General features: G+C 67.9%; 55 protein-coding genes (1 of these 55 running past the window's edge). 27 read left to right on the top strand and 28 right to left on the bottom strand.

Annotated elements, in window-relative coordinates; genetic code table 11:
• Together ligD and JZ791_RS18685 are read right to left on the bottom strand one after the other, a co-directional pair.
• On the bottom strand, positions 1–415 hold the 5' portion of the coding sequence (ligD, locus tag JZ791_RS18690) for a non-homologous end-joining DNA ligase (RefSeq protein ID WP_216896424.1). The gene continues 560 nt to the left of window position 1, outside the view; 415 of the gene's 975 nt are visible here — the first part of the coding sequence; its start codon is at positions 413–415; the stop codon falls past the left edge of the window.
• Positions 416–698: 283 nt separating this feature from the next.
• Positions 699–2,825 (bottom strand): RecQ family ATP-dependent DNA helicase, encoded by a 2,127-nt coding sequence (locus tag JZ791_RS18685; RefSeq protein WP_216896436.1) that lies wholly within the window; start codon positions 2,823–2,825, stop codon positions 699–701.
• 1 nt (position 2,826) lies between these two features.
• Between JZ791_RS18685 and JZ791_RS18680 the strand changes: the two genes are divergently transcribed.
• Positions 2,827–3,078: a hypothetical protein gene (locus JZ791_RS18680; RefSeq protein ID WP_216896438.1), complete on the top strand. Its 252-nt coding sequence runs from the start codon at positions 2,827–2,829 to the stop codon at positions 3,076–3,078.
• 92 nt (positions 3,079–3,170) lie between these two features.
• The gene (locus JZ791_RS18675; protein WP_216896423.1) at positions 3,171–4,151 is read left to right on the top strand and encodes a type IV toxin-antitoxin system AbiEi family antitoxin domain-containing protein; all 981 of its coding nucleotides are present in this window, start codon (positions 3,171–3,173) and stop codon (positions 4,149–4,151) included.
• An 18-nt stretch (positions 4,152–4,169) separates the two neighbouring features.
• Here JZ791_RS18675 and JZ791_RS18670 read toward each other — a convergent pair whose 3' ends face one another.
• Positions 4,170–5,048 (bottom strand): alpha/beta fold hydrolase, encoded by an 879-nt coding sequence (locus tag JZ791_RS18670; RefSeq protein ID WP_308162977.1) that lies wholly within the window; start codon positions 5,046–5,048, stop codon positions 4,170–4,172.
• 145 nt (positions 5,049–5,193) lie between these two features.
• Between JZ791_RS18670 and JZ791_RS18665 the strand changes: the two genes are divergently transcribed.
• Positions 5,194–5,676, top strand: a complete 483-nt coding sequence (locus tag JZ791_RS18665; RefSeq protein ID WP_216896422.1) for a hypothetical protein — start codon at positions 5,194–5,196, stop codon at positions 5,674–5,676.
• A gap of 1 nt (position 5,677) precedes the next feature.
• Here JZ791_RS18665 and JZ791_RS18660 read toward each other — a convergent pair whose 3' ends face one another.
• The 6 genes from JZ791_RS18660 to JZ791_RS18635 all read right to left on the bottom strand — a co-directional run bounded on the left by JZ791_RS18660 (position 5,678) and on the right by JZ791_RS18635 (position 11,162).
• Entirely contained in the window at positions 5,678–6,025 is a 348-nt protein-coding gene (locus tag JZ791_RS18660) for a VOC family protein (protein ID WP_216896421.1), read from the bottom strand.
• Entirely contained in the window at positions 6,022–6,963 is a 942-nt protein-coding gene (gene lipP1, locus JZ791_RS18655; RefSeq protein WP_216896420.1) for a LipP1 family hormone-sensitive lipase, read from the bottom strand. Before lipP1 ends, JZ791_RS18660 begins: the two co-directional genes overlap by 4 nt.
• Before the next feature lie 9 nt (positions 6,964–6,972).
• Entirely contained in the window at positions 6,973–7,734 is a 762-nt protein-coding gene (locus JZ791_RS18650) for a glucose 1-dehydrogenase (protein WP_216896419.1), read from the bottom strand.
• Between the two features lie 32 nt (positions 7,735–7,766).
• Positions 7,767–8,894, bottom strand: a complete 1,128-nt coding sequence (locus tag JZ791_RS18645) for an LLM class flavin-dependent oxidoreductase (RefSeq protein ID WP_216896418.1) — start codon at positions 8,892–8,894, stop codon at positions 7,767–7,769.
• Positions 8,895–9,001: 107 nt separating this feature from the next.
• The gene (locus JZ791_RS18640) at positions 9,002–10,684 is read right to left on the bottom strand and encodes an AMP-binding protein (protein WP_254205916.1); all 1,683 of its coding nucleotides are present in this window, start codon (positions 10,682–10,684) and stop codon (positions 9,002–9,004) included.
• Between the two features lie 142 nt (positions 10,685–10,826).
• Positions 10,827–11,162 (bottom strand): hypothetical protein, encoded by a 336-nt coding sequence (locus JZ791_RS18635; protein WP_216896417.1) that lies wholly within the window; start codon positions 11,160–11,162, stop codon positions 10,827–10,829.
• Positions 11,163–11,317: 155 nt separating this feature from the next.
• Between JZ791_RS18635 and JZ791_RS18630 the strand changes: the two genes are divergently transcribed.
• Complete coding sequence (locus JZ791_RS18630) at positions 11,318–12,163, top strand: family 43 glycosylhydrolase (protein WP_216896416.1); 846 nt, start codon at positions 11,318–11,320, stop codon at positions 12,161–12,163.
• A 26-nt stretch (positions 12,164–12,189) separates the two neighbouring features.
• On the opposite strand, the gene JZ791_RS18625 is transcribed toward JZ791_RS18630, so the two are convergent.
• From JZ791_RS18625 to JZ791_RS18605, 5 genes are all read right to left on the bottom strand, one after another.
• Positions 12,190–13,218 (bottom strand): LacI family DNA-binding transcriptional regulator, encoded by a 1,029-nt coding sequence (locus JZ791_RS18625; protein ID WP_216896415.1) that lies wholly within the window; start codon positions 13,216–13,218, stop codon positions 12,190–12,192.
• A 52-nt stretch (positions 13,219–13,270) separates the two neighbouring features.
• Positions 13,271–15,565, bottom strand: a complete 2,295-nt coding sequence (gene yicI / locus JZ791_RS18620) for an alpha-xylosidase (protein ID WP_216896414.1) — start codon at positions 15,563–15,565, stop codon at positions 13,271–13,273.
• Complete coding sequence (locus JZ791_RS18615; RefSeq protein ID WP_216896413.1) at positions 15,562–16,446, bottom strand: carbohydrate ABC transporter permease; 885 nt, start codon at positions 16,444–16,446, stop codon at positions 15,562–15,564. Before JZ791_RS18615 ends, yicI begins: the two co-directional genes overlap by 4 nt.
• Complete coding sequence (locus JZ791_RS18610) at positions 16,443–17,339, bottom strand: carbohydrate ABC transporter permease (protein WP_216896412.1); 897 nt, start codon at positions 17,337–17,339, stop codon at positions 16,443–16,445. The genes JZ791_RS18615 and JZ791_RS18610 overlap by 4 nt, the downstream gene beginning before the upstream one ends.
• An 89-nt stretch (positions 17,340–17,428) precedes the next feature.
• Positions 17,429–18,703: an ABC transporter substrate-binding protein gene (locus JZ791_RS18605; protein ID WP_216896411.1), complete on the bottom strand. Its 1,275-nt coding sequence runs from the start codon at positions 18,701–18,703 to the stop codon at positions 17,429–17,431.
• 192 nt (positions 18,704–18,895) lie between these two features.
• Here JZ791_RS18605 and JZ791_RS18600 point away from each other — a divergent pair, with 192 nt between their 5' ends.
• A complete protein-coding gene (locus JZ791_RS18600; RefSeq protein WP_216896410.1) occupies positions 18,896–19,366 on the top strand; it encodes a thioredoxin family protein in 471 nt (156 codons plus the stop codon).
• Positions 19,367–19,455: 89 nt separating this feature from the next.
• Here JZ791_RS18600 and JZ791_RS18595 read toward each other — a convergent pair whose 3' ends face one another.
• On the bottom strand, positions 19,456–20,859 hold the full coding sequence (locus tag JZ791_RS18595) for an MFS transporter (RefSeq protein WP_216896409.1): 1,404 nt from the start codon (positions 20,857–20,859) through the stop codon (positions 19,456–19,458).
• 71 nt (positions 20,860–20,930) lie between these two features.
• Here JZ791_RS18595 and JZ791_RS18590 point away from each other — a divergent pair, with 71 nt between their 5' ends.
• Entirely contained in the window at positions 20,931–21,923 is a 993-nt protein-coding gene (locus JZ791_RS18590) for a GlxA family transcriptional regulator (protein ID WP_216896408.1), read from the top strand.
• An 11-nt stretch (positions 21,924–21,934) separates the two neighbouring features.
• On the opposite strand, the gene JZ791_RS18585 is transcribed toward JZ791_RS18590, so the two are convergent.
• Positions 21,935–22,975, bottom strand: a complete 1,041-nt coding sequence (locus JZ791_RS18585; protein WP_216896407.1) for a glycoside hydrolase family 172 protein — start codon at positions 22,973–22,975, stop codon at positions 21,935–21,937.
• A gap of 190 nt (positions 22,976–23,165) precedes the next feature.
• Between JZ791_RS18585 and JZ791_RS18580 the strand changes: the two genes are divergently transcribed.
• Entirely contained in the window at positions 23,166–23,687 is a 522-nt protein-coding gene (locus tag JZ791_RS18580) for a DinB family protein (RefSeq protein ID WP_216896406.1), read from the top strand.
• 5 nt (positions 23,688–23,692) lie between these two features.
• Here JZ791_RS18580 and JZ791_RS18575 read toward each other — a convergent pair whose 3' ends face one another.
• Entirely contained in the window at positions 23,693–26,002 is a 2,310-nt protein-coding gene (locus JZ791_RS18575) for a LuxR C-terminal-related transcriptional regulator (RefSeq protein ID WP_216896405.1), read from the bottom strand.
• 101 nt (positions 26,003–26,103) lie between these two features.
• Between JZ791_RS18575 and JZ791_RS18570 the strand changes: the two genes are divergently transcribed.
• From JZ791_RS18570 to JZ791_RS18560, 3 genes are all read left to right on the top strand, one after another.
• Entirely contained in the window at positions 26,104–27,015 is a 912-nt protein-coding gene (locus JZ791_RS18570; RefSeq protein ID WP_216896404.1) for an LLM class F420-dependent oxidoreductase, read from the top strand.
• A 51-nt stretch (positions 27,016–27,066) separates the two neighbouring features.
• Positions 27,067–27,441 (top strand): MmcQ/YjbR family DNA-binding protein, encoded by a 375-nt coding sequence (locus JZ791_RS18565; RefSeq protein ID WP_216896433.1) that lies wholly within the window; start codon positions 27,067–27,069, stop codon positions 27,439–27,441.
• Between the two features lie 146 nt (positions 27,442–27,587).
• On the top strand, positions 27,588–28,253 hold the full coding sequence (locus tag JZ791_RS18560) for a class I SAM-dependent methyltransferase (RefSeq protein ID WP_216896403.1): 666 nt from the start codon (positions 27,588–27,590) through the stop codon (positions 28,251–28,253).
• A 19-nt stretch (positions 28,254–28,272) separates the two neighbouring features.
• Here the strand turns inward: JZ791_RS18560 and JZ791_RS18555 are convergent, their stop codons facing one another.
• Positions 28,273–28,902 (bottom strand): PadR family transcriptional regulator, encoded by a 630-nt coding sequence (locus JZ791_RS18555; RefSeq protein ID WP_216896402.1) that lies wholly within the window; start codon positions 28,900–28,902, stop codon positions 28,273–28,275.
• A 38-nt stretch (positions 28,903–28,940) separates the two neighbouring features.
• The gene (locus JZ791_RS18550) at positions 28,941–29,789 is read right to left on the bottom strand and encodes an IclR family transcriptional regulator (protein WP_216896401.1); all 849 of its coding nucleotides are present in this window, start codon (positions 29,787–29,789) and stop codon (positions 28,941–28,943) included.
• Positions 29,790–30,021: 232 nt separating this feature from the next.
• Between JZ791_RS18550 and JZ791_RS18545 the strand changes: the two genes are divergently transcribed.
• From JZ791_RS18545 to JZ791_RS18535, 3 genes are all read left to right on the top strand, one after another.
• Positions 30,022–30,501: a flavin reductase family protein gene (locus JZ791_RS18545; RefSeq protein ID WP_216896400.1), complete on the top strand. Its 480-nt coding sequence runs from the start codon at positions 30,022–30,024 to the stop codon at positions 30,499–30,501.
• 154 nt (positions 30,502–30,655) lie between these two features.
• Positions 30,656–30,913: a hypothetical protein gene (locus JZ791_RS18540; RefSeq protein WP_216896399.1), complete on the top strand. Its 258-nt coding sequence runs from the start codon at positions 30,656–30,658 to the stop codon at positions 30,911–30,913.
• A gap of 12 nt (positions 30,914–30,925) precedes the next feature.
• A complete protein-coding gene (locus JZ791_RS18535; RefSeq protein WP_216896398.1) occupies positions 30,926–31,807 on the top strand; it encodes a VOC family protein in 882 nt (293 codons plus the stop codon).
• A 57-nt stretch (positions 31,808–31,864) separates the two neighbouring features.
• Here JZ791_RS18535 and JZ791_RS18530 read toward each other — a convergent pair whose 3' ends face one another.
• The 4 genes from JZ791_RS18530 to JZ791_RS18515 form a co-directional block, all read right to left on the bottom strand.
• Positions 31,865–33,058 (bottom strand): CynX/NimT family MFS transporter, encoded by a 1,194-nt coding sequence (locus tag JZ791_RS18530; RefSeq protein ID WP_216896397.1) that lies wholly within the window; start codon positions 33,056–33,058, stop codon positions 31,865–31,867.
• Positions 33,058–33,774 carry a FadR/GntR family transcriptional regulator gene (locus JZ791_RS18525; protein ID WP_216896396.1) on the bottom strand — a complete coding sequence of 239 codons (717 nt, stop codon included), beginning with the start codon at positions 33,772–33,774 and terminating at the stop codon, positions 33,058–33,060. Before JZ791_RS18525 ends, JZ791_RS18530 begins: the two co-directional genes overlap by 1 nt.
• A gap of 219 nt (positions 33,775–33,993) precedes the next feature.
• Positions 33,994–34,905 carry a serine/threonine dehydratase gene (locus JZ791_RS18520; RefSeq protein WP_216896395.1) on the bottom strand — a complete coding sequence of 304 codons (912 nt, stop codon included), beginning with the start codon at positions 34,903–34,905 and terminating at the stop codon, positions 33,994–33,996.
• A 335-nt stretch (positions 34,906–35,240) separates the two neighbouring features.
• Positions 35,241–35,543 carry an ArsR/SmtB family transcription factor gene (locus tag JZ791_RS18515; RefSeq protein ID WP_216896394.1) on the bottom strand — a complete coding sequence of 101 codons (303 nt, stop codon included), beginning with the start codon at positions 35,541–35,543 and terminating at the stop codon, positions 35,241–35,243.
• A gap of 90 nt (positions 35,544–35,633) precedes the next feature.
• Between JZ791_RS18515 and JZ791_RS18510 the strand changes: the two genes are divergently transcribed.
• The gene (locus JZ791_RS18510; RefSeq protein ID WP_216896393.1) at positions 35,634–36,902 is read left to right on the top strand and encodes a glutamate-5-semialdehyde dehydrogenase; all 1,269 of its coding nucleotides are present in this window, start codon (positions 35,634–35,636) and stop codon (positions 36,900–36,902) included.
• 111 nt (positions 36,903–37,013) lie between these two features.
• Here JZ791_RS18510 and JZ791_RS18505 read toward each other — a convergent pair whose 3' ends face one another.
• Positions 37,014–37,973 carry a quinone oxidoreductase family protein gene (locus tag JZ791_RS18505; protein WP_216896392.1) on the bottom strand — a complete coding sequence of 320 codons (960 nt, stop codon included), beginning with the start codon at positions 37,971–37,973 and terminating at the stop codon, positions 37,014–37,016.
• Between the two features lie 87 nt (positions 37,974–38,060).
• On the opposite strand from JZ791_RS18505, the gene JZ791_RS18500 reads away from it, so the two are divergent.
• Both JZ791_RS18500 and JZ791_RS18495 read left to right on the top strand, forming a co-directional pair.
• Positions 38,061–38,507, top strand: a complete 447-nt coding sequence (locus JZ791_RS18500; protein WP_254205915.1) for a MarR family winged helix-turn-helix transcriptional regulator — start codon at positions 38,061–38,063, stop codon at positions 38,505–38,507.
• A gap of 192 nt (positions 38,508–38,699) precedes the next feature.
• On the top strand, positions 38,700–39,059 hold the full coding sequence (locus JZ791_RS18495) for a hypothetical protein (RefSeq protein ID WP_216896391.1): 360 nt from the start codon (positions 38,700–38,702) through the stop codon (positions 39,057–39,059).
• 155 nt (positions 39,060–39,214) lie between these two features.
• Here JZ791_RS18495 and JZ791_RS18490 read toward each other — a convergent pair whose 3' ends face one another.
• Positions 39,215–39,589 (bottom strand): hypothetical protein, encoded by a 375-nt coding sequence (locus JZ791_RS18490; RefSeq protein WP_216896390.1) that lies wholly within the window; start codon positions 39,587–39,589, stop codon positions 39,215–39,217.
• 332 nt (positions 39,590–39,921) lie between these two features.
• Here JZ791_RS18490 and JZ791_RS18485 point away from each other — a divergent pair, with 332 nt between their 5' ends.
• The 9 genes from JZ791_RS18485 (at position 39,922) to JZ791_RS18445 (ending at position 48,849) form a co-directional block, all read left to right on the top strand.
• Positions 39,922–40,794 (top strand): AAA family ATPase, encoded by an 873-nt coding sequence (locus JZ791_RS18485; protein ID WP_216896389.1) that lies wholly within the window; start codon positions 39,922–39,924, stop codon positions 40,792–40,794.
• Complete coding sequence (locus JZ791_RS18480; RefSeq protein WP_216896388.1) at positions 40,794–42,239, top strand: vWA domain-containing protein; 1,446 nt, start codon at positions 40,794–40,796, stop codon at positions 42,237–42,239. The genes JZ791_RS18485 and JZ791_RS18480 overlap by 1 nt, the downstream gene beginning before the upstream one ends.
• A gap of 51 nt (positions 42,240–42,290) precedes the next feature.
• Complete coding sequence (locus JZ791_RS18475; protein ID WP_216896387.1) at positions 42,291–44,465, top strand: hypothetical protein; 2,175 nt, start codon at positions 42,291–42,293, stop codon at positions 44,463–44,465.
• Positions 44,462–44,635, top strand: a complete 174-nt coding sequence (locus JZ791_RS18470) for a hypothetical protein (RefSeq protein WP_216896386.1) — start codon at positions 44,462–44,464, stop codon at positions 44,633–44,635. The genes JZ791_RS18475 and JZ791_RS18470 overlap by 4 nt, the downstream gene beginning before the upstream one ends.
• Positions 44,636–44,683: 48 nt before the next feature.
• Positions 44,684–45,325 carry a nicotinate-nucleotide adenylyltransferase gene (gene nadD / locus JZ791_RS18465; protein ID WP_216896385.1) on the top strand — a complete coding sequence of 214 codons (642 nt, stop codon included), beginning with the start codon at positions 44,684–44,686 and terminating at the stop codon, positions 45,323–45,325.
• Positions 45,322–45,714: a ribosome silencing factor gene (gene rsfS, locus JZ791_RS18460; RefSeq protein WP_216896384.1), complete on the top strand. Its 393-nt coding sequence runs from the start codon at positions 45,322–45,324 to the stop codon at positions 45,712–45,714. Before nadD ends, rsfS begins: the two co-directional genes overlap by 4 nt.
• Before the next feature lie 27 nt (positions 45,715–45,741).
• On the top strand, positions 45,742–46,398 hold the full coding sequence (locus JZ791_RS18455; RefSeq protein WP_216896383.1) for a histidine phosphatase family protein: 657 nt from the start codon (positions 45,742–45,744) through the stop codon (positions 46,396–46,398).
• A gap of 877 nt (positions 46,399–47,275) precedes the next feature.
• Entirely contained in the window at positions 47,276–47,974 is a 699-nt protein-coding gene (gene octT, locus JZ791_RS46545; protein WP_216896431.1) for a diglucosylglycerate octanoyltransferase, read from the top strand.
• A 35-nt stretch (positions 47,975–48,009) separates the two neighbouring features.
• A complete protein-coding gene (locus tag JZ791_RS18445; protein ID WP_216896382.1) occupies positions 48,010–48,849 on the top strand; it encodes a DegV family protein in 840 nt (279 codons plus the stop codon).
• A gap of 2 nt (positions 48,850–48,851) precedes the next feature.
• On the opposite strand, the gene JZ791_RS18440 is transcribed toward JZ791_RS18445, so the two are convergent.
• Both JZ791_RS18440 and gabT read right to left on the bottom strand, forming a co-directional pair.
• Positions 48,852–50,306 (bottom strand): NAD-dependent succinate-semialdehyde dehydrogenase, encoded by a 1,455-nt coding sequence (locus tag JZ791_RS18440; RefSeq protein ID WP_438804535.1) that lies wholly within the window; start codon positions 50,304–50,306, stop codon positions 48,852–48,854.
• Between the two features lie 269 nt (positions 50,307–50,575).
• Entirely contained in the window at positions 50,576–51,976 is a 1,401-nt protein-coding gene (gabT, locus tag JZ791_RS18435) for a 4-aminobutyrate--2-oxoglutarate transaminase (RefSeq protein WP_216896381.1), read from the bottom strand.
• A gap of 287 nt (positions 51,977–52,263) precedes the next feature.
• On the opposite strand from gabT, the gene JZ791_RS18430 reads away from it, so the two are divergent.
• Entirely contained in the window at positions 52,264–53,781 is a 1,518-nt protein-coding gene (locus JZ791_RS18430) for a PucR family transcriptional regulator (protein ID WP_216896380.1), read from the top strand.
• Between the two features lie 28 nt (positions 53,782–53,809).
• Here the strand turns inward: JZ791_RS18430 and JZ791_RS18425 are convergent, their stop codons facing one another.
• The gene (locus tag JZ791_RS18425; RefSeq protein ID WP_216896379.1) at positions 53,810–54,268 is read right to left on the bottom strand and encodes a MarR family winged helix-turn-helix transcriptional regulator; all 459 of its coding nucleotides are present in this window, start codon (positions 54,266–54,268) and stop codon (positions 53,810–53,812) included.
• 272 nt (positions 54,269–54,540) lie between these two features.
• Between JZ791_RS18425 and JZ791_RS45125 the strand changes: the two genes are divergently transcribed.
• Complete coding sequence (locus JZ791_RS45125; protein ID WP_254205913.1) at positions 54,541–55,974, top strand: ComEA family DNA-binding protein; 1,434 nt, start codon at positions 54,541–54,543, stop codon at positions 55,972–55,974.
• Positions 55,975–56,555 lie beyond the last annotated feature (581 nt).

The raw sequence follows: 56,555 nt of genomic DNA, 5'->3' as shown, positions 1-56,555 counted from the left end.
GCCACTCGTCCGGTTTCTCGGTATCGGCGCTGCGCGAATTCCACGGGTGGAATTCCACCGTGGACATCTGCACCGCCCAGATCACGTCGGCCAGTTCGCGCACGCACAGTTCGTCGGCATGCCGCCCGTAACGCGGAAAGTACACGCGCACAGTGGGAATCCAGTCCGGCGCGCCCGCGGGAACCCGCTTCTGATGGACCTTGCCGCCCGGCAGCCCCTTCGGAAACCGATGCAGCATGCACGGCCGCTCCCGCAGCGCGTTGACGATCCCGTCCCCGACGCTCAGGTAGTACTGCACCAGGTCGAGCTTCGTCGCCCCGATCGCAGGGAAGTAGATCCGATCGGGGTTGGACACCCGCACGGTGCGTTCGCCGACCTCCAACTCGATCGAGGGCGACGCGGACTTACCGGCCACCCGTCCGACGATAGCGACTCGATGATCTCCAGGGCGAGCATTGGGTGGTTGTGGTGTGATCGGCACTGGTGGACGACGCGGTCCGAGCGCTCGGACCGCATTTCATGGATGACCTTTCCGAGCCCGATGCGGACTCGTCCTGGCAGGCATCGTCAACTCCGCGCATACGAGGCTCCTGCGCCGATCCGGGTGCCGCCGCAAAGGCCCGGCGCTGCGGCTCGGCCTCGAAGATGACATGGGATCCGAGTCGTACTGGGCCGGTGTCGCCGGATGAGTGCGGTTGTTATGTGACGGTGGCCAGGGCGAAGGGGAGTACGGCAGGGGCGCCTGCTCGGCGGAGGGTGTGGGCAGCGAGGGTGAGGGTCCAGCCGGTGTCGGTCTGGGCATCTACCAGCAGGATCGGGCCGGTGAGGTCGCGGAGGTCGGGGGTCTCCCACGAGTCGAAGAGGGCGGCTACGCGATGGGCGGAGTTGGCGGCGGAGACCGGTGGGCGGTCGGGGCGTACGGACAGGGTGCCCAGGTTCTGGAGACGGCCGATATGCGCCAGGCGGGTGGCCAGGTCGGCGGTCAGATGTGGGTGCGTGGGTGACTGCATGGCGAGCACCGATGTCGGGCGTTGGGTCCAATCCCAGTCGCGCAGGACGGCGATGCAGGCGTCGACCACCTGATCGGAGACCGGGCCGTCGGGGCCGTCCAGGAGGGGGCGCAGGCGTTGGCCCCAGCCGAGGGCGCTGAGGCGGCCCAGGGCCCGGCCTGTCTCGGCGCCGTCGGAGATCTTGCCGGACAACGGGATTCCCAGTTTGGCCAGGCCGGTGGGCCATTGCTTGCGCGGTGGGAGGTCTATGCCGGGGCGGTCGAGACGGGTGCGGGTGGCGGTGAGCTCTTGCTCGTCCACGGCGGTGTCGGGTCGGACGCCGGTGCAGTTGTCGCAGCGGCCACAGGCGAGGGCGCCGGGCGCCGACTCGGCATCGGCCAGCGCGGGGTCGTCGAGTTGGCGGCGCAGGAAGGTCATGCGGCACTCGGCGGTGGACTGGTAGTCGATCATGGCCTGCTGTTCTGTCTCGCGGGCAGCGGACAGGCGTTCGTAGCGTTCGGTGTCGTACTCCCAGGGCACACCGGTGGCGAGCCAGCCGCCGCGGACCCGGTGGACCGCACCGTCGACGTCCAGCACCTTGAGCACCATCTCGAGCCGGGAGCGGTTGAGCTCGACCAGCGGCTCCAGCGCGACGGTGGACAGCGGGCGCTCGGTGTCCAGGGCCGCGAGCACCGACCGGACGAGATGTTCGCGAGGAAAGGCCACGGAGGCGAAGTAGCTCCAGATCCGCTTGTCTTCCGGGCCGGGCAGCAGGACGACCTCGGCGCGTGCGGTGCCGCGGCCCGCACGGCCCACCTGCTGGTAGTAGGCGATCGGGGACGACGGCGCGCCGACGTGGACCACGAAGCCGAGATCGGGCTTGTCGAAGCCCATGCCGAGTGCGGAGGTGGCCACCAGGGCCTTGACCTCGTTGTCCAGCAATGCCTGCTCGAGCACCTCGCGCTCGGCCGGGTCGGTCTGGCCGGTGTAGGCGGCGACCCGGTGACCGTGTGAGTTCAGCACATCGGCGAGGTCGTGGGCGGCGGCGACGGTCAGCGTGTAGATGATGCCGGAACCGGGCAGTTCGTGCAGATAGCCGCTGAGCCAGGCGGTGCGCCGCACCGCATCCTCGATGCGGACCACCGACAAATGCAGTGACTCGCGGTCCAGGGTGCCGCGCAGCACCAGCGTGTCGGTGCCGATCTGGGTGGCGACGTCGGTGACGACACGGTCGTTGGCCGTGGCCGTGGTGGCCAGGACCGGGACATCCTCACCGAGGTCGGCGATGAGGGTGCGGATACGGCGATAGTCGGGCCGGAAATCGTGCCCCCAGTCCGAGACGCAGTGCGCCTCGTCGATCACCACGAGCCCGGCGTCGGCGGCCAGCTTGGGCAGGACCGCATCGCGGAAGTCGGGATTGTTCAATCGTTCGGGACTGACCAGCAGGACATCGACGCCGCCGGCTGCGACCTGGGTGTGGATCTCGTCCCACTCGGTCATGTTTCCCGAGTTGATCGTCGCGGCGACGACGCCCGCGCGCTGTGCGGACGCCACCTGGTTGCGCATCAGCGCCAGCAGCGGCGAGATGATCACCGTCGGGCCGCGCCCGGCCGCGCGCAGCAACTTCGCGGCGATGAAGTAGACCGCCGATTTACCCCAGCCGGTGCGCTGCACGACCAGGGCACGCCGGCGATGGCGCACCAGCGCCTCGATCGCTGTCCACTGGTCCTCGCGCAGGCGGGCCTCGGGGCCGGCCAGGCTCCGCAGCAGTGTCTCGGCGGAGTCACGCAGGTCTGTCGGGTCTGTTACGACGGTCGGCTGGGTCACGCCGACCATCGTGCCCGAGCCCACCGACAACAAGCCACCCATCGCCTCGACCTGCACCCGTTACCTGAAACCGCACACGTTCCAGAGCGTCCGCACCCATTCCAGGACGGCACATCGGTCATTCGAGTGGCGACCGGTCTCGTTGCTTCGAAGAATTCGCATCACCCGCATCTGGCTGCTGACCGGTCGTCTGGCCGTCCGGATCGGCCTTGCGTCCGGGCGTTGGGAATTCTGCGAACTTTGCCACGGCATGCGGCTGTGACCTGGTCAAATGACTATGGAACCGGATCCGGTTACCCGGCGTCGAACTAGAACAAACATCCATTTGTAATCGACGCGCATGGGGAGGCCGAAGTGACACATCGTCAGGTTTGCCGCAACTCGGGTACCGCGGGTATCCACCGGCGGCGCGACATCCTCGCCCGCGGCGTGGCGGACGAGCAGCTCCGCCGGATGTGCGAGGGCGGCGCGCTGCGCCGGGTCCGGCGCGGCATCTACACCGAGGCGCAGGCGTACGCGGCATTGGATCCGAACGCCCGCCATCGGATTCAGGCTCTCGCGGCGCTGCCGGAGATGGCGGACGACGCCGTGCTGAGTCACCTGTCCGCGGCGGCGATCTACGGCGCGCCGATCTGGGGCATGCCGATGGACCGGTTGTGTATCACCCGAAATCGGCGCTATGGCGGCCGGATCAAGCCACATGTGAAGGTGCACTGCGCTCCGTTCGAATGCGTGGCGGAGGTGGACGGCATGCTGGTCACCACTCCGGCACGCACCGTCGTCGATCTGGGCCGCACCGCGCCGTTCGGGACCGCGGTGGTCGCCGGCGACTGGCTGGTCCGCGAATTCGGCCTGACCGCAACCGATCTCGCGACCGAACTGGACCTCGGCAGTGGCCGCAGCGGGATGTGGGCGGCGCGTCAGGTGGTGAAATTCCTGGATCCGCACAGCGCCAGCGCCGCCGAATCCCGCAGCCGGGTGCGGTTACGGGAACTCGGCGCGCCGATCCCGCAGGCGCAGGGCGAGGTGTTCACCGCGGGCGGCCGAACTCTCGGACGTGTCCATTTCTACTTCGGCGACAGTGGTGTCGTCGCCATGGTGGACGGTGCCGGTCCGGGCGGGCGCCGACCGATACGTACCGCGCAGCGACGTGATATCGCCCTACTCGACAACGGGTTTCACCTGGTTCGCTGGAGCCTGGACGACCTGTCCGGCGATGCGGTTTTCGTCCGTCTGCACGCCGCACTCGCCCGTCCCCGCTCCGCCCGTCCCGACGGCTTCATCCGCCCGGCGCCCCTACCCGAGCCCAGGGCCCTGACGGTCAGGCAGCTCTGAATCGGCCGTTCCGGGAGCTCAGGCGGTCTCGGCGACCAGATCGAGGAGATGTTCGCGGACCAGGTCAGGACGTTCCTCGGGGATGAAATGTCCGCAGCCGGGCACGTATTCGACGGTGTAGTCGTCCGCGCGAGCGGTCTGCGCGGCCGCCAGGGAGTGGTGGATGGCACTGTCGTCGATGCCGAACAGGGCCCGGATCGGCAGGCTCGGGCGAGGTCCCGGGCTGCGCCGGGAGAGGATCTCGTGTAGCAGGAAGGTGCGGTAGGTATCGGTGGCGGCGCGCGCCACGTCCGGATCGCGGAACCGTTCGCGGTAGGCGCGCACCACATCCGGGGTGAACTCGGTGTGGTCGGTGGACCCGCCGAGCAGTACCCGGTCCACGAAACGGGTGCGCTGGTGCAGTGGCATGCCCAACGCCGCCACCAGCGGCTGATACATCAGCAGTCGCCAGGCGTGCGGCCCGAGCGTGCGCGGCGTCTGCCAGGGGTGGGCGATATTCATCGGCGCGAAACCCGCGAACCGCTCGGGCTCGCGCAGCACCATGCGGAATCCGATGAAACCACCCCAGTCGTGTCCGACCAGCACGACGGGGTCGGATACGACGGCTTCCATCAGGGCCAGCAGGTCACCGGCGACCTCGTCCTTGGCCCACCGGTGCGGCGCCGGACCGGACCAGCCGTAGCCGGGCAGATCGGGCGCGATCAGGCGCAGGCCCTCCGGGGGATCGGCGAGCAGATGGCGCCAGGTGTAGTGATGCTCCGGCCAGCCGTGTAGCAGCAGAACGGGGCGTCCGTCGCCCGGACCCGCCTCTGTGACATGAAACCGCACGCCGCGCGCGGTGACATGGTGGCGACGCACGCCGGGAATCTCCGGGGGCTCGAGGATCGTTCGGGACACATCCGGATGCTATCCGCCGAGCCTCGGCAAGTCGTCCCGCACGGATTTCCGTGTCCGCACGGATATTTCCGGTGTCTGACGCGACAATGGATGCGGCCGAGACTGTTGATCTCGCCGCACCCGCGGCGACCTGGGAGGACGGGCGATGGCGAAGAAGTTCGAGTCACCGCCGGGCTGGTCTCCGCCCGGTGCTCAGTTCCAGAGCCGAGGCGGGACGGGGCACACTCTGGCCGGCGTACTGCTCGGTCTGATAGTGACGCCGATCGGTATCGCCTTCGCGGCCAAGGGCGGTTCCGACATCCGGTACTGGGTGATCGTCGGTGGCGTCACCGATCGGGCGACGGCTGCGGGGGAGATCATCGTCGGTTCGGTGCTGCTGATGCTGGTGGCCGCGCTGGCCGGATTCTCCCCGATCGGTACATCCGTCGCCGCCCTGGTGTGGGGCATATTTCCGGGCCTTCTGCATATCCTGTACCCCGACGACACCTTCCGCCTGATCGGGGATCTGCCCTTCCTCAACGCCACCTGGCAGGTGGCGTTGCATTCGTGGGTGACCTACGGATTCGCCCTCATCTCGGGATTCGTGCTGCTGGGGGCAAGTTTCGCCGCTCTGGTCCGCCGTCGATGAGTCACGACCCGATGAGCGGCTCGTAGACCGAGATATACCAGGACGATTCGCCCTCGATCCGGAGTGCGGCTCGGCGCTCGTGCGGGCCGCGGACAGGCTCGGAAATCGTGAATCCACTGGCGCGCAGGCGGTTTACAACGTCATCGAGATCGTCGACCTTGATCGCGAGGAACGGCAGGTCCGCGTCGCGGTCGGCGCCCGCGAGCATGACGCGGGCGCCGTTCGCGTCGAACTGGGCGAAGCGTTCGCCGTCCACGAATGTGGGCTCGCCGATGAGGGCGGTGAGCAGTTCGACTGCGGCGGAGAGGTTCTCGACCGGATATGCGGGGCTGATTCGCTGTACCGTCATGTGCGCTCCAAGGCTGTGCGGAGGGCGGCGAACGCCGCGGTGTTGGCGTCCTCGGCCTCCGGGAGGTGCTCGAACATGGTCATGAATCCGTGGAACATCCCCTCGTAGCGATGTATTTCGGTGGGCACATCGGCCGACGCGAGGAGATGGGCGTATGCCTCGCCCTCGTCGCGCAGCGGATCGTATTCGGCGGTGACGATATAGGCCGGCGGCAAGCCCGCGGGGTCCGCGTGCAGCGGCGAGGCATAGGGGCTGGCGGCGTCGGTGCTGCCCAGATACTGCTCCCAGTACCAGCGCAGGTGATCCTCGGTGACGAAGTAGCCGTGCGCGTTCTGCCGATACGAGTCGCCGGAGCGGCTCGGATCCAGGAACGGGTACAGCAGGAGTTGGAAAGCGACCGCCGGACCGTGGTTGTCGCGGGCCTGGATGGCCGCGACGGCGGCGAGATTGCCCCCCGCGCTGTCTCCCGCAACGGCCAGTCGAGCGGGGTCGCCCCCGAATTCGGGTGCGTGCGCGGCGATCCAGACCAGCGCGGCATAGGCGTCGTGCGCGGCCGCGGGGAAGCGGTGTTCGGGTGCCCGCCGATAGTCCACCGAGACAACCAGCGCCCCCGACTCGTTGGCCATCAACCGGCAGAACTGGTCGTGGGTGTCGAGATCGCAAATCACGAAACCGCCACCGTGACAGAACATCACGACCGGAAGCGTGTCCTCGGTCTCGATCGGCCGGTAGATGCGCACCGGGATGTCCGGTGCGCCTCTAGGCCCGGGTATCACCCGGTTCTCCACCGCCGCGAGGGGTATCGGATAGATCGGCAGTGGAGGCCGGGCCGCCAGCATACGACGCGCCTGCCCGGCATCGAGCACCTCTGTGCCCAGCGCAGGGAAGGCGGCCGCCGCGGCGTCCACCAGCGCCCGGGTTCGCGGTGTCATCGGCATGGGGCTTCCTTACGACTCGATGACGTTGGGCACGAAGAACTTTCCGGCCGACAGCCCGCCGTCCACCGACACCTCCGCGCCGGTGATGTAGGCCGCCGCGTCGGAGGCCAGGAAGGCGACCAGTTCGGCCACATCCTCGGGCAGGCCCGTACGTTGCAGCGGCAGTGTCGGATAGCTGCCGGGACCGGTGGTCAGCTGCGGAATCATCGGCGTCGCGATCGGCCCGGGATGCACCGAGTTGACGCGAATTCCTTGCGGCCCCAACTCCATCGCGGCCATCTTGGTCAGCCCGCGCAGTCCCCACTTGGACGAGCCGTACGCGCTGTGCGAGCGCAGGCCCTCGAGTCCGGCCTGGGAGGAGATGTTGACGATGGATCCGCCGCCTGCCTGAACCATCGGCGTGACCGCGGCACGGATGCCGCGAAACGCGCCCGTGAGATTGACCCGGAGAATCCGGTCGAACTCTTCGGGTTCGGTGTCCACCAAAGGCTTACGGGTATAGATCGCGGCATTGTTGACCAGTGCGTGCAGTCCGCCGAACTCGCCGAGCGCCACGGCGATCGCGGCATTCCAATCGTCGTCGTCGGTGACGTCGTGCCGCACGAAACGTGCGGCGCCGCCGAGGGATTCGGCCAGGGCCCTACCCTCGTCCGTCAAGACGTCGGTGATCACGACCTTCGCGCCGCGCGCGACGAACAGGCGGGCCTCTGCCGCGCCCTGTCCGCGGGCACCGCCGGTGATGAGGGCGACCTTGCCCTCGAGGTCGACCATGATGAGCTCCTTGGTATTTCGAGAAGACGGGGTTACTGGTGGCGGAAGTGCGGGATGACCTTCTCGCCCCAGTGCCTGATGGTCTCGAGGCACGCATCCTGCGGTACCGTGCCCATCTGGATCAGGCACAGGATCTCGTCGGCCCCCGCCTCCCGCAGCCGCTCCACATAGGCGATGGCGTCCTCCGGACTGCCGTAGGCGTGCTCGGCGTTGAAGATCGCGGTGGCGCCGGACTTCACCGGGATCTTCGCCTCGTGCAGGTAGGCCACGTGTTCCTCGGCGGCCGCCTTGATCTTGGCGACCTCGTCCACACCGGGGTCGACGGCCTCGTCCGGCACCGGGCCCGCACCGTAATAGTGCTTGATGGACTGGGCGAAGAAGCGCTGGCCGCGCGCACCGATCTGCTGCGCCTTCTCCCGGTCGTCCAGCACGATGGTCGGGCACAACGCCGCGAAGTGATCGTTGACTACGGTGGAGACGAAACGCTCACCGGTGCGCGCCGCGATGGCCTGGTCGTATGTCCTGCGCAGCTCGGCGATCTCCTCGATACCCGCGAAACCCAGTACCAGAGCGCCGATTCCGTACTCGGCGGCCAGCTTCAGAGTGTCCTTCTTGGTGCACGCCATGAACAGCGGCGGATGCGGACGCTGCACCGGGCGGGGCAGCAGCGAATGCGGGTCGATGTCCACAAGTTCGCCGTGGTACTCGAATTCGCCGTCCGGATCCTGCCACGCCGTGCCGATCAGCCGCAGGGACTCCTCGACCTCCTGGTAGGTGCGGTCGGGATCGACTCCGCACATGGAGGTTTCGACCGGGGTCGCGCCGCGGCCCGCGCCCAGGTTCAGCCGGCCGCCCGACAGCACGTCGAGCATGGCGGCGCGTTCGGCCGCGCGCACAGGATGATTGAAGTTGAACGGCATGCACACCACGCCGTGGCCGATGCGAATCCGTGTGGTCTTGGCCGCGACCCAGGTCAGGAAGATCTCCGGGGCGCTCATATGCGCGTACCACTTGAGGCCGTGGTGTTCGACGGCCCAGACGGTGTCGAAACCCATCTCGTCGGCCAGCACCGCCTGTTCCACACAGTCGCGCAGCACCTGGGCCTCGTGCTCGGCGGTGGGGTCGCTCATCTGCGCCTCGAAGATCATCGAGAACTTCATCCGGGGGTCTCCTGCGTATCTACTGGGTCGTGACTATGCCTAGTAGAAATAGTTGTATTCGGACTCCTGGAGGTCAGCCTCAAGTCTCGGTGGGCGGGACGTGTGCGTCAGGCCGTATGCGGTGACGCCGGGCCGTTGACTCGCAGGTCGGGCTTGCGGATCTTGCCGGAGGCGTTGCGGGGGAGGGAGTCGACGATATGGATGTGCCGGGGGAGCTTGTATCCGGCCAGTCTGGACCGCGCCCAGTCCAGGACGGTGGCCTCGGTGAGGTTCGGCTCGCGGGGGACGAGGAATGCGGCGGCGACCTCGCCGAGGCGATCGTCGGGGATGCCGATCACCGCCACGTCCGCAATCCCCGGATGTGCCAGCAGGATTCGCTCGATCTCCGCCGGATAGGCGTTGAACCCGCCGACTACGAACATGTCCTTCAGACGATCGGTGATGCGCAGATAGCCCTCGGAATCCAGGGCGCCGACGTCGCCGGTGCGCAGCCAGCCGTCGGTGTCGATGGCGTCGGCGGTGGCCGCGGGATTGTCGAGGTAGCCGCGCATGACATTCGCCCCGCGCACGGCGATCTCACCGGTGGCGCCGGCGGAGAGTGTGACTCCGTCCGGACCGATGATGCGAATCTCACTGCCGGGCAAGGCCTTACCGACGGTGGTGGCGATCAGCTCGGCGGGCGCGCCGGGTGGGCATATGCTGACCACACCGATCGATTCGGTGAGCCCGTAGGCGGTGAAAACGTGCTCGATACCGAGTGTGTCGCGGATCCGCTCGATCAGTGAGACCGGGATCGTCGCACCGCCCGTTCCGGCCAGGCGCACGGTCGGCAGGGGGCGCGCGGCGCGCACCAGATCGTGGAAAAGCGTTGGGGGGCCGGTCAGGACGGTGATCCGCTCGCGGTCGATCAGCTCGGCGACCGCGGCGGGATCGAAGCGGGCCACCGGCGCCATGCAGGCCGCCCGCAGCAGGCAGGCCACGATTCCGGCCTTTAGTCCGAAGGCGTGTGAGAACGGGTTGACCAGCAGATAGCGGTCGTCTGGCCGCAATCCGACCGTGCCGGCCCATTGCTCGAAGACATCGAGGGCCTGACCGTGGGTAGCGAGTACACCCTTGGGCGCTCCGGTGGTGCCGGAGGTGAACAGGAGATCGGCGATGTCCTCGGGCTCGACGGCCTCAGCGCGCCGGTCCGCCTCGGAAACGGATGTTGCGGAGGCGGATTCGAGGAACTCGGACCACGATGCGACGGGTGCCGGTCGGTCCTCCTGTGGGACTGCGGTGGTCGAGTTCGGCGGTGACGCCGCGCTGTCGATTCCGGATGGGGACACGTCCGGGTCGGCGACATCCGATAACAGCACCAGTTCGGTGAGATCCGGCAGGGCACGACCGGATTCGGCGAGCATGTGCACGTAATCGGAGCCCAGGAACCCTCGAACGGTGAACAGCAGGCGAGAACGACTGCGCGCCAGGATATCCGCGGCCTCCGGCCCGCGCAGGCGGGTGCCGATCGGCGCCAGAACCGCACCCGCGCCGAGCAGGCCGAGGGCGGTCACGATCCAGCGCGCGCTGTTGGGCGCCCAGATCGCGGCGGCCTCGCCTGGTCGTAGCCCGGTCGCCATCACCGCGCGGGTGACCTCGCGCGCCGCGTCGTGTAGTTCGGCGTAGCTCAACCGGCCGTCCGGTCCGGCGAGCGCGGCGGCCGATCCTCGTTCGCGCGCCTGCCGCGCCAGCAGGGCGGGAATGGTCCTGTAGTCCTCACCGCTGGTCACAGCCGGTTCAGGACGGTCCATAGCGGACATCCTGCCGCACCGGAACCCCTATTCGGCCGATTCACGCCACCAGTCCCGATGAGCGGAACCTGTGCGAGCCGACGGCCGGGTACGTGCCGTGATCAGCGGGCCCCTGGACGATGGGTCCCGCCCGGATCAGGGGCTACAGCGTGGGCACCTGCTGCGACGGGTTGATCCACTTGCCGATCGGCAGCGGGGGCAGGGCGCGTACGGCCTCCATGATCAGGCTGCAGCCGCTCACGCTGGACAGGCACACGAAATTGCCGTCCTTGTCGTAATTCAGGGTCTGGCCCAGCAGGGTCCAGCTCAGGCCGTCCGAGGAGACGGTGAACGGGCACAGGACCTGCGGAATGTTGTTGCACGGGCCCTGGATGTCGTACGGTCCGACCGGATAGGCGCCCGCCGCCGGGGCCAGTGCCACCCCCGCCAGTCCGAAGGCGCTCAGGCTCAGCAGGATTCGGCCGATCGTCCGCCGCATATCGTGTCTCTCTTTCGGTGTGCCCCGGTGTGAACCGGCGTTGAGCGTAGCGCCCGGAGAACAGTGGCGCGAATGAGCCATAGTGGACCGTGCGAAATTCTCGCACACCGCGTGTCGACGTGTACCGGGACCGATCGAGGCGGCACCCTGACGGTATGCAGGTGACCGCGGGCGAATTCCAGTGCATCTACGATCCGAGCCAGGGGCGCGAGCGCCCCTGGTACATCAACGACCACACCGTGATTCGCGACGAGTCCGGACGCTGGCACCTGTTCGGCATCACCCATCCCGAACCCGCGGATCCCTGGGACGAAACGGAGTTCGCGCACGCCACGGCCGCTCACCTGCTCGGCCCGTGGACCACATGTCCGCCTGTGCTGCGCGTGGATCCCGGCTACGGCGAGACGCATCTGTGGGCGCCTTACGTACAGCGCAGCGAATCACGGTATTTCATGTTCTACGACGGCGGCGGCGAGGACCGCACCCACACCGCGATGAATCTGGCAACCGCCACCGACCCCGGCCATTGGACCCGCCGCCCCGAAGGCCCGCTGTTCCACGACGGTTACGACGCCCGCGATCCCATGGTCCTGCGGGTCGGCGACCGCTGGATCATGTACTACTGCGCCACCGAGGATCCCACCGGAGGCCACCACGTGGTCGCGTACCGCACCAGCGATGATCTGGTCCACTGGGGCGAAAGAGCGATCGCCTACACCGATCCGGCGACCGGCACCGGAGCAGGACCGACGGAATCGCCATTCGTAGTGCACCACAATGGTTTCTGGTACCTGTTCATCGGCCCGCGGCCGGACTATCTGGGCACGGATGTCTTTCGCAGCTCCGATCCGCTGCACTTCACGATAGAAGACCAGGTCGGCCACATAGCCGCCCACGCCGCGGAGATCGTCCACGACGAGGGCCAATGGTGGATCACCAGCGCCGGATGGGGGCAGGGCGGAGTGCACATCGCGCCGCTGTACTTCCAGGACGACATCTGATCGGTCGTTCCCGGCCTGGGGACCGGTCACCTCGGCCGTGCGCCAGGTTCGCCACCTGTGGCGGAGGTGCTTGCGCGGACGGTCAGCGTCGGTGGCAGCCAGGTCTGCGGCGGGTAGGTCCGGCCTGCCAGCTGGTCCATGAGCAATTCCACTGCGCGCTCGCCGATTTCGGTGGCCGGCACCGCCACATTGGTGACCGGAATATGCGGATGTTCGGCGACCTCGTCCGGGCAGATGGCGACCACCGACAGATCCTCGGGAACCCGGCGTCCGCACGTGCTCGCCGCGCTCAACAGCGATGCCAGGATCGGCTCGTTGTGCACGATGAGGGCCGTGACGCCGAGTCCTGGGGCCAGCAGCCGGTCGGCCAGGTCGCGTGCCGCCGCCGCGGTCGGCTCGCACGGGTCGAGGGTCGCCTCGATACCGTATTCGGTTGCGGCGTCGAAGAATCCGGCGGCGACCCGCTGGGCGAATCCCGTTTCGCGGGCGTAGACCTGCGGAGGCGATCCGATCATGGCGATGCGGCGGTGGCCCAATTGCGCCAGATGCGCGACGCACGCCGCGCTCGCCGCGTGGAAGTCCAGGTCGATGCAGGTCAATCCGGCCGGGTCGGCGGGGACGCCGATCAGCACGCAGGGGTGCTCGAGTGACCGCAGCAGCGGCAGCCGGGAGTCGTGCAGCTGGACGTCCATGACGATGATGCCGTCGGCGATCGCGCCGTCGACCACGCGTCGCAGCCCGTCCTCGCCCTCCTCCTGGGTGAGCAGCAGCACGTCGTGATCGTGGCGGCGCGCGGCGGTCACCGCGGCGACGGCGAACTGCATCACCACCGGCACTCCGACGTCCGCGCGCAAGGGGATCATCAGCGCCAGAATGTTCGAACGGCTGCTGGCCAGGGCGCGCGCGCCGGCGTGCGGGCGGTAGCCCAGCTCGCGGATGGCGCGTTCGACCCGCTCACGGGTCTGCGAGGAGATCGTCCGCTTACCGCTCAGCACATAGGAGACCGTGCTCGGCGATACACCCGCGTGCCGCGCCACATCGGCGATCTTGACCACCCGACAACCCTCTCACCTCGGCTCCGAGGGAATTATCCCGCGCGGACACCGCTCACCGGATCCCGGACACCGTCACCAGCTCACCGGTGGCGTGGATCAGCATGCCCTGTGCGTGCCGCCGCATCGTCCCGCCGAGCACCACATCCGCCGTGTGGACCCCCACGAGCAGCGCCTGCCAGTCGCCGTGTCCGGTGATCCGGATATCGTCGCCGCGGCGAACGGCGTGGAACACCACCTCGCCGGTGTCGTCCGGGATGCGGGTGAGGACGTCGGCGCCGTTCGGCAATGCGTAGACCCGCAATGTCACCCCTTCGGCGTGGGCATAGTCCGGGCGATCTTCGCGCGCGCCGACCGGGATCACCGAACCCGGTCGCACCAGCAGCGGAATGCTCAGCACGCCGTGGTTCTCCCGGATCCACCGGCCGCCGCGCACCTGCTCGCCGCTCTCGTATCGAGTCCAGATCCCCTCGGGCAGATAGTAATTCACCATCCCGTCGGCATCGAACACCGGGGCTACCAGCAGATTGTCGCCCAGCATGTACTGCCGCTCCAGATGGGTGCATGCCGGATCGTCCGGGAATTCCAGCACCATCGCCCGCAGTACCGGCCAGCCGTGTGCCCGCGCCTGCTCGGCGGAGCCCAGCAGATACGGCATCAGGCTCATCTTGAGCCGGGTGAAGTGCCGCAGCACCTCGACGGCCTCGTCGTCGAAGGCCCACGGCACCCGCACCGAACCACTGCCGTGCAGACGGCTGTGGCTGGACAGCAGCCCGAAGGCGATCCACCGCTTGAACAGCGCCGGATCGGGGGTGCCCTCGAATCCGCCGATGTCGTGACTCCAGAAGCCGAACCCGGACAGGCCCAGCGAGAGCCCGCCGCGCAGGCTCTCCAGCATGGCCGGATAGCTCGATTCGCAGTCCCCGCCCCAGTGCACCGGAAACTGCTGCCCGCCCGCGGTGGCGCTGCGCGCGAACAGCACCGCCTGTCCCTCGCCGCGATGCTTGCGCAGCAGATCGAAGACGGTCCGGTTGTAGAGGTGTGTGTAGTAGTTGTGCATCCGCTGCGGATCCGAGCCGTCGTGGTAGACGACGTCGGTGGGGATGCGCTCGCCGAAGTCGGTCTTGAAGCAGTCGACGCCCATATCCAGCAGGGCCGCCAGCTTTTCGGAATACCACTGCCGCGCTTCGGGGTTGGTGAAGTCGACGATGGCCTGCCCGGGCTGCCACAGATCCCACTGCCACACCGAACCGTCCGCCCGGCGCAGTAGATATCCGCGTTCGCGTCCCTCGTCGAACAGCGAGGAACGTTGGGCGATATAGGGATTGATCCACACGCAGATCCGCAGGCCGCGGGCCGCCAGGCGTGCGAGCATGGCCCGAGGATCGGGAAAAACCCTGGTGTCCCATTGGAAGTCGCACCAGTGGTAGTCCCGCATCCAGAAGCTGTCGAAGTGGAATACGCTCAGCGGCAGGTCGCGTTCGGCCATGCCGTCCAGGTGGTCGGTCACGGTCTGCTCGTCGTATGCGGTGGTGAACGAGGTGGACAGCCACAGCCCGTAGGACCATGCCGGAAGCCGTGCCGGGCGGCCGGTCAGGGCGGTGTACCGGTGCAGGATCTCCTTCGGCGACGGCCCGTAGATCACCAGATACGTCAATTCCTCACCGAGAACGCTGAACTGCAGCCGCGAGACCGCCTCCGAGGCGATCTCGAACGACACCCGGCCCGGATGATCGACGAAGATCCCGTACCCCGCCGTCGTGAGCAGGAACGGCACGTTCTTGTACGCCTGCTCGCTCGCGGTGCCGCCGTCCTCGTTCCAGATATCCACGACCTGACCGTTTTTCACCACCGGCCCGAATCGCTCGCCCAGCCCGTAGACATACGTGTCCACGCCCAGCTCGAGCTGTTCGCGCAGGAACCGTCCGTCCGGAGTGTCGAGCATCGCCATCGCCTTGACGCCGCTGCGGGTCAGCGTGCGTCCCTCGGCCCGGAACTCCATGCCCCAGTCGGTCCGGTCGAATCGCAGCGACAGAGAACCGGATTCGAATACGGCCTCGAACTCGTCGGACCGGGCTCGACCGCCGCGCTCGGTGTCGAGCTCGAAGGCCGGGCCCCGGGCAGCCGTGCCGTGAAAGTGCGTGAGGCGCACGGCGATCACGTTCTCGACGGGAGAGGTGCAGGTGATGGTCAGTAGCGGGCCATTGAGCAGATCACCGCGATCGCGGATCGTGGTCACCGGCGCGTACACGGTGAGTTTATCTGGTGTGCAATCGATGTCGTGTAGTTGTGCGGGGTAGTCGGCGTGTACGCCCGGGCGCATCAGCCAGTATCCGTCCGTGAATTTCACTTGACCGCTCCTACCGTGATGCCCCGGGACAGGGTGCGCTGGAAGATCAGGAAGAACACGACGGCGGGCAGCAGGCCCAGCAGCGCCGAGGAGCTGGTCATGGTGGCGTCCATCATCTTGTCGCCCTGCAGCGTCGACAGCGCCACCGGGACGGTCTGATTGTCGTTGGAGACCAGCATGACCATCGGGATGTACAGCTCGTTCCAGGTCCAGATGAAGAAGAACACGCACAGTACGCCCAGGGTGGGGCGGCTGATCGGGACGACCACCCGCCACAGCACCGACCACCGGCCCGCGCCGTCGATCTCGGCCGCCTCCACCAGCTCTCGCGGAAACGTGCTCAGCACCGAGGTGAAAAGGTATGTGCCGAAGGCGCTCTGGATCACGGCGAACACCACGATCACCGACCACACGGTGTCGTAGAGGTTCAGCTCCTTGGCCAGGTAGTACAGCGGATAGATGAGCCCTTCCTGCGGCAGCGTGTTGGCGACCAGGAACCCCGCCACGATCCAGACCCGCCCGCGGATGCGGCCGATGCCCAGGGCGTAGGCGTTCAGCGTCGACAGCAGTACGGCGACGACCGCCACCACGCCGCTGATCACCATGCTGTTCACCAGGATTCGGCCGAAGTCCACCCGGGTCCAGAAGCTCGTGATACCGCCGGTGTAGAACCCGTGCGGCAGCGCCAGCGGACCGCCGGTGGCGTATTCGCCCGGGGTCTTGATCGCGTTGATCAGCACGATCACGAACGGCAGCAGCATCACCACGGCCAGTACGGCCACCACCAGGAGCACCGGCCACCGGGACCGGTCCCGGCGGTGGGGGCGAACCGGGCGTGGGATCGCCCGGGACGAAACCGGTTTCGCCTCCACCAGTGTCATCGGTCCTCGCCTCGTTCCTGTACGCGCATGAACACCACGGTCAGCACCAGGATCAGCAGCACCAGCACGGTCGCGATCGCCGAGCCGTAGCCGACCTGGGTCTTCTCGAAGAACTCCACGTAGGAGAAGTACGAGGGCACGTCGGTGGCGCCGCCCGGCCCGCCGCGGGTGAGCACATAGATCGGTGCGAACGCCTTGAGCGAGGCGATACTGCAGGTCAGCAGCACCACGTAGATCTCCGGTCGCAGCTGCGGCACGGTGATGTGCCACAGCTTCCGGGGCCAGCTCGCGCCGTCCAGTTCGGCAGCCTCGTACAGCGCCGGATCCACTCGCGACAGCCCGGACATGAAGATCACCACCGGATAGCCGAGCTGGAACCAGATCAGCACGCCCATGACCGACCACAGCGCCCAGTGCGGATCGCCGAGCCAATCCCGGCCCAGGCCGCCCAGTCCGATCGCGCGCAGCGCCGCGTCCAGCGCACCACCGGTGGCCTGTGGCATGAGAATCCAGCTCCACACGATGCCGACCACCGCCATCGGCAGTACCTGTGGCAGGTAGATGCAGGCGCGCAGCGCCGCGGCGACCCGGGCGGAGAACCGGCGGGTGATGAAGTCACCGATCGCGAACGCCAGTACCAGCCCCACGGCGGTCGGGATGATCGCCATCGCCACCAGCAGCCCGACGTTGTGTTCGAAGGAGGCCCAGAACTCGCTGTCGCGCAGCAGTTTCGAATAGTTGGTCAAGCCGGTCCAGTGGATCGCCGAGACACCGTCCCAGTCGGTGAACGACAGCGCGATGTCGGCCAGGAACGGCAGGCCGATCACCGTGATCACCGTGATCGCACCGGGCGCGAGATAGGGCACATAGGAGCGCGCAAGGGAATATGCCATGGGACAAAACCTTTCGAGTCATCGGACCCAGCCCCTCATGCTGGGCCCGATGAACTGGGGATCCGGCTTCCGCCATCCCGGCGTGCTTCTCAGCTCGTCGGGATACTGGAGTCGTACGCCTTCTGCAGGTCCGATTGCACTTGGCCGGGGGTGGCGCTGCCGGTGATCAGCTTCTGGGTCTCGGCGACGAGCGTGTCGTAGAACCCGGCGGCGGGCCAGTCGGGGTAGTAGGCCAGCCCGTCCGATCCGCTGATCGTGTCGAAGTTCTGGATCAGTTCTCTGGATTTGGGATCGGTGATCGCCGCGGGGTCGGCCGCGACCGGAATGCCGCCGTTGTTGCCGAGTGCGTTCTGCACCGTCTTCTGCATGGTGAGATTGATGAATTCCTCTGCGAGCGCGGCATTCTTGGACTTCCTCGGTATCACCCACAGGTTGCCGCTCGAGCCGGGATACAGTGTCGTACCCGGGAAAAGCATGGTGTCCCAGTCGAAGTGGACTTCCTTCTCGATGCGCCCGTACCACCAGCTGCCCGACAGCATCATCGGATACTTCTGTTGTTCGAATGCCGTACCAGCGTCCTCGGCCTTCAGTCCCGCCGACGACGCGGCGATGTAGCCCTTGTGCACCCAGTCGGCGAAGGTGTTCACCGCGTAGGTCCAGGCCGGGTCGTGGAAGTCGACCTTGCCGGTGTAGCGCTGGTACGCGTTCACCCAGTTGCGATCGGCCTTGGACAGGGCCAGTTGGTAAAGGTATTGCTGTGCCATGTATTCCGCGCCGGCGTCGGCCAGCGGGGTGATGCCCTTGGCGGTGAAGGCATCCATCGCCCGGATCAGGTCATCGAAGGTGTGCGGTATCGGGATGTTGTTCCGTGTGAACAGACCCTTGTCGTAGAAGAGCATGACGTACTCGCCATAATTCGGAATCCCGTACCAGGAGCCCGATCCCATCACCCCCCTGGCGTCGTACTGCCCGGTCGCGGCGACCGAGGCCGGTAACTCGGTGTCCCAGCCGTACTTGTGCACGGCCGAGGTGAGATCGGTGAGTAGGCCCTTCTTCGCCAGCAGGCCCGCGGTGGCGTTGCCCTTGTTGTACTCCATGACATCCGGCGCGTCGTTGGAGTTCAGGATCATGGGTGCTGTCTTCTGCAGCTGTTCGAAGCTCTTCTCCTCGAACTGCACGGTGATGTCGGGATGCGCGGCTTCGAACTGTTTGATCGCCTCGTTCCAGGCGACTCCCATGGCACTGTCGGCGGTCTCGTAGTGCCACAGGCGTAGCACCTTTCCGCCGGACGATCCGCCACTGCAGGCGGTGAGAGCCAAGACCCCGGTGAGCAGGACAGCCAGCGCGGCGGTGACCTTTTTCATGCGCGAACCTTTGCGAATTGCCTGGATGGAGCTGTCGAAGCGCTTCGACAAACACTGCTAGACGCTAACATCCGAGTGATGTGCGCCACAACGATTTGTCCGTTATTCGTCCCAGCGCCCCGGCGGTGACGCGGTCTGGATTTCGTGGAAGAATCTTGCTATGCAGGTGAGTTCGAGCGCCGGGAGGGCCGCATGCCGCTACAGACGCTGACGCAGCAGAGCTTTCAACCCGCCGTCGCGCGCGGTGGCATTGTGCTGGTGAAGTTCTGGGCGACCTGGTGCGGCTGGTGTACCAAATTCGAGCCGGTGTACGAGGAGTCGTCGCGGATGCATCCCGACATCCTGTACGGCACCGTCGATGCGGATGTCGAGCAGCAGTTGGCGGGCACCGCGCAGGTCCAGAGCCTGCCGACGCTGCTGGCCTTCCGCGACGGTCTGCCGGTCTACTCCTCGCCCGGGTACAAGGATTCCGGGCAGCTCGAGGAGATCGTCCAGGAAATCATGTGGCTCAACATGGACGACGTGCGCCGCGAGATGACCGCGGCCCATCCCGAGCTCGCGCAGCAGGCCAACCAGCAGCAGCGGGCTCCCATAGCCAGGCAGGGGGCCGGACTTGCGGGCGGTCCCAGCTTCTATGGCTGGCCCGGCCTCGTCGCGCGCTGAATCACAGCGTTGTGTCGAGCCGACCCGAACATGCGTCGGGGCGCCGCATCCCGGACTCCGGAATGCGCCGCCCCGAGGTCTGATCGGGTTCAGTCCGCCGTACCCGGCCGGTAGGCCAGCCCGGCGACCATGGCCAGCAGGCCGACAGCCGCCATGTACGCCCATCCGGCGCGGTACTCGTCCAGGCCGGGGACCACGGCGTGAGCCAGGATCGCGGTCAGGATCGCCACGCCCAGTGCGGAACTGGTCTGCCGCGCCATCATCAGCGTGCCCGATCCCAGCGACAGCTGATCCGCGGGCAGCAGGGCCGACGCGCCGAACAGCGGCGGTTGCAACAGTGCGGTACTCGCCCCGGCCAGGATCGCGCCCGGCAGGAACATCACCGCGTACGACGTGCTGAATCCGGCCGTCACGAGCCACCACACCACGCCCGCGGAGATGGTCGCCCCGCCGAGGGCCGCCGAGGCGCGGGCGCCGATGCGGGCCACGATCCGCCCCGACATCGGCGAGAGCAGCAGGCAACCGATCGGGATCGGCGCGATCCCCATGCTCGCGGCCAACTCCGAATAGTGCCACTGCTGAGTCAGGAACAGGGTGCCCTCCAGGATCAGCGCGGCGAAGGCCAGGTAGTACGCGAACACCCCCAGCGATGCGATGCGAAACAGTCTGTGCCGCAGCACGACCGGACTCACCACCGGGTCGGGGTGGCGACGTATGTGCCAGGTGAACCCGGTCGCGAGCACGAGCGCCGCGGCCAGCGTACCGATCGTCGTGGGTGAGGTGTATCCCCACGTGGAGCCCTGAACGAAGACGGTGGTCAATGCGGCGGTGGCGCCGAGAATCAGTGCGGCGCCGAACAAATCGAGCCTGCGCTTGACCTGCTGGCGGACGTCGGGCAGCACCCGCAGCCCGAATGCGAAGGCCGCCACCGTGAACGGCACATTGAGCAGGAAGATCCAGCGCCAGCCGGCTTGTAGCAGCAGTCCGCCGATCACCGGTCCGCTGCCCGCCCCGGCCGCGGCGATCGCGGTCCAGATTCCCATGACCGTGGGGTGTTCGCGGGCGTCGAAGGACGGCAGCACCAGCCCCAGACCGGTCGGCACCAGCAGGGCCGCGGCCACGGCCTGCACGATTCGCGCGGCGATCAACGCGCCGAGGTCGGGCGCGGCGGCGCAGGCGATCGAGGCCAACCCGAACAGCGCCACGCCGAGCAGGAATCCGCGCTTGCGTCCGGTGTCGTCGGCGAGGCGACCCGCCGGAACCAGTAGCGCGGCCATCACGATGGTGTAGGCGTTGAGCACCCAGGACACCGTGCCGGCGCTCGCGTGGCCGAACGACCGCTCGAGGGTCGGAAAGGCGACCGTGACCGCGAAGAGGTCCAGGATTGCGAGGTACTGGGCGACGGCCGCGACGGCCAGTACCCGCCATCGGCGCGGGCTCGCGGTGATGGGGACGGTGCCGGTGAAGTCCGCTGAACTGGCGGTAACAGTCATGTGAGCAACTATTCCGACACAAGTTCTCCCGTACTAGTGGCAGGATTGCCAATATGCGCTAGATTTTCGACATGACCGAACGTAGCGCGGGAACTATCGCCGTTGCCGTCGCCCCGGGGCAGCCGATCTTCGAGGTGGCGATTCCGTACCAGGTGTTCTTCGAGCCGCCACCCGGCGTGGACGATGCCGACTGGTACGACCTTCGGTTGTGCGGTCCGCGCGGTACCCGGCACGCGACCATGCGGGATCCGTTCGTCACCCTGACCGATTACGACTACGACGATCTGATCGCCGCCGACACCGTGATCGTGCCCGCCACGCCGAATGTGCGCGAGGATCCACCGGCGGAGCTGGTCACGGCCGTGCGCACGGCGTACGAGCGGGGTGCGCGAGTCGTGGCGTTGTGCTCGGGCGCGTTCGTCCTGGCCGCGGCCGGACTGCTGGACGGCCGGCGCATGACCACGCACTGGAAACACGTCGCGACCCTGCTGGATCGGTTTCCGCGGCTGGATGTCGACCCGTCGGTGCTCTACATCGACGACGGCCGCATCCTGACCAGCGCGGGCACGATGGCCGGGATAGATCTGTGTGTCCACCTGATCCGCAAGGATCTCGGCTCCCATATCGCCAACGCCGCCGCGCGCAATCTGGTCGTGTCGCCGCACCGCGCGGGCGGCCAGGCACAGTTCCTGTCCTCGCCGGTTCCCGCGCGGACCTCCGAGACCGGGCTCACCGCGACGTTGCAGTGGGCGCTGGAGCGCCTCGACACACCGCTGACGGTAGGCGATCTCGCCAAACGGGCAGGGCTGAGCGAACGCACCCTGGCTCGGCGCTTCCACTCCGAACTCGGCGCGACGCCGCTGCGCTGGCTGCTCACCCAGCGCCTCATCCGGGCCCGGGAACTGCTGGAGGCCACCGACTTCGGGGTCGATGTCGTGTCGCAGCGGTGCGGGCTGGGCAGCGCGGCCAACCTGCGCACGCACTTCGGCCGCGAGGTCGGCATCTCACCCAGCGAGTACCGCCGCTCGCATCGGGCGAACCGGCACGAGGTCGTCACCGCCTGAATTCGGTTGTGCTACAGGGGGTGCCGCCGTCCGATCGCGGACCGATGCTGATACCACCATGCGGTGGTGGCGATGTCGGCCTGCTCGAGCGGGAGGTACTCCATCGGCTGCGATTTGCCGCCCTCGCGCCAGCCCAGGGCTTGGAGGGTGACCCGCAGACTCCGGTGGAAGCAGATGGGATCTCGAACGTGCCAGCGGTACATGCCGAATCGCTGCTGCGGCTCGTAGATCTGGTCGCCGGGCAGCACCTGGACCAGGCCCAGGTAGGGCGTGGAGTAGGTGTGGTAGGCGCCATCGAGGTCGAAATTCCATGCGCCGCCGAAATAGTCTTCGGTGCCGGTACCGCAGATCGTGGGGAATTCGGTGTCGCCGTCGAGGTAGAACTTCATCTCGCCCTCACCCCACCACCCCGGTGCGTTGGGTGAGATCGCCAGATAGGTGCCGACGTACCGGCCCGGACCCGGGACGTCGTCCAGCACGGTATGAATTGCCGGATGCCCCAGCGGATTACTGCGCCGCCAGCGCGCGTGCAGGTATCCGGCTGTGCGCGGTACGTCCTGTTCGAGGTAGGTGATCTGGTAGTACACCGGAACCGTGTGATCGCTGCCGTTGTGCAGGGTGATGCGTGCGTGTGCGCGAAACGGCATGGGCCAGTAGCTGTTCAGCCCGCCCGCCGGGGCGACCACGAGCATCTCCGAATTCACCGGCGCCAACTCGTCCCACCCGTTGCAGAAGTAGGCGCCCAGCGACAGCTCGATCGCCGGTTCGGTGTCGGAGTCCCAATACACCCGCAGCGTCATCTGATTCAGCACCGCGCGGTCGGTGGTGAGCCAGAAATGCCGGATCACCCCCGGGCCAGATATGTCCGCCAGCGTGGCCGTCTGTCCGGCGTCCAGCGATATCGACGGCGACACCTTCCACCCGATACCCAGGTCGGCCGCGGCAGCCGCACCCGTCCCCTGCACCGCGCGCCCACCCATCCCCGGCGCCCCCGTGGGATTCTCCGCACTGATCGATCGTGTCCGTGCCTGGTCGAGCTCCCATATCTCCACTGCTCTGCCTCTCCGCGCCTCGAGCCGGACCAGTGTCCGGCCGATACCGTTGGCGCCTGCCGTGTGTCCGACGATCGGGTTAGCCCGTACCCGGCAAGTTACCCATGTCGGTGCGAAACAGTTGCCGCTTGGGAAACGAGGTCCGGAAACTCGGTGTCGTCCTCGTCTACGTGGGGCCTAGGGTCTGGGCATGACATGGATATCGCCGGAGGTGCGGCGTGGGCCGGAACTGCTGGTGGGCAGTGAGCGGGAGGTGGTGCGGTCGCAGTTGGACAAGGAGCGGATGACGCTGCTGTGGAAATGCCAAGGGCTGACCGCCGAGCAGATGAAGCGGCGGAGCGTGGAGCCCTCGTCCATGTCGCTGGTGGGACTGGTCAGGCATCTGACCGAGGTGGAGCGGGCGTGGTTTCGGCTGCGGTCGGCAGGGCAGCGGGTTAGTTCTCTGTACTGCGGCGCCGACAACGCCGAGGGTGACTTCGCTGACGCCGACCGGGCCGACGTGGAGCGCGATCTGGAGATGTACCGCACCGAGATCGCGCTGTGTGACGCCGCGGTAGCGCGGCTGGACCTCGATTACACCTTCGTCCATCCGCACTGGGATCGGGAGATCAGCCTGCGCTGGGTGTACCTGCACATGGTGACCGAGTACGCGCGGCACAACGGCCACGCGGATCTGCTGCGCGAACGCATCGACGGCGTGACCGGCGAGTAGCCGGATCACAGATCGTGGTCGCGGACCCACCCGACGATCTGGGTGCGGGAGGTGAAGTCGAGCTTGGTGAGTATGTGCTGCACGTGGGTCTCGGCGGTGCGCACCGAGATCACCAGTTCGGCGGCGATGCGCTTGTTGGTGTGTCCGGCGGCGATCAGGCGGGCGATATCGGTCTCGCGACGGGTGAGCGAGGTGGGGGCGAATGTCTCGCTTCTCTTGGTACGCACCGGATCCGGTGGTACGGCTGCGGCTTCGGGCTTGCGGCCCAAGGCGAAATCTATGGCAGCGGGTAACGCCAGCGCCGCACCGATGTCGTAGGCCGCGCGAAACTCGTTTTCGCCCAGCACTTCCTGGACCTGAACGCGGACCTTCTCGCCGATCGCGGTGGTGATGGCGTGTGCCAGCCGTACCGTGCTGCGCTGCAACGTCTGTGCCGCACCCATCAGTCGCGCCGCGCGCTCCATATCCCCGCGCGCGGCCGCCGTCCAGGCCATACCGTCGAAAACCGAGGCCAGCCAGACACATCGGTCGAAATCCGCGAAGGTCTCGACCGCCCGGCTCATATACGCCGCGGCCGCGTCCTGGTTGCCGTGCCGCCAGTGATCGACCCCGACCGCCCACAGCGCCAATCCACCCAGCATGTGCACGCCCTGGCGTTCGGTCACCGCCCGGAACTTCTCCGCGATCTGGGTCGAGCGGTCGTCCTCGAGCAGTGTCGCACACAAGAATCCATATGCGAGGCTGTCCATTTCGGCCGCGACATGCCCGGCCTCGCGGGCCAGTGCCGCGGCCTGGTCGGACAGGGTCAGCGACAACGCGTTGTCGCCGTCGGTGAACGCGATCAGCGCCTGGTCCAGCCGCGTCTCGGCGAGGATGTCGATCGCGCCCAGATCCATTGCCAGCGCGGCACTCTCGTCGACGTACAGCGCCGCCGACTCGCGATCGGACAGCGACGCGGCCAGCGAGCCTGCCGACGCCAGCGCCAGTGCCCGCTCGGCCGCCGTCGCGTCCGGTGCGCGCGCCAGGGAGTCCATGATCCAGCGCACCCCCTCGGACAGGAATCGGTAGTGCTCCCAGTACGGGCGCAGCGCCGTCGCGGTGTCCAGCGCCAGATGAGGGGTATCGGTGAGTGAGAACTGCAGGGCCGAACGGATATTCGCGTGATCCCGGTCCACGGCGCCGAACCAGGCCAGATCCTCGTGGTTGCCGTAGGCGCGGTACCCGCGCAGGGCCAGCAGCCGATAGTGGTCGCGGTGCCGCTCGCGCACCGCCGTCTCGCCGCCGGATTCGGCCAGCCGATCGTGCCCGAACTGCCGGATCGGTTCCAGCATCGAATATCTCGCCGCATCGTCGGTGCGGCGCAGGGCCAGCACCGACTTGTCGACCAGGCCGGACAGCGCGTCGATGAGATCGTGGCCGGGCAGCAGGCACACCGCCTCGGCGGCGTCGATGTCCAGACCACCCGCGAAGACCGAGAGTTGTTGCCACAGCATTTGTTCGGCAGGTGTGCAGAGCTCATAGCTCCAGCGGACCGCGCCCTCGATCGTCTGCCGGCGCTGCGGCGCGGTGCGCGGGCCGGTGCGCAGCAGCCCCATCGTGTCGTCGAGCCGGTCCAGCAGCTGCGCGGGGGACAGCACGCGCAGCCGCAGGGCCGCCAGCTCCAGCGCCAGCGGCATACCGTCGAGGCGGCGGCAGATCGCGGCCAGGGTGACGCGATTGGCGGGTGTACTGGCGAAACCGGGGTCGACCGCGCTCGCCCGCTCGACCAGCAGCCGCACCGCGTCGCTGTCGTGCTCGGCGGGAACCACGTGCGCACCGGGGATATCACCGACCGGCAGGGGTGGCACCGGCATCACCTGCTCGCCGGCGATGCCCAGCACCTCCCGGCTGGTGGCCACCACCCGCACCCCGGTCGTGGCGGTCACGATGCGCTCGACCAGCGCGGCGCACGCATCGATCAGATGTTCGCAGTTGTCCAGGATCAGCAGCAGCCGCTTGGCTGCGAGAAACTCCAGCAGGCGCGGCAGCGGGGCGGTGGTGTCGTCGCGCAGGTGCAGCGCCTCGGCCACCGTGAGCGTGACCAGATCCGGGTCGTGCACGTCGGCCAGTTCGACCAGCCACACCCCGTCCCGAAAGGCGCGTCCGGCGGCCGCGCCCAGCTGCCGCGACAGCCGGGTCTTGCCGATCCCGCCCGGCCCGAGCAACGTGAGCACCCGTGTGGTCGGCAGGAGCCGCCGCGCCTCGGCCAGTTCGTCGTGGCGGCCGATGAAGCTGGTGACCTCGGCGGGGAGGTTCCCGATCACACGGCGCGCCATGTCCGCCACATTAGCGCGCGGCTGCCTGTGGACAGCCCGGGAACGGGCGATAGGCTGTGCGGTACATCGACGTACCACCGAATCCCCCGAGGAGACCTGACGTGCGGATCGGCATCCTGCTCAACGAACCGACCGGGCCGGACGGCCTGCGGACACTCACCGACGAACTGCGCGCGGCCGCCGACGAGGGCTTCGACTCGGCCTGGCTGTCGCATATCTTCGGCGTCGACGCGCTCACCGCGCTGGCTGTCGCGGGCAGCCAGGTGCCGGGCATCGAGCTGGGCACCGCCGTGGTGCCCACCTACCCGCGGCATCCCGGGACGATGGCGCAGCAGGCGCGCACCACCGCGCTCGCGGTCGGTCCGGGGCGGTTCACGCTCGGCATCGGGCTGTCGCATCGAATCGTGATCGAGAATATGTTCGGTTACGACTTCGAGCGGCCCGCCCGGCACATGCGGGAGTACCTGTCGGTGCTCAACCCGCTGCTCGACGGCAAGCCGGTCTCCTTCTCGGGTGAGACGGTGACAGCCAACCTCGCGCTGTCGGTCCCCAACGAGGGCCGCGTTCCGGTGCTGCTCGCCGCGATGGGCCCGGCGATGCTGAAGCTCGCGGGCTCGGCGAGCGACGGCACCGTGCTGTGGATGACCGGTCCGGCCACCATTCGCGAGCACATCGCGCCGATCATCACCGCCGCGGCGGCCGAGGCCCAGCGGCCCGCGCCGCGCGTGGTGTGCTCGCTGCCGGTCTGCGTCACCGACGATGTCGACGCCGCGCGCGAGCGGGCCGCCAAGACGTTCGTGATGTACGACCAGCTGCCGTCGTATCGGGCGATGATGGACCGCGAGGGTGCGCAGGGCCCTGCGGACCTGGCCATCATCGGTTCGGAAGAGTATGTGACCGAGCGTATTCACGAGGTCTTCGCGGCGGGTGCGACCGAGTTCGTCGCCGCGATGTTCGTCGGCGGCTCGGATGCGGCGCGGACCCGCGCGGTGCTCACCGGGCTGGCGGACTGAGCCGTGCCCCGGGCGCGGCGCGCGCGAGTCGAGGACGTGCACGAGCTGGCGATGGCCATGCCGCACGTCACGATCGAGTACGGGTCGCAGGAGAATCCGGTCTATCAGGTCGGGCGCAAGTCGTTCGTCTTCTTCCGCACCCCGCGTCCGGACGCCGTCGATCCGGACACGGGGGAGCGGTACACCGACGTGATCGTCATCTGGGTTCCGTCGGAGTCCGACAAGCTTGCGCTGGTGCAGGATCCGGACTCGCCCTGGTTCACCACCGAGCATTTCGACGGGCATCTGACGGTGCTGGTGCGAGCCGGCCGAATCGGTGAGCTCGGTCTGGACGAACTGCGTGAGGTCGTGCAGGACGCGTGGTGCTCGCGTGCCTCCGCGGCCCGGGTGAAAAGCTGGTTGGCGCAAGGGGATAAGCCCGTCTGACGTGCCCGCACCGGTTGTCGCGCGCGGTTGAAGGATGTGCCTGCCGCCACCGGCGGATGCGGCCCGCATTCTGTCGAGACCGGGTTGGGGCAGGGTGCTCGCGAACGGCTTGACCTCGAGTTAGCTCGAGGTTGCAAGGTAGGGGTATGACACACGCTGTAGACCGTTGGAACGCCGCCTACGACAACGACACCGCACCCTGGGTGATCGGGGAACCACAACCGGAGATCCTCGCGCTCGAACGCGACGGCTGGATCCGCGGGCGGGTCCTGGACGCCGGCTGCGGCGCCGGAGAGCACACCATCGCGCTGACCGCGTTGGGCCATGACGTGTTCGGGGTCGACCTGTCACCCAGCGCGCTGGCTCATGCCCGTCGCAACGCCGCCGGAAAGGGCATTTCCGCCGCCCGATTCGAGCTCGCCGATATGGTGGCGATCGGCGATGATCCGGATCTGGCCGCGGAGCTCGGCGTCTTCGACACCATCGTGGACAGCGCGTTGTTCCACATCTTCCGCGAGGACGATCAGGCGCGCGCGAGCTATGAGCGCGCCCTGCGCAGGCTGTGCGCGCCGGGCGGGCGTGTGCACGTGCTGGCGCTCTCGGATGTCGAGGAGGGTTTCGGTCCGCGCGTCAGCGACCAGCTGATTCGTGAATCATTCGGTGCCGGATGGGAATTGGAGGAGCTGCGGCCCGCCCGCTACCGCGGCAGGGTCACCGAGACCGTGGCGGAGCGGATTCCGCCGGAGCTGAAGGTCGCCGCCGACGGCACCGTGGATGCCCAGGCCTGGCTGGCCCGCTTCCTGCGCCGCTGAGCGCGGCCGGCGTGGGTGCTCACGGCCGGGTGGACCCCCGAGGCTTGGCGGTGCGCCGGGATCGGCTGCGCCCTCGGGGATTTCGCCCGGTCGTGGCCAGTTTGTCCAGGTCGGCCAGCAGATCCTTGGCGAATTCGCGCTCGGCTTCGTAGTGGCGCACGCACCAGCGCAGGACCGCGCTCGGAAACGCCCAGTCCGGGTTGGTCTTCGACCCCTCGGCGTCGGCCTCGGCCCGGCGGCGCATCGCCTCGGCGTAGTCGATGTGCTCGGTGAGGATCTCGCGCAGCCGATCCGGTTCGGCCAGATGCCCGAGCCAGGCGCGCAGCATCACACTGTGTTTGAGCACCGGCGCCTCGACCGGGGAGTGATTCACCCAGTGCGACACCGCCTCCCGTCCGGCGGGGGTGATCGCGTACATGCGCTTGCCACGGACGCCGTCCTCGGACAGCACGGTCCGCGAGGTGGCGTAACCGTGCTTCTCCAGGCGCTTGAGCTCGGCGTAGATCTGGCTGAACGAGGGGCTCCAATAGAAGAACTGCAGACTCCAGTCGGCCCACTTCTTCAGGTCGTAGCCCGAGAGCTCATCGGCGTGCGAGAGCATCCCCAGCACGGCCCAGGAGGTGGTCGGCAGATCGGAACCGGACGGCATGGCCGAACTATATCGCTCAGGCATAGTGCGGTCGGTAACTATCGCCACCGTGCGCACCGGGGGTACAGCGTGCGCCCGGCCTCGTGCGCGACCTCGAGGACCACCCGGGCCAGCCGGTCGAAACTCATCGCGTCGGCCGGACCGGACAGTGACAGTGCGGCCGTCGGCACACCGCGACCGCGCAACGGGGCTGCGACACAGGCGATTCCGGCCACCGCCTCCTCGTGGTCGATGGCCACGCCCTGGCGCAGCCGGATACGGTCCAACTCGCGCCGTAAGGTGTCGGGCTCGCTGAAGGTGTGCGGGGTCAGTCGCGGCAGCCGGGTCCTGAATGCGGCCTCGGCGATGGCCGGATCCAGGGCGGCGAGCATCGCCTTGCCCAAACCCGTTGCATGCGCGGGCATCCGGCCGCCCAGGCGGGTTGGTAGCGTGGCCGAGAAGCGGCCGCCGACCTTGTCCAGATACACCACATCGCGGCCGTCGAGCACGCCGAGATGCCCCACCATGCCGGTGCGCTGGGCCAGTTCGTGCAGCAGCGGGCCGACCGCGTCGCGGATCTCGTTGTGGTCGGCGGTCAGGCCGCCCAGTTCCAGGGTGCGCATGCCCAGGCGGTAGCCGCCCGAGGTGTGCGCGAGCCAGCGCAGGCGGATCATCTGGTCCAGGATGCGATGCACGGTGGAACGTGGAAGTCCGGTCCGCTCAACGATTTCCAGCAGGGTCAGTGCGGGGGTGGCGGCGTCGAAGGCGTCCAGGATGAGCGTCATCCGCTCGATCATCGACACCGGGATGGTGCGGGCCGGTTCGGCGCTCGCCGGCCCGGGGCCGGGTGCGGACCGGCGCGGTGCGGGAATGGGGCGTTCGGCTACGGGCAGCACGGTGACGGCCATATGTACCTCCGTTGGCTCATATGCAGTCTAGAAGTATTCCGACTAGGCATGTGCGGCTTTTTCTCATGTGTCACCAGTCACAGTGGCCCGGCCCGGCGGGGCGGCGAATCGGTGGAACTACGTATCTCCTACCGATTCGTTCCCGGTGACCGGGGCTACGTATTGACCCGACCGCCGCGTGACCTGGTCTCATTATGTTCAGCTATATATCTGATCGAAATAAGGAGCCGCCGTGCAGCAGGTGGATGCGCCCGCACACTTCAAGGCCGTACTGAGTCGGTTCTGTACCGGCGTCACCGTGATCACCGCCCTGGACGACGGCGTGCCGGTGGGGTTTTCCTGCCAGTCGTTCGCCTCGCTGTCACTCGACCCGCCCGCCGTGTGCTTCTTCCCGGCGCGCACCTCCACCTCGTGGCCGCGCATCCGGCGCGCGGGCCGTCTGTGCGTCAACATCCTGGCCCACGATCAGCGGGAGGTGTGCCGGGCGCTGGCCCGCAGCGGCGCCGACAAGTTCGCCGGAATCGATTGGACGCCTTCGGAAAACGGTTCGCCCAGGCTCGACGGTGCGCTGGCCGCGATCGACTGCGAGGTGGAACGCGAGATCGACGGCGGCGATCACACCATCGTCGTCGCCCGGGTCACCGCGCTGGCCGAACATTCCGAGGAACCGCCGCTGCTGTTCTACCGGGCGGCATTCGAGCGGCTGGGGTAAGGGCTCCCGGCCACTGGGACTGCGAACTGCCGGCGGGCGCACGGGGCGTCACTATCGGTGTGACCCTGTACCCGCACGTTCTGGACCGCCCGCCGGTCCGCACTATCCGCGCATGGCGTGGAGTTGCGGCCGAGAATATTTGAGAGAGGTTGGTATGGAACAGGTTTCCTGCCGTGCATGCGGCTCGTGTGTGCTGGTGGAGAAGTACAGCCTGGCGCATACGAGCGTGCAGTGGACCGCCGGGGCCGCGTCGGCCTGCATCGAGATCGAGGGCGCCGACGCGCGGATACGCGCCTGTCCGATGCTGCGCGACAGCATCGAGGATGCGGTGGCGGCAGGGGTCATCGGCGTCAGCACACGCGAGAGCGATGTGCGCACCCGCGGCGGTATGCCGCTTCATGAAATCGGATAAGGAGTACCCACAGTGGCTGCCTTCAGCTCCCTCGGCTATGTGCGGATCGGCATCGCCGATGTCGCCGCCTGGCGCGGGTTCGCGTTCGACACCATCGGCTTCGCCGAAGGCCAAGGGCCCAACAAGGATTCGATCTACCTGAGAATGGATGAGCACACCTACCGGCTGGAGCTGGTGCCCGGCGAACGCGACGAGGTGCTCGCCGTCGGCTGGCAGGTCGCCGACGCCACCTCGCTGGCGCTGGTCCGTGAGGCGCTGGAGAAGGCCGGTGTCGCGGTCGTCGCGTTGTCGACCGAACAGGCCGCCGCACGGCACGCCGAGGAGGTCATCGGCTTCACCGACCCGTCGGGGTTGACGGTGGAGGTGTTCCACGGGCCGCTGCTGGACCACAGCCCCGTGCTGACCAGGTACGGCGCCCGATTCGTCACCGGGAACATGGGTCTGGGGCACGTGGTGCTGCCGGTGCCGGATCTGGAGGCCGCGCGCTGGTTCTACGCCGAGGTACTGGATTTCGTCGCGCGCGGCTCGTTCCGGATCGGCCCGCCCGATCAGCCGATGTGGATTCGCTTCTTCGGCGTCAACCAGCGCCACCACAGCCTCGCGCTGATTCCCGGATCCCGCCCGGACGGACCGGGTTTGGTGCACATCATGGTGGAGGTGGACGCGCTGGACGACGTCGGTCGCGCCCTGGATCGGGTGGGCAAGGCCGGATATCACCTGTCCTCCACCCTGGGGCGGCACACCAACGACAAGATGGTCTCCTTCTACGTTCGCACACCCGGCGGCTGGGATCTCGAATTCGGTTGTGAGGGAATGCTCGTCGGACCGGACTATGTCGCCGAGGAGATGACCGCCGACAGCTACTGGGGTCACGAGTGGTCGTTCGGCGAATAGGCCGAGCCGTGGCCGCGATCGACGTTGCGGGGTCGGCGTTCGCGGTGGTCACCCGCGTCAGCGTGTGAGCGCGCTCTCCGCCGAGGCCGCCGCGCGATGTGGCAGCACCGTTCGATCGCGGCCGGCGGCCAGCCCGGGCAGCCCGGTGAGCACCGAGACACCCAACATGATGAGGATCGGCACGGTCCATCCGCCGAGCGCATCGTGCACCGCGCCCAGCGCCAGCGGACCGACCGCGGCGATAACATAGCCGACACCCTGTGCCATACCGGACAATTGGCGTGCGGTATGCGCGTCCGGAGCGCGCAGGCCCAGGAACGACAGCGCGACCGCGAACGCCACACCTTGGCCCAGCCCCAGCATGACGGCCCACACCCACACCGAACCGATGGGCGTCCAGGCGATTCCGGCGAATCCGATCACGTTCAGCACCACGACCGCGACCACCAGCGGCCGCTGATCGCGCAGCCACCGCTCGAACAGCGGCACCGCCATCGCGCCGACCGCCTGGGTCAGGCTGACCAGCGCCACGGCGTATCCGGCGGCCTCCTTGCCCATGCCGCGATCGACGCAGATGGTCGGCATCCAGCCGATGACCACGTACGCCAGCAGCGACTGCATACCCATGAATCCGGTGACCTGCCAGGCCAATCGGTCGCGCCACAGCTCGCCGTGTCCACCGGATCCGCTCGGTGTGCCACTCCTGCGCAGCCTGGGCAGCCAGGCCAGCAGCGCTATCCCCGCCGGAATCGCCAACAGTGCCAGTGGCATTCGCCAGCCGGCATGCATACCGTGTTCGACCGGGACCGCCAGCGCGGAGGCCCCGGCCGCGCCCACGGTCACCGCCACCGAATACACCGCGGTCACGGTGGTGACGCGATCGGGGTAGTCGCGCTTGATGATCGCGGGTACGGCGATATTGCCGATGCTGATCGCGAACCCGGCCAGCAGCGAGGCCGCGAACAGCACCGCGGTCACCGGAATCACCCGGACCAGCAGCGTCGCGGTCAGCAGTCCCATCGCCGCGACCAACAGGGTCTCCGGCGCGGGAGACCGGCGCAGGAACGGTGCGATGAGGCCGTACATGCCGAAGCAGACCAGCGGCAGCGTAGTGAGCGCGCCCGCCGCGGTACCGGAGAGGTGCAGGTCGCGCTGCATCTCGGTGAGCAGCGGACCGACCGCCGTCACCGCCGGTCGCAGGTTGATCGCGACCAGCACGATCAGTAGTAGTCGCATCCGGTGCCCGGACATCACAGCGTCCCCCGATCCTCGGGTATTCCGGCAGCATTCGACTCGGCGAGCGAATTCAGCACGGCCAGTGTCGGTTCCACGACAGCGGCCGCGGCGCGTCCGGCGGCCTCGGCGTCGCGCGCGACGATCGCGTCGAGGACCGCGCGATGCCCCGCGGGGCCCGCCTCGGGCACCTCGTGGTCCAGGCGCAGCGCGCGCAGGGCCTGAGTCAACTGGGCGGCGAAGAAGCGTGCGGCCTCGATGAGGACGGGATTGCGGGTGATCTCGATGATCGCGAGATGGAACTGCGCATCGGTCTCGCCGAATTCGGTCGCGTCCGTGGCGGAGTCACGGTCGGCGAGCAATTCGCTGAGCCGGACGATATCGGCGTCGGTGCGGCGCAGGGCGGCGAGTTTGGCGGCTTGCACGTCGTAGGCCAGTTGCACCTCGAACACGTCGCGCGCATCGCACCGCTGCATCCGCCGCAGCAGCGGCCGGGGATCGGCGGTGCTGCGCACATAGGTTCCGTCGCCGCGGCGCACCTCGAGCACGCCGATATGGGTCAGCGCCCGGATCGCCTCGCGCACCACGGGCCGGCTGACCTGTAGCTGCCGTGTGAGCTCGAGCTCACCCGGAATCCGCTCACCCACACTCCACGTCCCGCTCTGCACGGTCGACTGCAACTGCTCCAGGACCGCGTCCACCGTCGATCCGGCCGCCACAGGTGTCAGTTCCACGGACAACCCTCCTGTCAGATGTCAGACATCTTATGTTTTCGTTGCTCGCCGAGACAAGGTCGTAACGAGCGACAGACGGTGGCATCGCTCACTCGACTCCAGGGCTGACCGGTGGCGTCGGGCATCGAACTTGTTTAGTCGCGACGGCTCGATGGGGGTGTTCGGTCGCGGTGAGGTGTCGAACATGTTCGATCGTCCGGCCCGATGGCTGATCAGGCGTCAGGCATGTGGAATCCCGTTCTGGGCGTGGTCTCCGTCCTCGAATATGCCGAGCGAGGTGTTCGCGCCGCTGATTACCACCGCCACCCGTTCGCCGGGTTCTGGGCGGTAGCGCCCGCTGATCACGCCGGCCAGTGCCGTGACCGCGGCCGGTTCGGCGACCTGCCGGGTCGCCGTCCACAACGCTCGCTGTGCTCGGCGGATATCGTCGTCCTCGACCAGCAGCACTCGGTCCACGAAGTCGCGGGCCAGCGGATATACCAATTCGCCGATGCGGGCGGGCGCCAGCGCATCGGCGGCGATACTGCCGGTCGGCGCGTCGACCGGACCTCCCGCCGCCAGTGCCGCGCTCAGCGTTGGCGCGCCGGTCGGCTCCACGCCGATCACCCGGACCGACCCGGCGAAGTATGCCGCGATGCCACCGATCAACCCGCCGCCGCCGACCGGAACCAGTACCGTGTCCACCGCCGCCTGCTCGGCCAGTTCGAGGGCGAGAGTGCCCTGCCCGAGCAGGGTTTCGCGTTGATCGAAGGCGTGTACGGGCAGGGCGCCGGATGCGGCGGCCCACTGCTGGGCCGCCGCGAGGGCATCGGCGTACCGGTCGCCGGTCACCACGAGATCCGCGCCACGGGAACGGATTCCGGCGATCTTCGCGGGCGCGGAGATGACGGGCACGAAGATCTTCGCCGGAATGCCCAGCCGGTGCGCGGCCTCCGCGACGGCCAGGCCGTGATTGCCGCCCGAGGCGGCCACCACCCCGGCCGGCGGGACCTCGCGCAGCAGAAGATTCGCGAAAGCCCCACGGGCCTTGAAGGATCCGGCCCGCTGCAGATGCTCCAGTTTCAGGATGATCGTGCCGTTCTCACCATCCAGATGCACGCGCGAAGGGGTCTCGCTGACGCACGGCTCCATCGCGCGCTGTGTCGACGATCCACTCGCAGGCTCGCCTATGCCTCCGCCTTGCCTGGATGCGATGCAGGACTCGGTACGGCCTGTTCGGCCGCTCGTGAACTCGATGCTTCCGCTGCGCTCCGGCGCGTTCGAGGGCTCGGTTGCCTCTGTTGGCCGGCTCGCGAGTTCGCTGATGTTCCCGCTGCGTCCAGGCACGGGCGGCCGCTCGGCAGTGCATGTTTGCTCGATCGTCAGCTCGCTCAGCGGTACTTCGAGCACCGGAGTGCGGCGGATGTACGGCGCGATCAGCGCTGCGGTCGAACGGATCTCGTCCGCCGTGATCTCTGCCGCGCGGGTCACCACGCACCACCCAGCGCCGCCTTGGCCGCGGCGATGCGTTCCTCGTCGCGGCGATAGAACGTCCACTGTTTGATCCGGGTGCCGTGGATCAGCCCGGCCCGGCTCAGCACCTTCAGGTGTTCGGCGCAGGTCGGCTGGCTGACGCCGAGTTTGGTGGCGATGAACAGCGAGCAGACTCCGTCGCGCACCAGATCGCCGTCGGTCTGCGGCGGGAAGTGCGCCTCCGGATCGCGCAGCCAGTCCAGCACTTGCAAGCGCTTGTCGTTGGCCAGCGCCTTGACCAGATCCACATCGAGCATTCAGTAATTATGGAAATTTCCTAATTCCCTGTCTAGAGGGTTGGGGAATCTCGTGGGACAGGGTTTCTGCCGGTCAGTACTCTGTTGGTCATGACTGCTTCCACTGCTGCCGACCAGGACACCATTCGCGCGGCGGTGCATGACGCGGCGCGCCGGGCGCGGGTGGCGTCGCGGACACTCGCTCGGCTCACCACCGCCGAGAAGAACGCGGCCCTGCACGCCTGCGCCGACGCGCTGCTCTCCGCGGCCGATACGGTGCTGGCGGCGAACGTCGAGGATATCGAGGCCGCGCGGGCGGGTGGCACCGCCGAGTCGCTGCTGGACAGGCTGCGCCTGAGCGCCGCGCGGGTCGACGGGATCGCCTCGGGTCTGCGGCAGGTCGCGGGGCTGCCGGATCCGATCGGCGTGGTGGTGCGCGGGTCCACGTTGCCCAACGGGCTGGAGTTGCGGCAGGTGCGTGTGCCGCTCGGTGTGGTCGGCATGGTGTACGAGGCGCGGCCGAACGTCACGGTCGACGCGTTCGGGCTGGCGTTCAAGTCTGGTAACACGGCGCTGCTGCGCGGTTCGTCCTCGGCGGCCCGCTCCAATGCGGCGCTGGTTGCGGTGTTGCGCGATGCCCTTGCGGCACAGGAACTTCCGCAGGACGCGGTGCAACTGCTGCCGAGCGAGGACCGCTCCAGCGTCACCCATCTGATCCAGGCGCGCGGGCTGGTGGACGTGGTGATCCCGCGCGGCGGGGCCGGCCTGATCGACGCGGTGGTCCGCGACGCGCAGGTGCCCACGATCGAGACCGGCACCGGCAACTGTCACGTGTACGTGCACGCCGACGCCGACCTCGAGATGGCCGAATCCATCGTGCTCAACGCCAAGACCCGTCGGCCCAGTGTGTGCAACGCCGCCGAGACGGTGCTGATAGACCGGGCGATCGCCGAGATCGCGGTGCCCCGCCTGCGCGGTGCCCTGGACGCCGCCGGTGTCACCGTGCACGGTGACCTGCCCGGCCTGGTTCCCGCCACCGACGCAGACTGGGGTGAGGAATATCTGTCCATGGACATCGCGCTGCGGGTGGTCGACGATCTCGACGCCGCTGTCGAGCACATCAACCGTTGGGGCACAGGGCATACCGAGGCCATCGTCACCGGAGACCTCCGGGCCGCCCGGGAATTCACCGACCGGGTGGACGCCGCCGCGGTGATCGTCAACGCCTCGACCGCTTTCACCGATGGCGAGCAGTTCGGCTTCGGCGCGGAGATCGGCATCTCCACCCAGAAGCTGCACGCCCGCGGTCCGATGGGGCTGCCGGAGCTGACCTCCACGAAGTGGATCGTGTGGGGAGACGGGCAGATTCGCCCGGTGTAGTTCCGCGCTGGTAGCCGACGCGTTCGATCGGTCTTCGGTCGCAGTGCGGGAGAGGTTCGCGTTCGAGGGGCGAGTGCCGTGCGGTACCGGCGGATTCGTCTCGCAGCGGAGTCAATTCGGCGTGATGACTATGCGCTGGTCGTTGTCGGCATCCTTCCATGCGGTCTCCACGTCGCGCAGAGGAACCGGCCGTGCGTCGACGGTGAAAGTGCCCCTGGCGATTTCGGCGGCCAGGGCAGGGAGTTCGGCGAGGATATCGCGGGTGGGCACCGATCCCTGCCCACTGCCGACGATCTGCAAACGTGCGGCACGCAGTGCGGCCGAAGGGATTTCGGCCTCGGGTCCGGACATGGATCCGATCTCGATCCAGGACAGCGGCTTTCCCCGATCGCTGCGCTGCGTGACGATCGCGCGCATCGCGGCGGCGGTCATTGCGCCCCAGAGATAGTCGATGACGACGTCCACATCGGCCGCCGCCTGTCCGAGCCGGTCAGCGGCCTCCTCGGGCGATCCGCTCAGCGACACGGTCTCATCGGCGCCGAAACCGGTCAGGGTGGCGAGCTTGCCAGGATTGCGCCCGGCGGCCACGACCCGGCCCGCGCCGAGATGCTTGGCGACCTGGATCGCGAGCTTGCCCGAACTCCCGGTCGCGCCGAGGATCAGCACGCTCTGGCCCGGAGCGAACGAAATCCGTTGCCGCAGTGCGATCCACGACGACATGGCCGGATTCATACCCGCGGCGACCGCGACCGGATCGCTGTCCGGCGGCAGCACGATGCTGCGGCGCAGGTCGATGACGGCCTGTTCGGCCATCGCGCCGACGGCGGTATCGAACAGGACGAAGTAGCGCAGTTTCCCGTCCCGGGTGCGGCCGACGCCGTCGACCCCGGGGATCAGCGGCAGCTCATCGGTGCTGGTGTAGTGCGAGCCGCTGGCCTGGGAGCGCACTCGGGGGTGCAGCCCCGAGGCCAGCACGTCGACGAGCACCTCGTCAGAGCCGGTGGGAGTGGGTGCGGGGAACTCTCGGTAGCTGGGCGGCGCATCGAACGCCGTGACGACAGCTGCATACATGAAGGACCTCCGGCTGGTTGGCAATTAGGTGGTATTACCACCTAATTTAGATGGCAATACCACCTAATGCAAGGTAGGCTACATCTCATGTCCGAACATGACGCGCTGTCCACAGAGGTCATGGACGCCCTGGTCCAGGCCTCGTTCACGGTGATGGCCGCGCTGAGTCAGGTCGCCGCCGCCCACGAGATGTCCCTCACCCAACTGCGCGTCCTGGCCATCCTGCGCGACCACGAACCCAAGATCGCGGAACTGGCCGCCCACCTCGGCCAGGACCGTTCCTCGGTGAGCGGCCTCGTCGACCGCTCCGTCCGCCGCGGTCTGATCCGCCGCACCCGTAGCACCGAAGACGCCCGTGCCGTCCAGGTCACCCTCACCGCCCAGGGCCAGTCCCTGGCGGCCGAAATCACCGCCCAAATAGCCGACCTCGTCGTCCCTTTGATTCAGCGCCTCAACGCCACCGAACAGAAGCGCCTCTCAGCCTTGCTGGGGCGCCTGCTCGATGAACAGATCGGGCAGGTTGCCGCAGGCTGAGTGACGTCGGTATGGAATGCACTTCTGGCGGAATACTCCAATTGATGTGTTCCATAATGGGGCGGTCCAGAATGACTCGATGCGGAATGGAATACCCTCTGGTAGGCAATAAGACTCACCGATTGAGCGGCGCGCCAAAATGGGTGAAATAAATTTGTCTCGCCGAGTCCGATTCGCGTAGTTTGTTCGACTGTGGCTGAATATCGGACCAGTCCCGATCCGCAGAAAATCCTTCACATGCTCGGCTACGTCGATGGGGTGGATACGGACCGGGAAGATCTGGTTCCTGTGGTGGAGCGCCTTGGACCGCGAGCTATGGAGGGCATGATGGCGATGGAAGGCAAGCTCGTTGTCGAGTCTGAGGCGCGGGGGGAGGTTCGTGGGGAGATCAAGGGACGTGCCGATGCTTTGCTCGAGATACTTGCAGGGCGTTTCGGATCGCTGTCCGACCGGATTCTGGAGGCTGTCCGGTCTGCCGACGCGGCGCAGTTGCAGAAGTGGACGAGTCGGGTGTTGTCGGCAAGGACGCCCGACGAAGTCGTTGGCCTTTAACTGATAGACCGCGTGGACGGTTGCTGTCGATAGGCCGGTGGACGACCCTTGGGTGGGTCGTCTACCGGCCTATCGACTATGGGGAGTGAGAATTATCCGAGTGAGCCTGGCGCGCAGGCGTAATGCCGCTTGCCGGAACGGATGGTGGTGGTGCGCTACTTGGTAGTGGTGAGTTCCAGCTTGACTGGGGTTTCGATGCCGAGGTCGTGTTTGCCCGGTTCTGCCCACTTCGCAACATCGTCACGGAATTCAGGCACCCACTCGTCATCGTCATAATTATGTACTCGCCCTGATGCGATAGCGAGGTCTGGGCCGGTGATTCGTATAGCGAGATTGCGATCGTCAAGGGCCTCGATCGTCAGTTGCGTTGGGGAGTCCGAGGTGATGGACACGTAATGACTGGTCACCGTGCCGCTGCTGCCGTCGGCGAAGGTGATGATCAGATCGGCGTCTTTGCCGTTTCCCGCGTAGACGATCTCGCGAATCGGCTTCTTATCGATCGGAAGGGATTTCCAATGGTTGTCGGTCATAGTCAGCATGCTCCCATGTCGATCTCGCCTTGCGGGCGCTGATCGCAACCGACTTTCCTCTGATTTTCCGGCCTTCCATTTAATGTATTCCAATTCGATTGTGTATACCGAATCCCGCGATTCGCGGACTGTGGCAGTAAGTCGGCATACGTGACGGCGAGGTCGGGCCGAGTCGCTGACACTTCGACGCGGCGGCGACGTGAGCTGTGCTATGTGCCTAGCCGCCGTCGATACGGAGTGTGTACCGTCGATCGTGTGTGCTTTACGGTGCATAGCCGCATACCCATGAGTGCCGGCGGGTAGGTGGTTCACTCCGGAGGAGGAGCACGACTGTGCAAACGGTGCACGAACCGATCTTCACCTCGGTGGACGAGGTGATCGAGCGGCTGGCCACGACCGGGTACCTGGCCGACAAGGCTACCGCTACGTCGGTATTCCTGGCAGACCGGCTGGGTAAGCCGTTGTTGATCGAGGGGCCGGCCGGTGTCGGCAAGACGGAGCTGGCGCGGGCCGTCGCGCAGGTCGCGGGGGCCGAGCTGGTGCGGTTGCAGTGTTATGAGGGGATCGATGAGGCGCGGGCGCTGTACGAGTGGAATCACGCCAAGCAGATCCTGCGGATCCAGGCGTCCAGCGAGAACAGCTGGGCGGATACGAAATCCGATGTGTTCAGCGAGGAGTTCCTGCTCTCGCGCCCGCTGCTGACCGCGATCCGGCGCAGCGATCCGACGGTGCTGTTGATCGACGAGGCCGATAAGGCCGATGTCGAGATCGAGGGCCTGATGCTGGAGGTGCTCAGCGATTTCGCGGTCACCGTCCCGGAGTTGGGCACCATCGCCGCGACCCGGTTGCCGTTCGTGGTGCTCACCTCCAACGCCACCCGCGAGCTGTCCGAGGCGCTCAAGCGCCGCTGCCTCTACCTGTACATCGACTTCCCGGGCGAGGAACTCGAGCGCCGGATCCTAGCCAGCCGGGTGCCCGAACTGCAGCCCGCCGTCGCGGCGCAGCTGGTGCGGATCGTGCACGTGCTGCGCGGTATGCAGCTCAAGAAGCTGCCCTCGGTCGCCGAGTCCATCGACTGGGGTCGCACGCTGCTGGCCCTCGGCCTGAAGGACCTCGACGACACCTCCGTGCGCGCAACCCTCGGTGTCGTCCTCAAACACCAGAGCGACCACCAGCGCGCGCTGTCCGAGCTGAAGCTGGCCTGATGTTCGGCAGCAAGGCTCGCCCGGCGCCATCCCCGGCCGACCCGCCGGAGCACGCGCCGCACGGCTTGTCCGGGCACCTGGTCGGGTTCGTGGAAGCCTTGCGCGCCAAGGGAATTCCCGTCGGCCCCTCGGAAACCGTTGACGCGGGTCAGGTTCTGACGGTGCTGGACCTGATGGACCGCGAGATGCTCCGCGAGGGCCTGGCGTGCGCGCTGGTGCGCCGTCCTACCCAGCGAGCCACCTTCAACGGCCTGTTCGACCTGTGGTTTCCGCCCGCCCTCGGCCAACGCAGCGGGGCCGTCGACGTCGAGATCCCCCGCAGACCCGACGGCGAGATCGACATCCTCGAACTGCGAAAGATGCTGGCCGAGTTGCTCGCCGCCGATCCCTCGCCCGACACCGCGCGGCAGCTCCGGGAACTGGCCGCGCAGATGGTCGAGCAGATGGGGCAGTACCAGTCGGCCAACGGTCCGTCGTTCTCCGCCTACCAGACTCTCCGGGACGTCCAGCCGGAACTGCTGATCAGCAAGCTCCTCGCGGGGTTGGCCGCGGGAATGGACGATTCGGACTTCGGTTCCGAAATCGCCCGCCGCTCGGCCCGTTCGCGGGTCAAACAGTTCCGCGGCACGGTCGAGGCCGAGACTCGTCGTCGCGTCGCCGAGCGCATCGGCCGCGACCGCGTCTCGTCCTATGGCGTACAACGCCAGGCCGAAGACGCCGACTTCCTGCGTATCTCCGAGAACGAACTGGCCGAACTGCGCCGCAGCAGTCAGCGTCTGGCGCGCGTGCTCGCGTCCCGCTTGGCCGCACGCCGCCGCCGCTCCCGGCGCGGTGAGATCGATCTGCGCAGAACTCTGCGTCGTTCGATGTCGACCGGTGGCGTGCCGATCAACCTGGTCACCCGCAAGCCACGCCCCGGCCGCCCGGATCTGGTACTGCTGTGCGATATCTCCGGCTCCGTCGCCGGATTCTCCAGCTTCACCATGCTGCTGGTGAACGCGCTGCGCGAACAGTTCTCCCGGGTGCGGATATTCGCGTTCGTGGACCGCGCCGACGAGGTCACCCACCTGTTCGACCAGGTCACCCCGCTGGACCAGGTCACTCGGCGCATCTTCGCCGAGTCGAAGGTGGTCGGCATCGAAGGCCACTCCGACTACGGTTCGGCCCTGGACGGATTCGCCGAAGGCTGGCCCGACGCGGTCACCAGCCGTACCTCGCTGCTGATCCTGGGCGACGCCCGCACCAACTACCGCGATCCCGCCCTGGATACGCTGCTGCGACTGGTCGACACCGCCAAGCACGCCTACTGGCTCAATCCGGAGGCGGAAAAGCTCTGGGGGACCGGCGATTCCGCGGCAAACCGGTACGCCGAGATCATCGAGATGTACGAATGCCGTTCGGCCAGGCAGCTGACGGCCGTCGTCGGGCGCCTGCTACCCGTGTGATCATTAGATTTCCTTAAGCGCCCCACAGGGACTGGCCGCGATCCTGCACATATGGATACGGCGGAGATCCGGCACGCACTCAGCGATGCCCGTACGAAACCCGAGGGGCAGGGGCGTACCCGATACCTGGAGACCCTGGCCGCTGCCGCGCGCGACGGCGGGGATCGCCTCCTCGAGGCCGAGGTGCTCCTCGACCTGGTGCAGGCGTACAGCCATGCGGGAGAACGGGATCTGACGCCCGACGCCTTCACGCGACTGCTGTGCGTTCACGACGGGCATCCGTCGGAACTGACTACGCTGTCGCAGTCGGTGCTCTGGTACCTGAAGTGGTGGGCACACGATCTCATCGACAATCCGTCGATGCCCCTGGATACCGTCCGGTACTGGCTCGACGAGCTCGAACAGCGCTACCGAGCAGCGGGATACAGCCTGCGCCCGGTGCTGAAACTGCGGTCGACCCTGGCCCGCGAACTGGGCGATTACGAGTCCGCCGCGCACCTGCGCGACCAGGCTCTGGCCGCGCCGCGGGACCATATGACCGACTGTGAGGCCTGCGAATGCGGTTGGGCGGGAGCGCTGTCCAAGGCGATGGGCGACGACCATGATGCCCTACGCCGCTGGGCCCCGGTCCTGGAGGGCAGGCGAGGCTGCGCCGAGGAACCGCACCGAATCCGTGCCCACGCGCTGCTACCGCTGATCCGTACCGGCAGCCTCGACACCGCCCGTGCCGCACATCTGACCGGCTATCCCCTGCTCCGTAACAGGCCCGGACTGCGCTACGCGATCGCCGAACACATCGAATTCTGCGCACTGACCGGTAACGAGGCCCGCGGCCTCGACATTCTGACCGAGCACGCGCAGTGGCTCACCGAGGTGGGCGCCGATGCCAATATTCGGCTCGAATTCGCCACGGGTGTAAGCGTATTGCTGCAACGCCTGGTGGATCTCGGATATGCCAATCTGCCGGTCGGCCCGGACGCGGCGACCTGCGCCTCGGCACTGAACATGCTCACCGCGGAGATCGGCACACTGTGCGCTCGCTACGACGAGCGCAACGGCACGGATACGGTGAGCGTCGCCGTCCGGGCACGATTGGCGCAGAAGCCGCTGGCCGACCATCTGCCGCTGGGCATCCGAAGTACGGGCAGGTTGCGCTCCCTGGCCTTGGTCCACGACGCCGGCGCCGCGTCACATTCCGATGTTCTCGTGGTGGGGCGCGCCGGTCCTGTTCCCGGAGCGAGCGTTCGCGCGACGCTACGCACGGTCGCCGATCCGGACCGGCACGCCGAGGCCGAGCAGTTGGCGCAGGCCGCCGCCGTGCTGATGGCGGGAGATCCCGGCGGCGCCGAGGCGACGCTCCGGCGCGCCCTGCATGCCGGAGACGGGGTTCTGCATCCGGAACAGCTCGCCCGTCTGAGTTCGCTTCTGGTTACCGCGATCTCGGGCCAGTCCGGCAGGGAAGAGGCACTGGCCGATGCGGCACTGACCGCGGCCTGGCACTGGGAGCCGTGGTCACCGGTCGACGCACTGCACCATATCGTCGTCGCGGCGCGCGCCTACCACCGTGCCGGCCGACACGGTGAGGCGGTCGCCCTGCTCGAGCAGCCGCTGTCGCTCGACCACCCTTCGCTCAGCGAGCGATCCTTGCCGTTGTCGCCCAGCGGACATCGCGAGCCGATCGGGGAGCCGGCGCCGAATTCCCGTCCGCTGGCACTCGTTCGGTCAGCCTCTCCGGCGGAGGTCTTGACCGCCGGCGGTCTTCCGTATCCGGTCGTCGAGATAGCCCTGATTCGCCGGCAATTCGGCGACTCTCTGAACGCATTGAACCGATATGGCGATGCCGCAGCGCAATTCACCGAGGGCGCCCGGCTGATCCACGCCGATCCCCGGCATCGTGACCTGCACGCCGAGCTGGTGTTCGCGTCCGCGGCGGCACTGTCGGTCTGCGGACGCGATACCGAGGCGCTGGAGGCCTACCTGTGCGCCGCGGACCTGTTCGCCGAACTGGACCGGGTCGCCTCCCACGCCCGGTGCCTGCGGTCGGCGGCCTGGTTGAAGTTCTGGGGTGATGAATCGGGGGCCGTAATGGGTATGGGCATCATGTGGACCCTGCTCGCGGATCTGGAACGCCTGGCCGAGAACGCACCCTCACCCGAGGTGCGTGGCGAACTGCTGAACACCCGTCGCCAGCTCGAGACGATGCGGGACGAGGCGAACGCCAAATGATTCGCGTCACCGGCTTCCTGCTCGTCGTCACGGCGATCGTGGCCGTTCTGTGGACCGGTTCCGGCTCACCCACCTGCGTTGCCGCGCAGTCTCCCCGCCACCACCACTCGTCCGTGGTCCGGGTCGAGCGCTGCGTGGAGGGGGGCCTGCGCGCCCTGACACATCGTTGAACGGCCGCGGTCCTCGGTAGCTGGAACACTGCCCAGTAAGCTCGGCCCGTGCGAGAAACAGGCCGGCGCAAATTGGGCGTGATGGGCGGAACGTTCGATCCGATCCATCATGGGCACCTGGTTGCCGCCAGCGAGGTCGCGCACCGGTTCGACCTGGACGAGGTGATCTTCGTCCCGACCGGTGAGCCCTGGCAGAAGTCGGCTAAACGGGTCAGTCCCGCCGAGGACCGCTACCTGATGACGGTGATCGCCACCGCCTCCAATCCGCGATTCTCGGTCAGCCGTGCCGATGTCGATCGCGGCAAGGTCACCTACACTGTCGACACCCTGCGTGACCTGCAGAACCAGCATCCGGACGCGGAACTCTACTTCATCACCGGTGCGGACGCGCTCTCCAACATCCTCACGTGGCAGGATTGGACGGAACTGTTCGAACTGGCGAGGTTCGTCGGCGTGAGCCGTCCGGGGTACGAATTGAATATCGATCAGCTGGAAAAACATCTGCAGGGCAGTCCGGCCGACGCGGTGACCGTCATCGAGATCCCCGCCTTGGCGATTTCCTCGAGCGAATGCCGCCGCCGCGCCGCCGAGGGCAGGCCGGTGTGGTATCTGGTTCCGGACGGTGTCGTGCAGTACATATCGAAACGGCACCTGTATGTGCCGGGAGGGAACGGGAAGGTAGGCATATGACAGCATCTGCCGAGGCGGTGCAGATGGCGCAAATCGCCGCGCGCGCGGCCGACGAGAAATTGGCCTCCGACGTGGTCGTGCTGGACGTGTCCGAACAGTTGGTCATCACCGACTGCTTCGTGATCGCGTCCGCGCCCAACGAGCGGCAGGTCAACGCCATTGTCGACAGCGTCGAGGAGAAGCTGCGGCTGGCCGGGCACAAGCCGGTGCGGCGCGAGGGCACCCGCGAGGGCCGCTGGGTGCTGCTCGACTACATCGAGGTGGTCGTGCACATCCAGCACAGCGACGAACGCGATTTCTATGGGCTGGAACGGCTTTGGAAGGATTGCCCGCAGGTCCCCGTGGACGGTGTCGGGGCGAATCGGGCGGTCGACGGATCGTCCGAATGACAGGCGGCAGAGACGGATACGGATTCGATGAGTAAGCACGCCGCCGTGCGGCGGCTGATCCTGTTGCGGCACGGTCAGACCGAATGGAACGCCACCGACCGTATGCAGGGGCAGTACGACACCGAGCTCAGCGAGCTCGGCCGTCGGCAGGCCAAGGCCGCCGGGCAGCTGGCCACCCCCGACGCGATCGCCCTGATCTCCTCGGATCTGCGACGCGCCTACGACACTGCCACGGCGCTGGCCGAACACAGCGGTCTGGAGCTGGTGGCCGATTCCCGGCTGCGCGAGACTCTGCTCGGCGAGTGGCAGGGCATGACCCATATCGAGGTGGACGCGCGCTACCCGGGGTCGCGTCAGCGGTGGCGGTTGGACGCGACGTTCGCCCCGCCGGGTGGTGAGAGCAAGCTCCAGGTCGGCGCGCGGGCGCTTCCGGTGGTGCACGAGTTGTTCGCCGAGCGCGAGGACTGGCCCGGCCGTACCATCATCCTGGTCGCGCACGGTGGCTTGATCGCCGCTCTGACCGCCGCGTTGCTCGAATTGCCCCCCGCGAACTGGCCGGTCCTGGGCGGACTGGCGAATACCAGCTGGGTGCAGCTGAGCAGCCACGGTCCGAGCATCGAGCAGCCCGGGTGGCGGCTTGACGTGTGGAACGCGGCGGCGAAGGTAGCACCTGATGTCCTCTGAGAAGTCCTCCTCGCCCGACCGGGATGAACCGGGTCGGCAGGTTTCGGATGAATTGCTTCGCAAGGCGTCCGGAGGGCCGGTTCGGCACCTCCCGGACGCGTTGTTCGGTGGCCCGGCGCCGGTCGAGCCCGTGGCCGGCGGCGATGTGCCGCGGCCGGAAGGCGCCGGGGCCGGGCATGGCGCCCCCGAGGCGGGCGGCGCGATCACCGATGAGCTGATGCGCAAGGCGTCCGGGGGGCCGGTGCGGCATCTTCCGGATCTGCTGTTCGGTGGGTCTTCGCCGGAACCGGCTGTGCTAGAGCAGGATTCGGTCGCCGAGGGCGCCGGTCGAAACAGTGGGGGCCGGGAGACCGAGGGAGATACGGGGCCGCCCGGGCTCTCGGGAACTTCCGATACCGGTTCGGCGAGTGACAGCTCGAATTCCGGGAACCTCATTGCGTCCGAGGCATCGGGCGTCACTTCGGCGGGCATCGACGCCGAGGATCACGATTCGCTCGCGCCGCCGAATGATGGTGTGGGCGAGCGGCAAACCATCGTCAGCACGAATGCCGATGCGGCGACTACCGATACCGGCGTCGCGACTGCGGTCGAGGTTCCGGTCCCGAGTGGACAGATCGGTGCTGTGCCCGCTGTAGCGCCGAATTCCGATGCTGAATCCGCCGGTGCGGGTGTGCCGTGTGATTCGGCGGAATCGACAGCTGCGGAATCGACAGCTATGGATGCGTCGGAATCCGGCGCGGGCCCGGATGGTCCGAGTGCCCTGCCGGAGGGCGACGCTGGGGCTGCCGATCATGACGCAGCTGTCGGATCGGCCGCGGCCGCTGCGCCGCACGGTGACGACAACCCGGACGCGGCAGGCGATTCCGCGCCGCGTCCGGTGCTGCTCGTCATCGCCGACTCGCTGGCCTATTTCGGCCCCAAGGGCGGGCTGCCCGCCGACGATCCGCGTATCTGGCCGAATCTGGTTGCGGCGGAGATGGACTGGGATGTCGAACTGATCGCGCGGATCGGCTGGACCTGCCGCGATGGATACTGGGCGCTGATCAACGATCCGCGGGTGTGGGCGGCCGTGCCGCGCGCGGGTGCGGTGGTGTTCGCCACGGGTGGTATGGATTCGCTGCCCTCGCCGCTGCCGACCGCGCTGCGGGAGATGATCCGCTACGTGCGGCCCCCGTCGCTGCGGCGGGTGGTGCGGGACGGTTACAACTGGGTGCAGCCGCACCTGTCGAAGCTGGGACGCCCGGTGGCGCTGCCGCCGCGGGTGAGCATCGATTATCTCGAACAGTCGCGGCACTCGCTGGCGCAGCTGCGTCCCGAACTGCCGTTCGTGGGCGTGCTGCCGTCGGTGCACGACTGCGAGGCATACGGCAAGGTGCACAGCGGCCGTGCGCCCGCGGTGCGGGCGCTGCACGAGTGGTCGGCGAAAACCGCTGTGCCGCTGGTTGATCTGGGCGAAGCCGTGCGAGACAACATCTTTTCGGGCGAGTCGAATCCAGATGGCATCCACTGGGGTTGGGAGGGGCACACAGCCGTCGCCCGCGCGATGGTGAAGGTGCTTCAGGAGGTCGGTTCCTGAGATGCCGAGCCGGATCTCGGGGGGTATCTGACCCCATGCCCGTCGTGGTGGTCACCGATTCCTCCGCGAGCCTGCCCGGCGACCTGGTTACCGATCTGGGCATTCTCGTGGTGCCGCTGCATGTTCTGGTGGACGGTCGCGAGATTCGCGAGGGCGTGGACGAGTGCGCCATCGACTACGGCTCGGCCACGGTCACCACCTCCTCGGCTTCGCCGGGCGATCTGCGTGCCGCCTATGAGCGGGCGCTGGCGCTGTCCGGCGGGGACGGTGTTGTGGCTGTGCATATTTCGCGCCAGCTCTCCTCGACCTGGGAGGCGGGCCGCCAAGCGGTGCTCGATCTGGACACCGACCGGCTCCGGCTGGTGGATTCGCTGTCCGCCGGACTCGGCACGGGGATGGCGGTGCTGGCCGCCGCCCGCCCCGCACGCGCGGGTGCGCCGCTGGACGTGGTGTACGACGCGGCGGTGGCCGCCGCCGGGCGGGGCCGGGCCTTCATCATGGTCAACCGCACCGAACAGCTGCGCCGCGGCGGGCGGTTGAGCTCCGCCGCGGCCTTCTTCGGCACCGAACTGGTGACCAAACCGCTGCTGCACATCGTCGAGGGCCGCCTGGAACTGCGCGAGAAGGCTCGCACCCGCTCCAAGGCCTACGCGAAACTCGTTGCCGCGGCGGTGGATGCGGCAGGCGAGGGCGGCGCCACCGTCGCCGTACAGCATCTCGGGATCCCCGACGTCGCGGACACCATCACCGCCCAGCTGACCGAGCTGATTCCGGACATCCGCGAGGTGATCACCGCGGAATTCGGCCCGACGCTGGCCATCCACCTGGGCCAGGGCGCGGTGGGCGTCCTGGTCGTCCCGGGCGGCTGCGGCTGAAGTTATTGCAGGGCCAGATATTTGACCTCGAGGTATTCCTCGATGCCTTCGCTGCCCGCCTCCCGGCCCAGCCCGGATTGCTTGACACCGCCGAACGGCGCGGCGACGTCGGAGATGATGCCGCGATTGACTCCGACCATCCCCGACTCCAGTGCCTCGCCGACCCGCAGCGCCCGGTCCAGGTCGCGGGTGTAAATGTAGGCGGCCAAACCGAATTCGGTGTCGTTGGCGGCGGCGATGCCGGCGGCCTCGCCGTCGAATCCGGTGATCGCGGCGACCGGGCCGAACACCTCTTCCCGCAGGATGCTCGCGTCGGCGGGCACGTTCGCCAGGACGGTCGGCTCGAAGAACCAGCCGTCGCCCGGCACGGTGTTGCCGCCCGTGGTCACCTTCGCGCCCTTGGCCACCGCGTCGGCGACCAGCTCGGTCACCGTATTGCGCTGCTTCGCCGAAATCAGTGGTCCCACTTGCGAATCCGCCTCGTGCCCAGGCGCGACCCGGAGGGCGGCCATGCGTTCGGTGAGCCGGTCGGTGAACTCCGCGCGCACCGAGTTGTCGACGTGGAAGCGGTTGGCCGCGGTGCACGCCTCACCCATGTTGCGCATCTTGGCCGCCATCGCGCCGTCCACCGCCGCGTCCAGGTCGGCGTCGGCGAACACCACGAACGGTGCGTTGCCGCCGAGCTCCATCGAGGTGCGCAGCACCCGCTGCGCGGACCGGGCCAGCAGTTGCCTGCCGACCCCCGTGGAGCCGGTGAAGGTGACCTTGCGCAGCCGGTCGTCGTCGAACATCGGATCGGTCAGCTGCGCGGAGCGTGAGGTCGGCAGGATCGACAGCACCCCGTCGGGCAGTCCGGCCTCGGCGAACACCTGGCCCAGCAGCAGCATGGTCAACGGCGTCTCGCCCGCGGGCTTGACCACCATGGTGCATCCGGCCGCGAGCGCCGGGGCGATCTTGCGTGTGCCCATGGCCAGCGGGAAGTTCCACGGCGTGATCGCCAGCGTCGGCCCGACCGGCTGCTTGGTGACCAGGATTCGCCCGGTCCCGGACGGCGACTGTGTGTAGCGGCCGTTGATGCGCACGGCTTCTTCGGCGAACCAGCGCAGGAACTCGCCGCCGTAGGTGACCTCCCCCTGGGACTCCGCGAGCGGCTTACCCATCTCGAGGGTCATCAGCAGTGCGAAGTCGTCGCGCCGCGCCATGACCAATTCCCAAGCACGGCGCAGGATCTCGGCGCGCTCCCGGGCAGGTGTCGCCGCCCACGGGGACTGTGCGGCCACGGCGGCGTCCAGAGCCCGGGCGCCGTCGGCGGCATCGGCGTCGGCAATCCGGACCAGTACCTCGCCGGTAGCGGGGTTGGACACCGGGAAGGTTCGTCCACCCTCTGCGGGAACCTGTTTGCCGCCGATCCACAGCTCGGTCGGTATCCGGGCCAGCAGTTCGTCTGCCATTTGCATCTGATTCTCCTTGCTAGACAGTTGTTTTCGGATCGGCCGTCGGGGCGGCCTGTAGTATCGGCGTCGGTCGGCCTTCGGATGGATGGTCGACCGTTCCTGTGGTGATCGACCATTGCGGCGGTGATCAAGCTGAGCGGGTGGTGGCGGCTGGTCGTTCCGGAGTCGACTGGCGATGGCGATCGCCCATGCCGATGGCGTCGACTCAGGGGCCGAGCCATATCGGCTGTGATTCGTCCGGTCGGATCACCTGGAACGGTTGCCAGAGCGGTTCAGGCGGATCGAGGTATCGGTCGGTCGGTGAATCCAGCGGGGCCGTTGATCCGGGTCAGGGTGCGGATCGCGTCGGCGATCACGGACAGGCCGTCGAGCAGCAGGTCGTCGCCGATCACCAGCGGAGGCAGCAAGCGGATCACGTTGCCGAAGGTGCCGCAGGTCAGCACGATCACCCCGTGGGCGAGGGCAGCGGCGGCCACGGCCTTGGTCAGGGCGGGATCCGGCTCGGCGGCGCCCGGCCGCACCAGCTCGATCGCCAGCATCGCGCCGCGTCCGCGCACATCGCCGATCACGTCGGTCTCGGCGGCCAGCTCGCGCAGTACCGGGAGCGCCAGATTCTCGATCTCGCGCGCCCGGCCGATCAGATCCAGCTCCTTCATCTGCCCGATCGATGCCAGGGCCGCCGCGCAGGCGACCGGGTTGCCGCCGTAGGTGCCGCCAAGGCCGCCCGGATGCACCGCGTCCAGCAGTTCGGCCCGGCCGGTGACCGCGGCCAGCGGCATACCGCCCGCGATGCCCTTGGCCAGCGTGATCAGGTCGGGCACGACGCCCTCGTGCTCGCAGGCGAACCATGCGCCGGTGCGCGCGAATCCGGTCTGCACCTCGTCGGCGATGAAGACCACGCCGTTGGCCTTGGCCCATTCTGCCAGGGCGGCAAGGAATCCCGGTGCGGGCACGATGAATCCGCCCTCGCCCTGGATGGGTTCGATGATGATCGCGGCCAGTGCGTCCGCACCGATCTGGGTCTCGATGCGGGAGATCGCGCGGCGCGCGGCCTCGGCGCCGGTCAGACCGGCCTCGTCCCGGAACGGGTACGACATCGGCATGCGGTAGATCTCCGGCGCGAACGGGCCGAAGTTGCTCTTGTACGGCATGTTCTTGGCGGTCAATGCCATGGTCAGGTTGGTGCGGCCGTGGTAGGCGTGGTCGAACGCCACGACGGCGGTGCGGCCGGTGGCCAGCCGCGCGATCTTGATCGCGTTCTCCACCGCCTCGGCGCCGGAGTTGAACAGCACGCTGCGCTTGGCGTGATCGCCGGGCGTGAGCGCGGCCAGCTCCTCGGCGACCTGCACATAGCCCTCGTACGGGGTGACCATGAAACAGGTGTGCGTGAAGCGGGCGGCCTGCTCGGCGATCGCGGCGGCCACCGCCGGATTCGAGGCGCCGACGCCGGTGACCGCGATGCCGGAGCCCAGGTCGATCAGCGAATTGCCGTCCACATCCACGATCACTCCACCGTCGGCGTCCGCGGCGTAGACCGGCGCCGACGAGCCGACCCCCGCGGCCACGGACGCGGCACGGCGCTGTGCCAGCGCCGTGGAGCGCGGGCCCGGCAGGGTGGTGACCAGGCTGCGCCGCTGTGGCAACCGGTGGGTCCGGGTCGTGGTGTCGGTCATCGGTGCTCCTGAATGTCGTGGCATCTGCTGTCGAGTTTCGAGCCTCGTTGTCTGCGGGGGTAGGGACGTTCTGTACATTTTGGTGGTACCTAAAACGCCATTTAGGCACAATGTCGCTGGTATCTCGGCAGCGCCGAGGGTCAGGCGGGCGAATTGTCGTCACCGACCGGAACGTGTGAGTGGCCCGCAGGATCACGACGTGTCCGGTGTGTGGGCGGTCGTGGAAAGGATTCCGAATGCGGCGATCGCCCAGCGAGGGGAATGAGTCGAGTCGATCGACCCCGGCGATGCCTGTCCCGGTGCGCTGGCTGCTGGCCCAGCGCGATCTGGGCCTGGTGCTGCGTGGCGGCGATGGTCTGGACCGCGCGATCGGGTTGGCGCTGACCACCGAGCTGGCCGAACCCTATCCCTGGCTGTCCGGGCGTGAACTCGTACTGACCACCGGACTGGGCCTGCCCGCGAGCACCTCCGGTCGCGCCGACTATCTGCGCGGACTGGACGGTTGCGGTATCGCGGGGGTCGGTTTCGGCACCGGCTTGACCCACCCTCGAGTGCCCGCGGACCTCATCGCGGCCGCCGACGAGATCGGTCTGCCGCTGATCGAGGTGCCCCTGCGTACTCCGTTCGCGGCAGTCATCACCCGGGTGTCGGCCCGGCTGGCCGAACTGCAATACGACGCGGTGCTGCACGCGTCCCGGGCCCAGCCGAAGATGACGCGCGCGGTGCTCACCGGCGGCGCACCGGCCCTCGTCGCGGAGCTGTCCGTGTCGCTGCGGGCCACGGTGCTGCTGCTGGATCCGAGTGCACGCCTAGTGCATGCCCACCCCGCCGCGCCGCCGGAGGGTCTCGGCGACCGTATTGCCGAACTGCTTGCCGCCGAGGGTGATTCGATGGGATTCGCGGTGCAGCAGGGCGGCAGATCGATTGCGGCGCAGCGTATCGGCATCGGTCGTCGGTCACCCGGATATCTGGTGGTTCTCGGCGGCGGTCCGCTCGACCCCATCGCTCAGATTCTGCTCGGACATGCGAATTCCTTGCTGGCACTTGACTTCGAGAAGCCGCAGCGATTGCGGGCCGAGCAGCGGGCGTTGAATACGCGGGCACTCGAGCTGGCCCTGGATCCCGCCACCGACGCCGCCTTCGCCTCGGTGCATTTGGCCGACGCGACCGACGCGGACGGGCGAATCCGGGTACTGGTGGTGGACCGCGTTCCCGGGCCTGTTCTCTCGGAGGTCACGGGAGCGATTCGGGAATCGGTGCGGCGCGATGACTTTCCCTCGTTCATCCATGCCGCGGGCGGCAGAGTAACGGTCGTGGTCCCGGCCGCCGACTCGGCCGGCTTCGGTGAACGCATTGCGGCGGCGATTCCGACGGCCGCGCGCCGATCGGTCCGGATCGGAGTGAGCCGCGCGCATCGGGTGATCGAGTTCGCCCGCGCCGCGGACGGTGCCGCCAGCGCCGCCGCGGCGGCCGAACCAGGCGGGCGGCCAACGGAATTCACCGATATTGCCGGTCGTGCCCTGTTCGCCTCCGACGCCGGTCGGCAATTGCTGGACCTCCTCGCCGACAATCTGCTGGGTCCGCTGGCCGAGTCGGATCGGGACAGGCACACCGACCTGGTGCCGTCGCTGCGCGCCTATCTGGAGTCCAACGGCCACTGGGAATCCGCCGCGGCCGACCTCGGCGTGCATCGGCATACGCTGCGCAAGCGCATGACTCAGGTGCAAGAGTTGCTGGGCGTGGATCTCGGTGTGGCGCGGGTGCGTGCGGAACTGCTGCTCGCCCTGCTGGCTCGCACACCGTAACCTGCCTCGGCGCATGATGATTCGGAGTTCATGCGGTGTCGGTGTGCTCGAGTTCGGTGAGCAGTTCGGACAGTGCGGGAACCGCGGCCCGCAGCGCCCGCCGGTGCTGCGGGCGTAGGGCGCGGATGGCCTGATCCAGTGTGGCCGAGCTGGTCCGGTCGTAACGTGCCACCAGATCCGCGGCCCGGTCGGTGGGCGTCAGGTGCGCGGTGCGCAGATCCACTTCCGACGCGGTGCGGTGGATCAGGCCGGCGGTGGTCATGGCGCGCACCAGATTGCTGACCGTGGATTGGGCCACGCGCAGCCGCTCGGCGACCTCGCGCGGGGTGCCAGAGCCCATGGCGATCAGCTCCCGCAGCATCGCGATCTGCGCCTCCGGCAAGTCGGGAAGGCCTGCGGCGCCGCGTGTTCGGCGCAGGACGGCGCGGCGCAGCGGGCCGAGGACGGCGTTGAGCTGTCGGGCGGTCTCTAGATCACCGGGTTGCACCTCCGCATTGTCGCAAATCGGACTGGGGGCAATGTAATTTTGTATCAAAATTAGTTTGTAAGCAAAGTGCTATGGGCGAATTCTCGGTCCTGCGCTCATGGGCACGGCGCCGGCGTGGTCGTGGTGATGGCGGTGGGGCGCGATAGCACAGGAGTCCGACATCGGCGGGGGCGGACGAGGAGTTGTCCACAGCGAAAACCCTTGTCCACAGGGCGGATATTCGACCAGGTCACGAGCATCCCGTGCGGGTGGGCGCTCGTACGGTGGCTCGCATGGGGCGCGATGACGAGCGGATGCGAGTGCGGGAGCGGCTGGGGGCGCTGGAGGGGAGGCCCCACGGCCGTCGAGCGGTGCGTGGGGGCCGATGGGATCACGATGAGATCCTGACCTCGGAGGGTTCCGAGCGTGACGATGATCGATTCGCTGCGACCGGGCGGGATGATGGCGGAGGCAACCGGGTTCAGCGAGACGGTGCCGCGGGGGACCGGTTCGGTCGCGAACGTGCGGAACGTGACGGGGGAGACGACGACAGCGACGAGTATGGCGCCTTCGAGCGCGATGATCCCGCACACGATGACGGCGATCCTGATGACGTTGCGGCTGTGCGGTTCACCGGGAGGCCGGTGGGCTGGGGTGCCGGGCTCGACCGGGATGACGATGTACGGGAGGGCGCACAGTGCGATGAGGGCGCCCTCGACCCGCTGGAGCGGGAGCGGGTACAACGGCGGGCGGGTAGGCGCATCGAATTCGCGCGTAGCGGGCACGCCGAGAACGAAGACCAGGGGTGGGAGGACCGCGCGTGTGAGAGGCCCGGTCCGGCGGCGTCGGGATGGGATGAGGATGCCGAGCACGACCGGTTCGACCGCGACGATGCCGGATATGCCGGTCGATCCGTGAAGCTCGGGCTGGCGCCGGAGGGCTGGGACGATGGGGTCGTGCATCCGCGTACGCCGCACTGGCTCAGCGAGCCGGTGGGGAGCATGTCCGTGTGGCACGAACGCCTTGTGCCCGAACGGTTCCGGGGGGTCCGGTGGAATCCGGGGTGGCGGGGCGTGCTGGTGCTGGCCGGCGTGGGGATGGCGGCGGTCGCGGTCGCGGCGGCCGTGGCACAGCGGGAAAGGCCGGTCGCGCAGCCGGTTCCGCCGTTGCCCGCGGTGCGCACCTCGGACGCGGCCGAGCCGAGTGGTGGTTCGGAGCCGAGTACCGCCGCGCCCACGCCCGCCGCACCGGTGGATCTGGTGGTCAGCGTGGTCGGGCTGGTGGAGCATGCGGGCCTGCTGCATCTGCCGCCCGGCTCCCGGGTCGCCGATGCCGTGACGATCGCCGTCGCCAGGGCCGGCGCGGATCTGGCCCGGCTCAACCTCGCGCAGCGCCTGTTCGACGGCGACCAGATCATCGTCGGCGCGCTGGGCCCCGGCGCCCGGTCGGCGCAGCTGGGCAGCGCCATCATCGCCGGTGGCGAGCGGCCGGGCGGATCGCCTCGGCCGTCCGGCGCCGCTGCATCCGGCCCGGCCGCCAAGGTCGACCTGAACACCGCCACCGAATCCGAACTTGACGCGCTGCCGGGTGTCGGCCCCGCCACCGCCCGGGCCATCGTCGCCTGGCGCACCGAGCACGGCCGCTTCGCGAGTATCGACCAACTCGCCGAAGTCCCAGGTCTGGGTCGCTCCCGCCTGGCCCGCTTGCGTGAGCTGGTGACGATATGAACCGGTTCGGGGGTGCATGGTCGCCACGCATGTATTGCCCTGCGTTGCAAGGAATATACGTGTGCTGGCGGAAGGGTGGTGCCGCGTGTCGTCGTTGGGCACTGATGTCCGGGAGGCGTGCGGATCCATCAAGCTGTTGCTGGTACACCGAGCGGCCTCGTGACCGGATTATTGTGCGCCGCAGAGTGTTGCAGAGGCGCTGTGCGTGTCGGGAGATCGTGAGAGATCGCCGGATCGTCTGCGTTCGGCGACGAGCGGATCTGTCGCATGGGGGTGGAGTGTCTGTGTCGTCCCGCGCGCGGGACGCCGACGGAGTACCTCGTGTGCGAGCAGCGGCGGAGCGTTCGCGGCAAGAACAGCGCGGTGTATCGGGGCCCCTCGGCAGTTCGGTCTGGTCGAGCCCGACGTGCGTGCCGACACGCCGCGGCGTTGAGGCCGGACCGTGAGCAGGCGAGAGGAAGTGCCGGCCGGACGCGACAGGCCTGATCGGGAACCGGGGGAGCGGGAACCGATTGCGGCGCCACAGGTTCTCGATGCGCGACTGGCGCCTTCAGCGGTGACCTGTTGGGGCGCAGCGATTG

It is taken from the genome of Nocardia alni (genome assembly GCF_019038435.1).
GTDB classification, from domain to species: Bacteria; Actinomycetota; Actinomycetes; order Mycobacteriales; family Mycobacteriaceae; genus Nocardia; species Nocardia alni.
The sequence above is the reverse complement of the archived record's forward strand: the minus strand, read 5'-3'. Positions and strand labels throughout refer to the sequence as shown.

Bases quoted from the DNA above. Each gene is read 5' to 3' on its own strand.
- JZ791_RS18685 (WP_216896436.1), bottom strand. From the start codon at position 2,825: ATGGTCGGCGTGACCCAGCCGACCGTCGTAACAGACCCGACAGACCTG.
- JZ791_RS18665 (WP_216896422.1), top strand. From the start codon at position 5,194: ATGGCGAAGAAGTTCGAGTCACCGCCGGGCTGGTCTCCGCCCGGTGCT.
- JZ791_RS18660 (WP_216896421.1), bottom strand. From the start codon at position 6,025: ATGACGGTACAGCGAATCAGCCCCGCATATCCGGTCGAGAACCTCTCC.
- lipP1 (WP_216896420.1), bottom strand. From the start codon at position 6,963: ATGCCGATGACACCGCGAACCCGGGCGCTGGTGGACGCCGCGGCGGCC.
- JZ791_RS18650 (WP_216896419.1), bottom strand. From the start codon at position 7,734: ATGGTCGACCTCGAGGGCAAGGTCGCCCTCATCACCGGCGGTGCCCGC.
- JZ791_RS18645 (WP_216896418.1), bottom strand. From the start codon at position 8,894: ATGAAGTTCTCGATGATCTTCGAGGCGCAGATGAGCGACCCCACCGCC.
- JZ791_RS18640 (WP_254205916.1), bottom strand. From the start codon at position 10,684: ATGGACCGTCCTGAACCGGCTGTGACCAGCGGTGAGGACTACAGGACC.
- JZ791_RS18635 (WP_216896417.1), bottom strand. From the start codon at position 11,162: ATGCGGCGGACGATCGGCCGAATCCTGCTGAGCCTGAGCGCCTTCGGA.
- JZ791_RS18630 (WP_216896416.1), top strand. From the start codon at position 11,318: ATGCAGGTGACCGCGGGCGAATTCCAGTGCATCTACGATCCGAGCCAG.
- JZ791_RS18615 (WP_216896413.1), bottom strand. From the start codon at position 16,446: ATGACACTGGTGGAGGCGAAACCGGTTTCGTCCCGGGCGATCCCACGC.
- JZ791_RS18610 (WP_216896412.1), bottom strand. From the start codon at position 17,339: ATGGCATATTCCCTTGCGCGCTCCTATGTGCCCTATCTCGCGCCCGGT.
- JZ791_RS18605 (WP_216896411.1), bottom strand. From the start codon at position 18,703: ATGAAAAAGGTCACCGCCGCGCTGGCTGTCCTGCTCACCGGGGTCTTG.
- JZ791_RS18600 (WP_216896410.1), top strand. From the start codon at position 18,896: ATGCCGCTACAGACGCTGACGCAGCAGAGCTTTCAACCCGCCGTCGCG.
- JZ791_RS18595 (WP_216896409.1), bottom strand. From the start codon at position 20,859: ATGACTGTTACCGCCAGTTCAGCGGACTTCACCGGCACCGTCCCCATC.
- JZ791_RS18590 (WP_216896408.1), top strand. From the start codon at position 20,931: ATGACCGAACGTAGCGCGGGAACTATCGCCGTTGCCGTCGCCCCGGGG.
- JZ791_RS18580 (WP_216896406.1), top strand. From the start codon at position 23,166: ATGACATGGATATCGCCGGAGGTGCGGCGTGGGCCGGAACTGCTGGTG.
- JZ791_RS18575 (WP_216896405.1), bottom strand. From the start codon at position 26,002: ATGGCGCGCCGTGTGATCGGGAACCTCCCCGCCGAGGTCACCAGCTTC.
- JZ791_RS18565 (WP_216896433.1), top strand. From the start codon at position 27,067: ATGGCCATGCCGCACGTCACGATCGAGTACGGGTCGCAGGAGAATCCG.
- JZ791_RS18560 (WP_216896403.1), top strand. From the start codon at position 27,588: ATGACACACGCTGTAGACCGTTGGAACGCCGCCTACGACAACGACACC.
- JZ791_RS18555 (WP_216896402.1), bottom strand. From the start codon at position 28,902: ATGCCGTCCGGTTCCGATCTGCCGACCACCTCCTGGGCCGTGCTGGGG.
- JZ791_RS18550 (WP_216896401.1), bottom strand. From the start codon at position 29,789: ATGGCCGTCACCGTGCTGCCCGTAGCCGAACGCCCCATTCCCGCACCG.
- JZ791_RS18540 (WP_216896399.1), top strand. From the start codon at position 30,656: ATGGAACAGGTTTCCTGCCGTGCATGCGGCTCGTGTGTGCTGGTGGAG.
- JZ791_RS18530 (WP_216896397.1), bottom strand. From the start codon at position 33,058: ATGTCCGGGCACCGGATGCGACTACTACTGATCGTGCTGGTCGCGATC.
- JZ791_RS18520 (WP_216896395.1), bottom strand. From the start codon at position 34,905: ATGGAGCCGTGCGTCAGCGAGACCCCTTCGCGCGTGCATCTGGATGGT.
- JZ791_RS18515 (WP_216896394.1), bottom strand. From the start codon at position 35,543: ATGCTCGATGTGGATCTGGTCAAGGCGCTGGCCAACGACAAGCGCTTG.
- JZ791_RS18510 (WP_216896393.1), top strand. From the start codon at position 35,634: ATGACTGCTTCCACTGCTGCCGACCAGGACACCATTCGCGCGGCGGTG.
- JZ791_RS18505 (WP_216896392.1), bottom strand. From the start codon at position 37,973: ATGTATGCAGCTGTCGTCACGGCGTTCGATGCGCCGCCCAGCTACCGA.
- JZ791_RS18500 (WP_254205915.1), top strand. From the start codon at position 38,061: ATGTCCGAACATGACGCGCTGTCCACAGAGGTCATGGACGCCCTGGTC.
- JZ791_RS18490 (WP_216896390.1), bottom strand. From the start codon at position 39,589: ATGACCGACAACCATTGGAAATCCCTTCCGATCGATAAGAAGCCGATT.
- JZ791_RS18480 (WP_216896388.1), top strand. From the start codon at position 40,794: ATGTTCGGCAGCAAGGCTCGCCCGGCGCCATCCCCGGCCGACCCGCCG.
- JZ791_RS18475 (WP_216896387.1), top strand. From the start codon at position 42,291: ATGGATACGGCGGAGATCCGGCACGCACTCAGCGATGCCCGTACGAAA.
- JZ791_RS18470 (WP_216896386.1), top strand. From the start codon at position 44,462: ATGATTCGCGTCACCGGCTTCCTGCTCGTCGTCACGGCGATCGTGGCC.
- rsfS (WP_216896384.1), top strand. From the start codon at position 45,322: ATGACAGCATCTGCCGAGGCGGTGCAGATGGCGCAAATCGCCGCGCGC.
- JZ791_RS18455 (WP_216896383.1), top strand. From the start codon at position 45,742: ATGAGTAAGCACGCCGCCGTGCGGCGGCTGATCCTGTTGCGGCACGGT.
- JZ791_RS18445 (WP_216896382.1), top strand. From the start codon at position 48,010: ATGCCCGTCGTGGTGGTCACCGATTCCTCCGCGAGCCTGCCCGGCGAC.
- JZ791_RS18440 (WP_438804535.1), bottom strand. From the start codon at position 50,306: ATGCAAATGGCAGACGAACTGCTGGCCCGGATACCGACCGAGCTGTGG.
- gabT (WP_216896381.1), bottom strand. From the start codon at position 51,976: ATGACCGACACCACGACCCGGACCCACCGGTTGCCACAGCGGCGCAGC.
- JZ791_RS18430 (WP_216896380.1), top strand. From the start codon at position 52,264: ATGCCTGTCCCGGTGCGCTGGCTGCTGGCCCAGCGCGATCTGGGCCTG.
- JZ791_RS45125 (WP_254205913.1), top strand. From the start codon at position 54,541: ATGGGGCGCGATGACGAGCGGATGCGAGTGCGGGAGCGGCTGGGGGCG.